We start from the raw sequence: 57,671 nt of genomic DNA on the forward strand, positions 1-57,671 counted from the left end.
CGCAACGGGTGACATCCGTTCTCGGCAGGTGCAGCGCGCGCACCGAACGCTGTCGTTCCAGCTGTCCGGCGCGCAACTCGGCATCACCATCACGACCCTCATCACCGGCTATCTCGCAGAACCGGTCCTGGCCGGCTTCTTCGTGCCCGTCGCCACGGCGCTCGGAGCGTCGGAGTCGCTGGCGTCGGGTCTGTCCCTCGCGGTCGCTCTGATCGTCGCGACGTCGTTCTCCATGATCTTCGGCGAGCTCGTGCCCAAGAACATCGCCATCGCCGAACCCATGGCAACCGCGCGTGCCACGGCCGGATTGATGTCCGGGTTCTCGGCGGTCTTCCGGTGGGCCATCAACGGCCTGAACGGTTCGGCCAACTGGCTGGTTCGCAGACTCGGCGTCGAGCCGGCCGAGGAACTTCGGTCCGCCCGCTCACCACGTGAGTTGAGCTCGCTGGTGCGGACGTCGGCCCAGCACGGTTCGCTCGACGAGAGCACTGCCCGTCTCGTCGGCAGATCTCTGCAGTTCGGCGAGCGCACCGCAGAGGAACTGATGACGCCCCGGGTGAAAGTCGAATCGCTGTCGGTGTCCGACACCGCGTCCGACTTGATCGAGACGGCGTCGCGCACGGGCTTCTCCCGATTTCCCGTCGTCGACGGCGATCTGGACGACACCGTGGGTGTCGTCCACCTGAAACATGCGTTCGCCGTGCCCGCGGGTCGGCGACGCGAGACCCTCCTCGACACGCTCGCCCAGGATGTGCCCGTCGTTCCGTCCAGCCTGGACGGCGACTCGGTCATGGAACGGGTGCGGGCGGACGGAATGCAGGTCGCACTCGTCGTCGACGAGTACGGCGGCACCGCAGGAATGGTGACCATGGAAGACCTCATCGAGGAGATCCTCGGAGACGTGCACGACGAGCACGACGAACCGGAAATCGACGTGCAGAGATTCGGCGACGGCTGGCTCTGCTCCGGCCTGCTTCGGATCGACGAGGTCGCCGCCGCGACCGGGTATCAGGCGCCCGAAGGCGAGTACGAGACCATCGGCGGCCTGGTTCTGTCCGAACTGGGCAGAATTCCGACCGCAGGCGACAAGGTGGTGCTCCCCCGCTTGGCGTCCGACGATCCGGCGGACTCCAACGGCGGTTGGGTCGCTCGAGTCACCCGCATGGACGGTCGACGAATCGACAGAATCATGCTCCAGCCCGTAGCCGCCGAAACGGTGGCACAGATCAGCGCGGAGGAGAACGCCCGTGGGTGACGTACTCGCCGTTCTGCTGGCGGTTCTACTGCTCGGCGGCAACGCATTCTTCGTGGGCGCCGAGTTCTCGTTGATCTCGGCACGACGCGACCGGCTGGAATCACAGCTCGCACAGGGCAAGAAACGTGCGAAGTCGGTGATCGAGGCCGGCCAGAATCTGTCCCTCATGCTCGCGGCAGCGCAGCTGGGCATCACGATCTGTTCCATTCTGCTCGGGCGCGTCGGTGAACCTGCCGTCGCGCACCTGTTCGAGAAGCCGATGGATCTGCTCGGCGTCCCGGAAGCACTGCTACACCCGATCGCGTTCACGATCTCGCTGGCTCTCGTCGTCGTGCTGCACATCCTGATCGGCGAGATGGTTCCGAAGAACATCGCCATCGCGGGCCCGGAGCGCACGGCGATGCTGCTCGTTCCGGTGCATCTGATGTTCATCAAGGTCGCCAAGCCGCTGATCTCGTTCTACAACCTGTGCGCCAACCTCACCCTGCGTGCTGTGCGTATCGAACCGAAGGACGAACTGGAGTCGTCGGTGTCGGCCGACGAGTTGTCTCAGATGATCGGCGAGTCACGATCCGAGGGCCTGATCGACGAGGAGGAACACCGTCGCCTCACGCAAGCCCTCGACATCTCCGGACGCACGGTGGCCGAAGTTCTGATTCCGTTCGCGGAGGTGAGGACCGTTCGCTCGGCGAGTGCGACGTCGGGACCCACACTGGGTTCGGTGGAGGACGCCGTCGTCGCCACCGGCTTCTCGCGGTACCCGGTGCAAACAGCGGACGGTTCGCTCGTCGGTTATCTGCACCTGAAGGACGTCCTCGAGTACATGCTCGACGACACCGCAGGACCGGACACCGAGATACCCCGTGCGCAGGTCCGACGTCTGCCCGTCATCGCGTCCGAGACGACGATCGACGACGCATTGACGCGGCTGCGTCGGATGAGCAGTCACCTCGGGGCAGTTCGTGACGCCACGGGAGCCACGGTCGGGATCGTCGCTCTCGAAGACCTCGTCGAGGAGTTCGTCGGCACGGTGCGCGACGGTACCCACCGGGTCGCCGACCCGACGCCCGGGCATCCGGCGCGCGGGAGTGGTTCGTCCTGATCGCCACACGTTCGGTTCTGCCGGAACAGGAATGGACGGCGATGCGGGCCGCTCACCTGGACCGCGTGGATCGGCTGGTGGGCGATTATCTCGCGGAGCGTGCTCGGGGCGCGACGCACCCGGTCCTGGACTTCCTGTTCACCTACTACAGCTTCAAGCCTGGGCATCTCCGTCGTTGGAACCCCGGCTACGGTGTCGTGCTCGCGGGCGACGCCGCGCGTGATTACGCCGGCTTCGCGTCGTACGAGCGACACGTCGGTCCGGACGGCGGCCTGCGAGTCCGTGAGTCGGTGCTGGACTCTCGTCGGTCCGCCGTCGAATTCACCCTGGGTCTTCTCCGCGCGACCGCAGCGCGACCGCCCCACCACGGCTGCTTCGGACTGCACGAGTGGGCGATGGTCTACCGCGGCGGGCACGAGGCGCTTCGACACGGTTCGGTGCCGCTTCGGCTGGGCCACGACGGCACCGATGCCGTAGTCGAGTCGATGACGATTCGGTGCACGCACTACGACGCTTTCCGCTTCTTCACCGACGACGCCGTTCCCCGTAATCTGTTGCAGCTCGCGCCGTCGAGCCGGGTCGAGACGGAGCAACCGGGGTGCGTCCACGCGAGCATGGACCTGTACAAGTGGAGCTACAAACTCGCACCCTTGATCGATTCCGATCTCGTCACCGACTGCTTCGAATTGGCCCTTGCCGCACGCACTGTCGACATGCGGGCGAGTCCGTACGACCTGTCGGATTACGGCCTGGCTCCGATCGCCATCGAGACACCCGGTGGTCGGTCCGAATATGTGCGCGCGCAAGCCGCCCTGACGGCCAGGGCAACACCTCTCCGACACGCCTTGATCACACGGTGTGAGAACCTACTCGTGAGCGGCGGCGATCCCGCCCGACCTACTGCCGAGTAACATCGTCCACGATGTCGTTGGGGCGGCCATGGAGTCGCCCGTGACCGGAAAGAGCGAGGGATTCATGACCGATCGCAAAACTGTTGGCGGACTTCAGGTTGCCGAGGTGCTGTACGACTTCGTCCAGAACGAGGCACTTCCGGGTACCGGCGTCGACGCAGACAAGTTCTGGGCGGGCGCGGAAGCCGTCATCACCGACCTGGCCCCGAAGAACAAGGCGCTGCTCGCCGTCCGTGACGAAATCCAGGGCAAGGTCGACGCCTGGCACGGTGAACATGCGGGACCGAACTACGACCGCGCCGCCTACAAGACGTTCCTGAAGGACATCGGCTACCTGACCGACGAGCCGGCCGACTTCCACATCACCACCGCGGGCGTCGACACCGAGATCACCTCGACCGCGGGCCCGCAGCTCGTTGTTCCGGTCCTGAACGCGCGCTTCGCGATCAACGCATCGAACGCCCGCTGGGGATCGTTGTACGACGCGCTGTACGGCACCGACGCCATCTCCGAAGAGGGCGGCGCCGAGAAGGGCACCGGTTACAACAAGGTTCGCGGCGACAAGGTCATCGCGTTCGCCCGCGAGTTCCTCGACGAGGCAGCGCCCCTGTCGTCCGGTAGCCATGTCGGCACGACCAAGTACGTCGTGGATGCCGCGTCTCTGTCGGTCACGCTCGCCGACGGCTCGACCGTCGGTCTGGCGGATCCCTCGCAGCTCCTCGGCTACCAGGGCGCCCCGGATGCGCCGTCGGCAATCCTGCTGCGCCACAACGGTTTGCACCTCGAGATCCAGATCGACGCCGACAGCCCGATCGGCAAGACCGATGCCGCGGGTGTCAAGGACGTGCTGCTCGAGTCCGCGGTCACCACGATCATGGACTTCGAGGACTCCGTCGCCGCGGTCGACGCCGACGACAAGGTGCTCGGCTACCGCAACTGGCTCGGACTGATGCGCGGCGACCTCGCCGAGGAAGTCACCAAGGGCGGTAAGACCTTCACCCGCACCCTGAACGCGGACCGCGTCTACACCGCGATCGACGGCAGCGAACTGACGCTGCACGGACGTTCGCTGCTGTTCGTGCGCAACGTCGGTCACTTGATGACCTCCGATGCCATTCTGGACGCCGACGGCAACGAGGTCCCCGAAGGCATCCTCGACGCTCTCTTCACCTCGCTTACCGGTCTGCACTCGCTGACCGAGGACAACGTGCTGAAGAACTCGCGCACGGGCTCGCTGTACATCGTGAAGCCGAAGATGCACGGCCCCGACGAGGTCGCGTTCACCGTCGAGCTGTTCGGGCGCGTCGAGCAGGTCCTCGGCCTGCCGGAGAACACGCTCAAGGTCGGCATCATGGACGAAGAGCGTCGTACGACGGTCAACCTCAAGGCCGCGATCGAGGCCGCGAAGGAACGCGTGGTGTTCATCAACACCGGTTTCCTCGACCGCACCGGCGACGAGATCCACACCTCGATGGAGGCCGGGCCGGTCGTCCCCAAGGGCGAGATGAAGGCACAGACCTGGATCAAGGCCTACGAGGACTTCAATGTCGACACCGGACTCGCCGCAGGCCTCGAAGGTAAGGCGCAGATCGGAAAAGGCATGTGGGCCATGCCCGATCTGATGCACGACATGCTCGAGCAGAAGATCGGCCACCCCAAGGCCGGAGCGAACACCGCCTGGGTGCCGTCGCCGACCGCCGCGACGCTGCACGCCCTGCACTACCACAAGGTCGACGTCTTCGCCCGGCAGGAAGAGATCGCGAAAGCCAAGCGGGCCACCGTCGACGAGATCCTCGAGATCCCGTTGGCACCGGCCACCGACTGGTCGGACGAGCAGAAGCAGCGCGAACTCGACAACAACGCGCAGTCCATCCTCGGCTACGTGGTGCGGTGGATCGACCACGGAGTCGGCTGCTCGAAGGTGCCCGACATCAACGACATCGCGTTGATGGAAGACCGTGCAACGCTGCGTATTTCGAGCCAGTTCCTCGCGAACTGGATTCGGCACGGCATCGTCACCGAGGGCCAGGTCCGTGAATCGCTGCAGCGCATGGCACCGGTCGTCGATCGCCAGAACGCGGGAGACCCGGCGTACAAGAACCTGGCACCGGACTTCGACTCGAACATCGCCTTCCAAGCAGCCAGCGACCTGATCTTCCAGGGCGCCGGCCAGCCCAACGGCTACACCGAGCCGATCCTGCACCGCCGCCGTCGCGAGTACAAGGCGGCCGCCAAGTAGGAGCGGACGCGATATCCCGGACCCCATGGGTCGGTCCGCAAGCTCTGCTGTCGCACAGCGCTTGTAGTCTTTCCACGTGGGTGAACATCGCACGTCGGGGGGCTCCCGGGGTATCAGCAAGGGACCGGTGATCGCGGCGGGCATCATCATCGTGGTGGTGCTCGCCGTGTTCGGATGGTTTCAATTGCGAGATCGAATCGCGGACCAGGGCGTGCAGGCGGCGACTACGTGCGTCGAGGGTCCGTTGACGTTGCCGGTGACCGTCGATCCGGACATCTCGCCCATGGTCACCGAATTGGCCGCGCGTTTCGACGCCACCAAACCGATCGTGCGCGACCATTGCGTCACAGTCGACGTCGCGACGACGCCCACGGCTGCGATGGCCAGTGCCGTCGCAGCCGGCCCGGACAACTGGGACCCCGCCGCTCTCGGCGCTGTTCCCGCACTGTGGATTCCGCGCTCGTCCGACGCTCTGCAGGGGGTTCCCCCCGGAACGATCGACGGCACGCCCCGATCGGTCGCCAGTTCTCCGATCGTGCTCGCAGGCCCGGACGCTGTCACGTCCGCGTTGTCTGCCGGCAGCGTCGGATGGGCGGATCTGCCTCGCCTGCAACGCGCGTCGGACGGGCTCGACGCACTGGGGCTACCCGGCTGGGGTGGACTCCGCCTGCAGTTGCCCACCGGGCCCGATGCGGCGTCGACCTCCCCTGCATTGGCCGCGGTGGCAGCCACGACGGTCGAATCACCGACTGGATCGCTGTCGTTGGAACAGGCACGCAGCGGGGCCGTCGTGTCGGCCATGTCGGCGCTTGCGACCACCGATCGAGGACAGAGCGCCGTCTCCGTCGACTCGACCGATGCGGTCCTCGCACGGATCAGTGCCGATCCCTCCCCGAACTCGGATGTGCACACGGTCCCCGTCACCGCGCAGCAGCTGCGCGCGTCCGCCCAGACAGGACTGTCCACGTACGCGCCCGTCGGCGCGACGCCCGTCGCGGACCATCCCGCTGCGATTCTGGGAAGCGGCTTCTCGACCGACACACTCGACCGGGCAGCCGCTCAGTTCGTCGAGTTCGTACGGCAGCCCGCCAACGCCACGGTCTTCTCCGACGCCGGTTTCGACGTCGGAGACATCGAAACCGATGCTGCTGCGACCGCGTCGGACACGCGGCAAGCGTTGATCGACGCGGTTCGAGACCCTGCGACGCCGCGTCGAGCGACGGTGTTGCTCGACGTGTCCGGTTCGATGGACACGGCCGAAGGTGCCAGGACGCGCTTGCAGAACACGGTCGACGCGCTGAACCAGCAGTTCGAGTCCGTCGTCGGCGCGTCCGATCTCGGATTGTGGGTCTACAGCGCGAATCTCGACGGTCAGCGGGCGTTCCGGACAGCGGTGCCCACCGGCCCCCTCGACGAGCAGATCGCATCGGGAACGCGACGCGATGCTCTTGTTTCGGCGGCGAGCGCGCTGCGCCCCGAGACGTCGACGTCGACCTACGAATCCGTCGTGGCCGCCTATGTCGACGCCGTGGACAACTACGTGCCGGGCCGGCCGAACAGCGTCGTTCTCGTCACCGACGGACCGAACGACGACGCGTCGATATCGTCGGATCGATTCCTGCGCATGCTGTCCGACCTCGCCGTGCCCGACAAGCCGGTGGCCATCGATGTAGTGTCCATCGGAACCAATTCCGACATTCGCACGTTGCAGTCCATGTCCGACACGACCGGGGGTTCGACAACCACCGTCGGTTCGTCGGACGGGCCCGAACTCCTCAACCTTCTCCGAAAGTTGCTGTACTGAAACATGACACGCCTGCTCGTGTTCGGCACGTTCCTCGCGCTCGTCGCACTTGTGCTGCATCTGCGTTACGTCAGAGCAACTCGACTGCCTCGCCCCTACTCCCTCGTCGTCGACGTCGTACTGGTCGTCATGTGGGCCCTTGCCCTGATCGGAATCGGTTCCGGTGAACTGTTCGACCCCGCATGGGCACGCATTCCGGCGTTCGTCGGTCTCAGCTGGCTCGCCGTGGTGCTCTACCTCGTACTGGGTACCCTGCTCGTCGGTCTGGCGACCTTCGCGATCCGCATCGCGGCGGCCGCACGCGGCCGCGACTCCGTTGCCACCCGTCGGCGGGTGACACGCGTGGGTTCCGCAGTGGTCGCGGCGGCGTCCGTCGCTGCCGTCGGGTACGGTCTCGTCGAGGCCGCGCATCCCCGCATCACCGACACCACGATCGCGCTGGACCGCCTACCCGACGAGTTCGCCGGTCTCCGAATTGCATTGGTTTCCGACGTCCACGCAGGCCCGTCGCGCGGCCGGGACTTCGTGCAGAAGATCGTCGACGACGTCAACGCGCAAGCGCCGGACGTCGTCGTGCTCGACGGTGACCTCATCGACGGCACCGTCGAACTCGTCGGTTCGGATCTGGAGCCGCTGCGCCAACTGTCGGCGCCTCTGGGCGTGTTCGGAGTGAGCGGGAACCACGAGTTCTACGCGGACGACGGCGGAAAGTGGCTCGATCTGTGGTCGTCGCTCGGGGTGACGGTGCTGCGCAACGATCGGGCCACCGTCAGCCGCGGAGGCCAGGACATCGACATCGTCGGAATCAACGACGCGACCGCACCTGCACCGTACGAGCCCGACCTCGCAGCCGCTCTCGAAGGTCGTGACCCCGAACGATTTTCGCTGCTGCTCGCGCATCAGCCGCTGCAGGCGGAGGAAGCGTCGGAGATGGGAGTCGACATGCAGGTGTCGGGCCACACGCATGCCGGGCAGATCTGGCCGTTGCGGTACCTCGTGCCGCTGCAGCAGCCGAGCGTCGAGGGCCTCGATCGGGTCGGAAACACGACGCTGTACACCACCAGGGGTGCGGGCGCATGGGGTCCTCCGGTGCGAGTCGCAGCACCGCCGGAGATCGCGATGCTGCGACTCGTGTCGTCCTGACCGTTCAGGCGAACGATTCGATCGGCGGGCACGAGCAGACCAGGTTGCGGTCTCCGTGCGCTCCGTCGATTCGCCGCACGGCAGGCCACACCTTGGCTCGCCCGGCGCCCGTGTCGGGGAATGCGGCCTCCTCGCGCGTGTACGGATGAGACCACTCTCGCGCGAGGCTGCGCGCGGTGTGCGGGGCGCCCCGCAACGGGTTGTCGTCGACGGGCCATTCGCCCGAGCCGACGCGATCGATCTCGACGCGGATGGCGATCATCGCGTCGCAGAATGCATCGATCTCCTCGAGACTTTCGCTCTCGGTAGGCTCGACCATGAGCGTTCCGGCGACCGGGAAGCTCATCGTCGGTGCATGGAAACCGTAGTCCGCCAACCTCTTTGCCACATCGTCGACGGTCACACCGGTACGCTTGGTCAGCTCACGAAGATCGAGGATGCATTCGTGAGCGACCATGCCGTTGTCGCCCGTATAGAGCACGGGGAAGTGCTCGTCGAGGCGACGGGCGATGTAGTTCGCCGACGCGATGGCCGTCAGCGTCGCACGTCGCAGTCCCACCGCACCCATCATCCGAATGTAAGCCCACGTGATCGTCAGGATCGACGCGCTTCCGTACGGCGCAGCGGCGACCGGTGCGCCGCCTCCGAGTCCCTCGCGCAGCGGATGTCCCGGTAGGTACGGCTGCAGGTGGGCACGGACGCCGATGGGTCCGATACCCGGGCCGCCACCGCCGTGCGGGATGCAGAACGTCTTGTGCAGATTGAGGTGGCTGACGTCTCCGCCGAACTTTCCCGGACGGGCCAGTCCGACAAGTGCATTGAGGTTCGCGCCGTCGACGTACACCTGGCCGCCCGCGTCGTGGACCGCGGCACAGATGTCGTCGATCTGATGCTCGTACACACCGTGGGTGGACGGATACGTGATCATGATCGCGGCCAACGAGTCGGCATGCTGATCGATCTTCGCGCGCAGATCGTCCACGTCCACGTCGCCGTTGGTGCGACATGCGACGACCACGACCTTCATACCGACCATGACCGCGGACGCCGCGTTGGTGCCGTGCGCACTCGACGGAATGAGACAGATGTTCCGATGACCGTCGCCGCGACCGATGTGATAGTCCCGAATGGCAAGCAGCCCAGCGTATTCGCCTTGACTGCCGGCGTTCGGCTGCAGGCTCACCGCGTCGTAGCCGGTGATGTCGACGAGCCACTTCTCGACGTCGGCGATGATGGACCTGATGCCTGCTGTGTCATCGTCGGGCGCGAACGGGTGCAGCCTCGCGAACTGCGGCCACGTGATCGATTCCATCTCCGCGGTCGCGTTGAGCTTCATCGTGCACGAACCGAGCGGAATCATGCTGCGATCGAGCGCGATGTCCTTGTCGGACAACATGCGTAGATATCGCAGCATGGAGGTCTCGGTGCGGTGCCGGGTAAAGGCAGGATGCGTCAGGAACTCGGACGTGCGTCGGGCAGATGCAGGAAGCGAGTCGACGCGTTCCGCATCGGACCGCTCGGCACCGAACGCCGCGAGCACCGCGTCGACGTGCTCGTCCGTCGTCGCTTCGTCGCAGGACACACTCACGGTGTCGTCGTCGACGAGGCGCAGGTTGATACCCGCCTCCTTGGCGGCGGCCACGACGGCGCCGGCACGCCCCGGAACTGTCGCCGTCACGGTGTCGAAGAACGCGTCACCGGCCAGCGAGACACCCGCACCGCGTAACCCCGCCGCGAGAGCAGTTGCACGCGCATTGACCCGCAACGCAATCGAACGCAAGCCGTCGCTGCCGTGGTAACTCGCGTACATCGCCGCGACGATCGCCAGCAACACCTGCGCGGTGCAGATGTTCGACGTCGCCTTCTCACGACGGATGTGCTGCTCTCTGGTCTGCAGCGCCAGACGGTAGGCCACGTCGCCGTCGGCGTCGACGGACACCCCGACGAGCCGTCCGGGCAGCTGCCGCGAATGCGCCGATCGAACGGCCAGGTAGCCGGCGTGCGGGCCGCCGTAGCCCATCGGCACACCGAAGCGCTGAGAAGTTCCGAAGCAGGCGTCCGCTCCCACCTCCCCGGGCGGAGTCACGAGTGTCAGCGCGAGAAGATCGGCGCCGACGGCCACGAGCGCACCCCGCTCGTGCGCGCGGGCAACGATGTCCGACAGATCGCGTACCACGCCGCTCGCACCGGGTGTCTGCGTCAGCAACCCGAAGAACTCACCGTCCGGAAGACCGTGCGACAGGTCGCACCGCACCAGTTCGATCCCGAGCGGGGCCGCGCGCGTCTCGAGCACCGCAAGCGTTTGTGGGAAGACGTCGGTGTCGACGACGAATCTCGGTGACGTCGACGCCCGGTTCGCTCGTCGGAGCAATGTCATCGCTTCGGCTGCAGCGGTCGCCTCGTCGAGCATGGACGCGTTCGCGACCTCCATGCCCGTCAGATCCGCCACCATCGTCTGGAAGTTCAGCAACGCCTCGAGCCGACCTTGGCTGATCTCCGGCTGATACGGCGTGTACGCGGTGTACCAGGCCGGGTTCTCCAGGATGCCGCGGGTGATGACCGGGGGCGTCAGTGTGTCGTAGTAGCCGAGTCCGATCATCGAGACCGCGACCGTGTTCTGTTCCGCGCGCTGCGCGAGTTCGGCAAGCGCGTCGTGCTCGCCGACCGGGAGCGGCAACGCGTCGAGGCCGGCGCCGACTCCTGACGGTGCGTCGTCGAGGATCGCCTGCGGCACGGACTTGGTCGCGAGGTCGTCGAGCGTCGGCACCCCGACCACGTGCAGAATTCGTTCGAGTTCGTCGGCGCTGGGTCCGATATGCCGATCGGCGAACACGCGCTCGCTCGGCGTCGACGAAGAGTCGGTGGGGACGGTCGGATCGATCACGAGCCACTCCAGGTGCGTGCGACAGGGCCCTCCCCCTCTGTCGCATGCCCACCGACGCGGGCGCCTGAGAGATTCAGCCGGGGCGACGACGACGTCGTCCGGCCTTTCCCCTTGGGCGGATGGGTGCTCCCATCACTTTCCAGAGACGTCGAGGCTCACACGGTCCGTGTGCCTGAGAGATTGACGGGGAGGTGTTGCTCCTTCGGCGCCCGAGACTGGCTGTCCCGGAACTCTCCCGCGTAAGCGCGACGTGCGAAAAGTCTAACCGGTCTTTCGGCTGGCGCGATTCTTGCGTCGCGACGCGAGTTCGTCCTCGGGCGTCGTCTCGAAATCGCCGCCGTCGGCGCGTTCGGCCGGGAAATCCGCGATCAAGCCGGTCAGTTCACGCATGGCGCCGTTCACCGCGATTCCGAAGACACCCTGTCCGCCCTGCAGCAGGTCGACGACCTCCTCGGCCGACGTGCACTCGTACACCGTCGTGCCGTCGGAGAACAGCGTGATGTTGGCCAGGTCGCCGACACCGCGCTGACGCAGATGATCGACGGCGACACGGATGTTCTGCAGCGAGATTCCGGTGTCCAGGAGACGCTTGACGATCTTCAGGACGAGCATGTCCTTGAAGGAGTAGAGACGCTGACTACCCGAACCCGCCGCGCTCCGGATGGACGGGACGACAAGCCCGGTGCGAGCCCAGTAGTCGAGCTGCCGATACGTGATGCCCGCGATCTGGCACGCGCTGGGAACGCGGTAGCCGACAAGTTCGTCCGGGACCGAATCGTCCGGAAACAAGCCTGGCTGGAAGTCCGGGACGGAAGTCGCCGGGGTCGCCTCGGCCGCGGAGGTGTCGGACGATGCGGCGGTGTCGGACGACGCCGTGTCCACCGCGTCCTGTTCAGCGGTGTCCGGCGTGTCGGACGCTGAACCGTGGCGGCGTTCCTGCGGCTGATCTCCCACTGACTGCTCCCTCTTCGGATGTCTCGACACTGCGCACGGATCGCCAACTTCGTTCGATCCGGCCGGGCTCAATTCCCGGCTTCCTGCCGCGTGAGGTCCATTCCGCGTACGAGGCCAGAGTACTCCCCGGCACGCAGCGACGACATGGGATCGCCGAGCGGAACTCACAGGCGGAACGTTAGGACCCGAGTGAGGGCGAATCAACGCAACGCGCCGTAACACTGAACCTAAAGTTGAGGTTGAGACTCTTCCGTTATCGAATCGGGCGCTCTACCCGCCGGTGGCCTTGAAATCATCCGGGGATACCGACTCGAGAAACTCCTTGAACTTCTCGACTTCGTCTTCGCGTTCGTCGGGCATCAGCAAGCCCGCTTCGGCGAGGACCGGCTCCTCCGCGTAGATGGGAACTCCTGCGCGCAGCGCGATGGCGACCGAATCGGACGGTCGAGCCGAGACGCGCACCTCTTTGTCGAACACGAGATCGGCGTAGAACGTGCCCTCCTGGAGGTCGACGATTCGAACCTCTTTCAGGGTGTGCCCGAGGGCGCCGATCAGGTCTTTGATCAGGTCGTGGGTCAGCGGTCGGGCCGGCTGGACGCCTTGCTGCTCCAGCGCGATGGCTGCCGCCTCCGTCTGCCCGATCCAAATGGGCAGATACCGTTCTCCATCGGACTCCCGCAGCAGGAGAACCGGCTGGTTCTGCGGCTGCTCGACCCTGATACCGACGACTCGCATCTCACTCATGGTGACTGCCTCCCACACGCGTTGAAATCGGGCCGCAGGTCTGGGTCCGTCCACTGCATTCGAGTCTATGGGAAGTCGGCGGTCGTAGTGGTGTCCGCCGACTTTCCTCCGTACATCAACGATCGAGTGCCCCGCGCACCGCTGCCTTCACGAGACACGTGTGCAGAGTCAGCGACAACGCCGCGAGTTCGCGGATCATCTCCTCCGCGCGGTCTCGCGCACCGGCGTCTCGGCTCTTCGCAACGGGCCCGGCGATCTGCGCGACCAGACCCGCCTCGCGGTCGGCGGCCAATTTGAACGCGCGAAGGTGCCGAACTTCGAGTCCGAATTGCAACATCGCATGTGCGGTCTTGGCCAGAACGACCGAGCCTTCGTCGTAGAACCCGGCCTGGCCGGGCGTGATCAGGCCGGCGCGGATCAGCTCGGTGAGGAACGAATCCTCGATTCCCGCGCGCTCCAAGAGATCGCTCTTGCTCAGACGCACCTCACGGTCGGCGAGGAACTCTTCCGGCGACACCTCCCCCGGCGCGACGCTCAGCGAGCGCGGCCGGCGGGAGGTCGGCTCGGCACGCTCGACACGCGCCGCGCCACTGTCGATGGCCTCCAGTTGCTCCTTGATGACCTTCAGCGGCAGGTACTGATCTCGCTGCGCCGTCAAGACGTACTTCAGGCGTTCGCAATCGGCGATGGAAAACCGCCGATAGCCGGACGGCGTACGTTCCGGCGAGATCAATCCCTCTGCTTCGAGAAATCGGATCTTGGAGATGGTGACGTCGGGGAAGTCGGGCCGTAGTCGATCGAGGACGGAGCCAATCGACATCCCCCCGGGAGACCGCTGCCCGACGGCGGTCACTGGCTGCCCGCACCCGCAGACGACTCGCCGACCTGAGTACCGGCACCGCCGCGAGGCCCGGTCAGGAAGACCAGGCGGAACTTTCCGATCTGTACCTCGTCACCGTTGGCCAGAACGGCAGAGTCGACCGGTTCACGGTTGACGTACGTGCCGTTCAGGCTGCCCACGTCGACGACCTGGAACTCGTCCTCGTCCTGGCGGAATTCTGCGTGGCGACGGCTCACGGTCACGTCGTCCAGGAAGATGTCGCTGTCGGGGTGGCGGCCGGCCGACGTCGTCGGCTGGTCGAGCAGGAAACGGGAGCCGGCGTTCGGGCCTCTCTTCACCACGAGAAGCGCGGACCCGACCGGAAGGCCCTCCACACCCGACACCGGAGCCTCGGACGTCTGACTCGTCGCCGAGTTGTCCAGCTCCTGCAGGAAGTCTGCACGGAAGACCGAAGTGGTCTCCGCCGGCGACTCTCCGTAGATGCCGTCGTTGTCGTTCTCGCTCACCGTTTCTCCTTCTCAGTCCGATCACCCGGGCGACGTACACCTCGGGTCTCGCAGTAGACAGCTTTCACGTTCAGTTCTTTGTGCGGACCTGTGCCCCCGACACGGCATCTACATACCCACGACCGTACCCTGCACACGAGCATGGGTGTAGACCGTTTCTCCGGTCCGCTCCCGCGAAGTTACCCGGCCGTAATGGCAGCATATCCGTCCGCGTCGAGCATCTGTGACACCGCCGCGTCCAGTGTCGCTTCGGTGTCGACTTCCAACTCCACCAACCACCCGTCGGTGTACGGACCCGAGTTGACCTTCTCGGGCGCAGCATCCAGATCTTCGTTGACAGCAACGACTTTGGCCGTCAACGGCGCGAAGACGTCGGACACGCTCTTCGTCGACTCGACCTCGCCCAACGAAGTTCCTGCTGTGACCTCGTCGCCGACGGAGGGAAGTTGAACGAAGACGACGTCGCCGAGTTGTCCTTGGGCGAAGTCGGTGATGCCGATCCTGACCGTCGTCGGTCCCGTCCGCAGAACCCATTCGTGCTCGGGCGTGTACGACAATTCGGCGGATGGCGCGTTGTCACTCAACTCGGCAGTCCTTTCGGGTGGTAGTCGAGCGGGCTCGACCTAGTTTCCGGGCTGAGCGTATTGACGTGATCGCGGGTCTCGCAAGGCAGACACGGTGACCTGCTGAGATTGAGACACTGCGCACTCCCCACTGCTTTTCGCAACCGTGTCGACGACGCCACCGGGGATGTCCAGCGCGGCCGACAGCGTCGGCGGGTCGCCGATCGCGGTGATGACGAAGGGCGCCTTCAATTCCCGGCCGTCGACCACCGTGTTACCCGCCGGACCGGCGATCCAGGAATCGATGCCTATGCGAACCGTTTCGTCTGTGGCACCGGCGATCTGCATCGCTTCGGCACCGGCTGCTCGAAGTTCCTGTACTGCATCGACGAGAACCTCGGACCCGACGCCGTTTCGTGGGTCGGTCACCGTGACGACGACGCCAGGCCCGGTCGCTGCGACCGACCCGACCTGGATCGACAGTGCGTCGAGCTCGGCCCGAGCCTCGTCCAGCGCCGCGCCGGATCCCCCGCTCTCGTTCTGCAGCGTCGTCAACGTGTTCTGCAGGGTGGCGATGTCCTCCCGGATGGCTGCCTCTCGGCGGCCGAGGTTGTCCAATACGACGAGCAGATCGGCCGGCCTCGCGGAGTCGAGATAGTCCTCGTCGTCGTTGACTCGCACCTGCGCGGCCAGGCCGATTCCGAGGACCGTCATCAGCAGAACAGCCAGGCATCCGAACACGACCGACCGACGACGGTTCTCACCGCGGCGTTGATGGCGACCTTCCTGCGACACGGTGTCTCACGCTCCGAACAGGCGACGCCGGAGTGCCGCAGCGTTCCCGAAGATCCTGATACCGAGGACGACGACGATCGCGGTCGACAGTTGGGTTCCGACACCGAGCTGATCGCCGAGCCACACGATCGACGCGGCAACGAGCACGTTGAAGACGAACGAGACGACGAACACCTTCGCGTCGAAGATCTCGTCGAGGTAGGCACGAAGACCGCCGAACACGGCGTCCAACGCGGCCACGACGGCGATGGGCAGATACGGGGCCACGGGGTCGGGCACCTCGGGACTCGCGACGCTCCCGATGACGACACCGATCGCGAGTGCCACGAAGGCCAACAGAATCAGGCTGCCACCGCGTCGCCGGTGCTCCGGCGGTTCGTGCGGAGAATCGTCGACGTCCTTGTGCGTGCGCTCGTCGGTCATCGTAGGCCGTCCTGGTGTGCGAGGGCGATCGGGCGGCTGGCCGCTGCGGGTAGATCGATCTCGGACTCGGCTCGCACGTCGAATCCGACGCGGTAGAGCTGCGACAGCGCCGACATCCGGAGGTACGCGTCGCTGACCGAGAATCGAGCTTGCAGCTGTGTCGGCGACCCTATCGCCGACACGGTGTAGGGCGACGACACCGGCCGATTGTCGACGAGCATCGCCCCTCCCGCCTGCCTGATGGTGACACCAGGACCGATCCTGATACCGCCGACCGCAACCGCTTCGGCGCCGCTGGCCCAGAGGGAGTTGACGACGACTTGCAGGTCTCGATCCAACACGGTCGCGGCGGACGATCCGCGGGGCCGGGTGGACGCGTCGGACAGGCTTGCCGCGGCCGGCGGCTCGGACACGACGACGCTGATGCCGGGGCCCGTCACGGGCGTCGTTCCTGCCGCGTCCGCGACGGACTGCAGCGAGCCGAGTACGTCGTTGCCCGCATCGTCGCTCTGCAAGGCTTCTCGTCGTGCCTCGTCGACCGCGACGACCAGTTCGGCGCGCTGCGCATCGAGCTCGTCGGCGCGATGTGACGCCTCGCGAGCTGCACCGAGCGCATCTCGTCCCACCCCCGGAGCATCGGACGGGTCGAGCGCCGTGCGGCCGACGGCGACGCCGAACACTGCCCCGACCGCGAGCGTTCCTGCGATCGTCCAGGTGGCGGCCGACCGTCGCGAGCGGTTGTTCTTCGCGTGGCGAGATTCCGACGCGGCCGCGTAGCCCGGGTCCAGATGTTCCGACGTCAGTGACCGAAGGAGCGAGGACTGGGGATTGCGCTGCGCCGGCCTACGCATGAGGAGTCGGCCTGCTTTCGGCTGTCGGAGTCGTCATGCCGACGAGAATCGCCTGGTACGTGTACAAGATGCCGGTCCACGTGTACAACGCCGTCCCCCAGACCAGGAGTGCATATCCGATCGGCGAGCACACGTCTGCGACGGTCGAATCCCCCGCAGCGATCAGCAGGACGGGCAACGCCATCATGATGACGAACGTCGCCGCCTTGCCGAGGTAGATGACCTGCGGCGGAGGGAGTCCCCGTCGCCGATACACGAACATCGTTCCCGCCAGGACGAGATCCCGCCCGATCAGCAAGGCCGCAACCCACCACGGAATGATGCCGCGCACGACGAATGCGACGAGCGCGGTGACTACCGACAGCCGATCCACCAACGGATCGAGCAGTTCACCGAGCCGCGACGACTGGTCGAGGGCGCGGGCGAGCTTCCCGTCGAGCCAATCGGTCGCACCACTCGCGAGCAGCACGGCGAGCGCGAGACCGTCGGCGTGGCGGACCAGGAGCAGATAGAGGAACAGCGGAATCAGCAGCAGACGGAGCACACTGAGAACGTTCGGAACGGTCAGGATGCGATCGCCCCGATCGGTTTCGGACGGACTCACCACTCGCACCTCGATTCCTGAACTGTCGAACGCAGATGCGTCAGCGCCACGCGAACACCGGCTGTTCGAAGTCTGCCACGCGTGTGTGTCGTCCTCGAAGTACCACCTCACGGAACTGGTGAACCACCGCGCCCGTAGGCGCGTGGACGAGCGACTCACGGAACGGCCACTGGATCACCGGCCGTTCCGATTGCTCGATGGTCACGAATCGCGGATCGGTGTCGATTTCCGACACCCCGACCTCGTACACGATGGCGACCTCGTCGGGACTCGGTTTCAGCTCGGCCAAGCGGTCACCGACCCAGACGACGAACGGCGTGATCACATAGCCCGATCTGGTCTCGTAGTCGTCGAGGCGTCCCAGCACGGCATCCTCGTCTGCCCGCAACCCGAGCTCCTCGTGCAGTTCACGCAGGCACGCCTCGACCGACGACTCGCCCGGATCCACACTGCCGCCGGGCAACGCGAACTGCCCCGGGTGTGCACGCAGGCGCGACGGCCGTTTGGTGAGAAGCAGTCGTCGGTGTCCCGGTGTTCCACCGATCGCCAACGCCACGGACGCGGCCCGCTTCGCACCGGCTGGGACCGTCGTGGGGACGAACGACGCGAGAGCAGCGACGATGTCGGAGCGTTCGAGTCGGTAGTCGGGCGGTTCACCGGCGCCCGAAGCGTCCGCCGTGTTCGCTGTCAGGACTTCGCCGACAACGCGACGACGGGAATGACCCGCGACGTCTTCTTCTCGTACTCCGCGAAGCCGGGGTAGAGCTCGGCCTGTTTGCGATACAACTCGTCACGCTCGGTGCCGGTGACCTCCGATGCCACGACGTCGACCGTCGAATCCCCCACCTCGATCGCGGCATCCGGGTTGGCCTTGAGGTTGTGGTACCAGTCGGGATTCGTGTCGGCCCCTGCCTTGGACGCGAAGATGACGTAACGATCGTCGTCGGGCAGGTACATCACGGGACTGATGCGCCGAGCACCGGACTTGGCCCCCGTGCTGTGAAGCAGCAGCAGTGGCGCCCCTTCGAACGGCCCTCCCACTTTGCCGTGATTCGCGCGGAACTCCGCGATGACTTGCTCGTTGAAGTCGGCCATCGAACACTCCTCGTCTGCGGCTGAACGGTGCGGTTCACTCTACCGAGACAGGGCGTCGAAACACCGGCTCCGGTCAACGCGCCGCGGCGCGACCTGCCGATCGGCCCGAGAAGATGCATCCACCCAGGAATGTGCCCTCGAGCGACCGGTAACCGTGGACTCCGCCGCCACCGAACCCGGCCACTTCACCGGCTGCGAACAGCCCGTCGAACGGTTGACCGTCGCGACGAAGAACTCGGGAATCGAGGTCGGTTTCGAGCCCGCCGAGTGTCTTCCGGGTCAGAAGATGGAGCTTGACGGCGATCAAGGGTCCCGACGCAGGATCGGACATCCGATGCGGCGTGGCGATCCGTGCGGCCTTGTCGCCCCGGTATCTACGGGCCGCATGAATGGCCGACACCGACAGGTCCTTGCTGAAGTCGTTGTCCATTTCCCAGTCGCGTGCGGTGACCAGTCGTTCGATGTCGCCTGCTTTCAGTTCGACCTCGCCGATCCGGTTCATGCCGGCTACCAGGTCGCCGATCGAGTCGGCGACGACGAAATCCTCGCCGCGACGCTTGAAGGCTTCGACCGGTCCCGGTGCTCCGGATCGCACGCGTTCGAGAAGCTTGCGGACGCTCTTGCCCGTCAGGTCCGGGTTCTGTTCCTGGCCGGACAGCCCGAACTCCTTCTCGATGATCTTCTGATCGAGCACGAACCACGAGTAGTCGTATCCGGTCCGGACGATGTGTTCGAGTGTGCCGAGGGTGTCGAATCCGGGAAACAGCGGTGCGGGCAACTGTTGTCCGTGCGCGTCGAGCCACAGCGACGACGGGCCGGGCAGGATCCGGATGCCGTGGTTCGGCCACACCGGGTCGAAGTTGGTGATTCCTTCGGTGTAGTGCCACATGCGATCCGGATTGATGACGCTCGCCCCCGCGTCGGCGGTGATCTGCAGCATTCTGCCGTCGACGTGCGCCGGTACACCGGTGAGCATGTGCTTGGGCGCAGGCCCCATGCGCTCGGGCCAGTTCTTCTTGACCAGGTCCCAGTTCGCGCCGATGCCTCCGGACGTGACGATGACCGCGGGCGCGTCGAACTCGAACTCTCCGATGCCGAGACGCGACGACGGGACTCCACGTGGCGCGCTCGACGGTTCGAGAACGGTGCCGCGCACGCCGGTAGCGGCGCCGTCGGTGACGACGATGTCGTCGACACGGTGGCGGTGCGCGAGCGTGACCAGCCCGTCGGCGACGCCTTTGCGCACGATATCGGCGAAGATCTCGACGAGCGCAGGCCCTGTCCCCCAGGTGATGTGGAACCGCGGAACCGAATTACCGTGTCCGGTGGCACCGTATCCACCTCGTTCCGCCCATCCGACGAGCGGGAAGATCTTCAATCCTCTTTGCCGGAGCCAGCTTCGCTTCTCCCCTGCGGCGAACTCGACGTAGGCCTCCGCCCAGCGACGCGGCCACCGGTCTTCTTCGCGGTCGAACCCGGCCGTGCCCATCCAGTCCTGCAAGGCAAGCTCGTGCGAATCCTTGATGCCGAGGCGGCGCTGCTCGGGACTGTCGACGAAGAACAAGCCACCGAACGACCAGAACGCCTGACCACCGAGATTGGCCTCGCTCTCCTGATCCACCAGAATCACGTGCTTGCGCGACGCCACGAGCTCGGCCGTCGCGACCAGGCCTGCCAGGCCCGCCCCCACGACGACGACATCCGCCTTGGAAACGACCATGTCCACCCCTTCTCATCCACACCCCGCCGGTACTGCGCTCCGACTGTAGACGCCGTGGCGAACGAGTCGAGGGCGAACGCACGGGTTCTGCACTACTCTGCTGTCGACCGCCGACCGGAAGGTACCTGCCATGCCCGTTCGCACCACCGACGACGATCACGTTCCCAGCGTTCTCTGCGTCCACGCGCACCCCGACGACGAAGCGCTCTTCACCGGGGGCGTGTTGGCCCGCACCGCTCGTCGGGGCGGACGGACCGGCGTCGTCACCTGTACGTGGAGTGAGGGAAGCGGCCGGGTCGAGGAACTCCGGCGGTCGCTCGACATTCTGGGCGCCGGCGAGCCGCGCCTGCTCGGGTACACCGACAACGCGTTCGACGACGGGGTGAAGTTCTGTTCCGCGCCGTTCGACGAGGCGGTCGGTAAGGTCGTCGGCCACATCAGGGACTTCCGTCCCGACGTCGTCGTCACGTACGACGCCTTCGGTTCCTACGGACATCCGGACCACGTCCACGCACACAGGGTGACCATTGCCGCTGTCGAGGCCGCGAGTCACCATCAGCTGTACCCGGAGGCGGGGACGCCGTGGGCGCCGTCGCATCTGTGTTTCGCGACGTTCCCTCGCAGCGAGGTCGAGAACCGATGGGGAACTCTGTTCGGCGGCACAGCACCGCAGCCCGGCCCCGGAATCCCCGGCGTCGACGACGAGCTCGTGACGGTGACCGTCGACGTACGAGAATTCTTCGATACGAAGTGGGCCGCATTCACGGCCCACGAATCCGAACTCACGCGCGGCGGCGGCGCGAGCCAGTTCGTCGCCATGAACGACTCGGATCGACGCGACACCCTCGGCACGGAGTGGTTCATCCATCGACAGCTGAGAGGCGACGCGACGGACCCCTTCGCACCTCGGTGACCAGCGCGTCGACGCGGCCGCGTCGTGGTGTCGCCGACGACGCGTACCGTGGTCGACGACCACTGAAGTCGAACGAGTAGGTCCGGAGAGTTCACCTCGTGCGATGGGACGACCGGCTGCGTCGCGAACGTCTGGCGCAGACTCGGCTGGGGCACGACTGGATCGTTCTCGGCCGAACGCGTCGCGCGCTCCTACGCACGGCACTGGCCGTCATTCCACTCCTGCTCGTGCTGAATCTGTACTGGCAGCACGACGTCGCGCCCGAGCAGCGCAGACTCGCGTCGACGACTCCTCAGGTCGACCAGATCTTCGATGCAGCGGATCCTCGAGACCGCGCTACCGCCGTCGTCGACATGGTCGGACTGGGCAACGTCGATGCAGCACCGACCGCGATGTCGCTCCCCGCATTCGGTGCGATCGGCCGCGTCTGGGCGGTGCGCTACGACAACCGCGGTATCGACACCGAGGTGATCGGCCAGCTGATCGCCGCGCGCGCGAAGACCGCGGAGGTGAAGAACGTCGTGCTGGTCGGCCACAGCATGGGTGGCGTCGTCGCGCTCGAGGTCGCGCAGCATCTGTACGAGGACAGCGACGTCCGCGTGACCGGAATCGTGTTGGACTGCACGCCCCTCGACCTGCACGCCGTGCGCGCAGGCAGCCGAGACGCAGGTGAGAACCTGTTGCGGTGGATCGGCTGGTTGCCGGGAGCGCGTGAGAGTCGCACGCTACGCACCGTCGTCGAGATGGCCGCTCGCTCCGAGAGATTCGTCGACCTGCACTCGTCGTGGTACCCGAGAATTCACTGGGACGACGCCGTCGACGCGTTCGACGAAGTCATGCGGGACAAGATCCTGAATCCCTCGGCCGCGAGCAACGGGTTCATCGAGTCTCAATTCAGGACCATCGTCGCGTCCGGCGCACTCGACAACCTCGATGCGCTGAACCGCCCGGTCGACGGAAAGCCCAGTCCGGCAATCGTCTTCTTGCGTCCCTCGATCGGACGCGCGGACGGCGTCGTCGACGTCGACTATTCGCAGTCGATCCTGTTCGACCGAGTAGGTGGATCCGACGGGCAGCTACGTGTCGTCCGCATGCCGGGAACCGGTCATGCGAATCCGCGCCAGGAACCTCAGCGGTACAACGATGCCGTCGTCGACCGTGTACTGCCGTTTCTCGAACCACGCGTGTTCTCGTCGGGCCGCTCGGCGCTCCCGGTGAGCGGCGACGTCACTCGTCGGACGACGTCGCCGGGGTGACCGACGCCGCGGCGGCCCGCGACGCTATGGTCGTGACGGACACCCAGCGTGGATCCATCCGAAACCCCTCAGGAGTTATCCGATGCCCCACCCGTATCCGGTGCGCGAAATCGCGAGGCAAGCCGGCGTCAGTGAGGCGACCGTCGATCGCGTCCTGCACAAACGTCCAGGTGTGCGTGCCGGTACCGTTCTGCAGGTGGAACAGGCGATCGCCGACCTCGACCGTCAGCGCACGCAACTGAGGCTCTCCGGCCGGACGTTCATGGTCGACGTCGTGATGGACACACCCAATCGATTCTCCCGTCTCGTGCGCGAGTCCCTCGAGGCCGAGCTACCGGGCTTGCGGCCCGCGGCCATCCGCGCACGGTTTCATCTGAAGGAGGGTTGGCCGGTCGACGACCTCGTCGCGACCCTGGACTCCGTCGCCGCGAAGGGCAGTCACGGCGTCATCCTGAAAGCTCCGGACACACCGGCCGTGGCTGCGGCGATCGATCGAGTGACGGCCGCGGGCGTTCCGGTTCTGACGCTCGTGACGGACGTACCCGCGAGCAATCGAATCGCGTACGTCGGGATGGACAACCGCGCCGCGGGAAGCACTGCGGCATATCTGGTGTCGCAGTGGCTACGGCAGTCCGACGCGGCCGTCCTGGTCATGACGAGCCGCAACTTCTTCCGCGGCGAGGAAGAACGAGAGATGGGCTTCCGTGCCGCGATGCGAGCACGAGACCCAGGTCGTCGCATCGTGGAGATCTCGGACACCGACGGCCTCGACGACACGTCTCGGATACTCGTCGCCGCCGAGTTGGAGCGAGGCCAGGACATCCGCGCTGTCTACTCCATCGGTGGCGGCAATTCCGGTGTGCTCGATGCATTTTCGGCCGCCGGACGCGAATGTGAAGTGTTCGTCGGACACGATCTGGCCCAGGAAAATCGTGCGCTTCTGCAGACCGGTCACCTGACGGCGGTGTTGCACCACGACCTGCGCGAGGACATGCGGTACGCGGCCCGGTCCATCATGACGTTCCACGGGGCGCTGCCGGGCTCGGTCCGTACGGTCCGGTCCAAGATCGACGTCATCACCCCGCACAACATGCCGGGGCGATGACGCGTTCGGTGTCAGTTGTTCTCGGGGAGGCCGCTGATCCAGGACGTGCTGCGGACACCGTCGGTGATCGCGAGGACGTCGGCGAGCAATTCCTCGTCGATGGGCGCCGAGACGGCGGCCACCGCTGCATCGAGGTTCTTGGCCTTGGTCGTGCCGATCACCGTTGTCGCACAACCGGATCGCTGAATCGAGAACTGGTTGGCGAGGAAGGACACGTCCACGCCGCGAGCGGCACACAGCGCGGAGACGGCGCGTGCCGCATCGAGAATCTCCTGCGGGGCAGGCAGATCGATCCGTAGGCCTGCTGGTGTCAGTAGACCGAGAGCGACTGCGGCAGCGTTGATCACGGCCGTGTCGTTGTCGCGGCACACCGGAGCGAGTACCGTCTCGAGTTCGGTGTTCAGCAACGTGAAGTGAGCGTAGGAGAGGATCACGTCGAGGTCCGTCTCGGTCACCGCGCGGGCCAGCGTGTGCATCGGATATCCGGTCATGCCGATGTAGCGGCACTTGCCCTCGTCGCGCAGCGAGACGAGTTCCGCGTAGGCGTCGCCGAACACGCCGTCGAGAGAGACGAACTCGATGTCGTGCAGCTGGAACACGTCGACGTGATCGGTGCCCAGCAGCTCGAGGCTGCGCTCGAGGCTCGTGCGAATACCGTTGGGCGAGAAGTCGAAATCGTTCGCACCGTTACGTCCTGCCTTGGTGCCGATCAATACCTCGTCGCGTATACCGGCGACGGCGCGACCGAGCCGGCGTTCGGCCAACCCCTGTCCGTAGTACGGGGACGAGTCGAAGAAATTGATTCCGGTGTCGACTGCGCGATGAACGGCATCGAGCGCCGCCGTTTCGTCGGCACTTCCGAACATATCGCCGAGGGGGGCCGTTCCGAACGATACGGCGGAGACCTTCAGCCCGGTGCTACCGAGGGTGTTGTACTGCATGGATTTTCGCGACTCCAGTCAGGTGAGGTGGTGCACCCGATTATTCAGGGCGCGTGGCGGCTCCGACAAGCGACCTTTCCATCAATTGTCCCTCGAGGTCACGAGAGCACCGTTTCGGCGCTCGAAGCCCTTGCGGTCGTAGAGGCGAACGACGACGAGACCGACCAGAAGACCGATCGCCATACCGATCGACGTCATGGTCACTCCGTGTCCGAGGCCTGCGTCCCATCGGGCGTCGAAGTAGAGGATCGCGCGCACCGCGAGGTAGACCTGGTGCATCGGCTCGAACTGTGCGAGCCATCCGAAGATCCTCGGTGCGGCGCTGATCGGGACGGTTGCGCCCGCCGACGGTAGCCCCAGAACGACGAACAGGATCAGGTTGATCAACAGGCCGAGCGTGCCGAACACCGACACGATGGACACCGCCGTCACACCGACCGCGGTGATGGCCAACGCCCCGTACATCCACAACAGCAGCGAATGCGACGACGGCATACCCAGTGCATGGGAGATCAGCAGATACAAGGCCGACACCACCAGGCCGACGATGGCCATGAGCGCCCACTTGATCAGCATGGTCTGCAGGCGGGATATGGGCGCGGACGCCGTGTGACGGAAGAACGGCCCGTACTCGGTCGGCGTGAATCCCAGGACGCTGTCGACCAGAGAGCTGACGACCATCGCGCCCGTGAAGCCGGCGAGAAGGAGCAACAGCGCGTAGTAGAACGCAGACAGGCCGAGGCCGGTTCCGTCCGGGAGTGGATCGTGCGGAGTGACGATGATGTCGATCGGCTCGGCGAGCGTCAGTGCAGCGGCGCCCGAGATCGGCGACGCTTCGGTCGCACCGAGCTGTGCCTGCACCTGCTCCGTGAGCTGTTGTCCGACCTTGGCATTGGCTTCACCGAGCGCCTGATCGCCGATCGCGCTGAACAACGACGAGCCGAGGGTTCCTGCGCGCGGGTTCGTGTAGACGGTGATGACAGGCTTGTCGACGTCGCCTGCAACGACACTGGCCTGCGCCAGTATGGACAGACGTTTCGTGAAGTCGCTCGGAATGACGATGGCGCCGAACACGTCTCCACTGTCGAGTTGGTCGTGCGCCTGCGCGATCCCCATCTGCCGGAGGTCGACGGTGTTCGGGTCGATCCCTTCGACCAGTCCATCGCGAATCTGATTGCCGAAATTCGCCTGTTCACCCGTCGGCAGAACGTCCCCTTCATCGCTGACGACGAGAGCGATCGGGAAGTCGTGCAAGCTCTTCTTCGGATCGAGGATGCCACCCATGTACACCGCAGCCAGCACGGACATCAGCACCGACACCACGAGGATCGGTGCGATCCACAGTCGAGGCCCGCGAAGCGCACCTGCACCGGATCGCTCGTGCTGCCCGTGCTCGGGCTTCTCGTCTGTCATCCACGACTCCTCGAACGCAGTGAGAGGTCCGTCGCGTGCACCACGCGGCAAACCCTTGCCGGTCGGCGACACCGATCGCCGATCACCGGAAGCCTACTTCCGTCCCTCGTAGGGCGGGTGCGCCCAGGGTCGTCGTCCACGACGGCACATCTTCCGGAGCGACGCCTCCTGCTTCGCCGTAGATCACGGCGAGCGTGTCGCGTTCGAAGTCCGAGCCTTCGTAGGCACTCGGCAGTGCAGCGTCGGACACCGCGGGTACCGCGGAGTACTGCGGCGCCGGCAACTCCGGAACATCCTGCGGCCCCGGGTTTCTCGACGGGACCTGGTACGAACCGTCGTTCACGGAACCGCCCGGGTACTGGCCGAAGAATTCACCGGCGGCGGTATCGGCAGGTTCGAAGCACCGGGGCCCGCGGTTGTCGAGGAACCGCGGCTCGTCCTGGTTCGGCAGGTAGCGGCCCTTGGGGTTCACGATCGGCATCGTGACGTTGATGCCGCGGTATTCGTCGCCCACGCCGATGACTTTCTGCGCCTCGGCAACTGTCGGAACGAACTGCGCGAACGTACATCCGAACGCAGGCGAGTACTCGGCCAGAAGCTCGAGCGCTCGACGGGAGTCCGCGGCGATGCCGACGAGGTTGTCCGAATTCGCCTGCAGGAAATCCGAAGTCGTACCGCCCGTCGACGTGAGTGTTGCGATCAGCGTGTCCACCGCAGGTCGCTGTTCGACCACGGTGTTCCCTGTCACGGCGAGATTGTCGAGGGCGTCCACCAACTGCGGGGCCGCATCCGAATAGGTTTGCGTCAGATCCGCGAGGCCACGCAGATCGTCCTGAATGGTGGGCAGTTCGGTGTTCAGGGCGGCGAAGATGCGCTCGAGTCGGTCGATCGTCAACCCGAGATCGCTGCCGCGCCCGGTCAGTCCCTGCGCCAGCGCTCCGAGCGTGCTCGCGAGGTCTTGCGGCGGAACGGCTTCGAGCAACGGAAGCAGGTTGTCCAGCAGCTGGCCCACCTCGATGGCTGCGCCGCTCGTGTCCTGCCTCAGCACGGAGCCGTTCGTGATCGGCTCTCCCTCCGCGCCTTTCGGCACGATCAGCGACACGAATCGCTCACCGAACAACGTCTTCGGCAGAAGACGAGCCGTCGTGTCCGACGGAATGAGGTCGGCCTTGTCCGGATCGATGGCCAGACGGGCGGTGACCACACCGTCGGCCGCCGACGTGGATCGCACCTCCCCCACGATCAAGCCGCGAACCTTCACGTCGGCGTTGGTGGGCAACGCGTTTCCGACGGAGTCGGTGATCAGATCGACGTCGACAACCGTCTTGAACGTCTTGGTGTACGACGTGATCGACCACGCGACGAACACGATGATCATCAGGAACAGGAGCATGCCGAGCAGTCGCCGCTTCAGCGGTGACGGAGATTCGATCATGCGGCGACGCCCGGCCGCGACCCGATTCCGACCGAGCGTCGTGCAGACCGACAGGACGACCCGAGGAGGGGGTGTGCGCTCATTCCGCGAATCTTAATGTAACGCGGGGTCACAGTTACAAGAGAATGTGACGCACACGATCACCCGACGGCTGTCACTCCGCGCGACGGCCAGTGACCAACAGATACTCCCATTCCATCGACGTTCCGTCGTAGAACTCTTCGGCCAGTTCCCGCAGGGTTGCGTCCAGTGCACGAACCTTGTCCGGCTCGGCCTCGATGCGGGAGTACACCGCGATGGTCGGACCGTACTTGGCCTTGAAGTAGTCGAGGAAGCCGTCGGGCTCCGTGAACATGTCGACGACCAACTTCTTCCTCGTGCACTGCAGGTCGGCAACTCGATCTCCGAACAACTCTCGCACATGAGCCTCGTCACCCCACAGGGGCGGAGGCTGCGCTCCGGGCGGTGGCGGTGCCGCGTACGGCTTCAGTGCGGCGAACATGCGGCCGATGAAGCCAGCGGGGGTCCAGTTGACCATCCCTATCGACGCGCCTGGCCGGGCGACGCGAATCATCTCGTCGGCTCCCGCTCGATGGTGCGGCGCGAACATCACCCCGATGCACGACAGCACCGCATCGAACTCGCCGTCCTTCCACGGGAGCGCCTCGGCGTCGGCCTCACGCCACTCGATGTCGGTGAGTCCGCGTTCTGCCGCGAGTCGCCGTCCTTCGTCGAACAATTCCGGTGTCAGGTCCGAAGCCACGACGTGCGCGCCGCATGCCGCAGCGGCAAGCGCCACGTTGCCGCTGCCCGCAGCCACGTCCAGTACTCGTTGTCCTGGCGATATCGAACACGCATGGACGAGCATCGGTCCCAGTTCGCCCACTACCTCGGCTGCAATGGCCGGGTAGTCACCCATCGCCCACATCGAGCGATGAGCCGCCTTCAGCGCACGGTCGGCGGCGATGGTGTCGATCGAGTCGGTCATGACATCCTCCTCTCGCGATTCGTTACCTCGACATGCTGTCTTCGAATGGTAAAAGCACTGCTCCCACTGCCTCCAGTACTGAATCTGTACCGCCTCGGGCTTCGGGCGAACAGGACCGGACGACTCTGTCGGTCCCGGCCGACCCGTCGTAACATCCGGCACATGGGGGCGACCTACCACCAGTTGTGTCCCGCGGCGAAAGCGATGGAACTGTTCGACGAGCGCTGGACACTCCTCGTCGTCCGCGAACTCGTTCTGGGAAGCAAACGGTTCAACGAACTTCGACGGCAACTTCCGACGATGTCGCCGACGCTGCTGTCCAAACGCCTGCATCGGTTGTCCGCTGCCGGAATCGTCGAGAAATGCGTCGTCGACGACGACGTCCACTACGCACTCACCGAGTCCGGGCGAGATCTACGCACGGTCGTCGAGGCGCTGGGAGCATGGGGTGCACGCTGGCTCGACACTGCCGACGATGCGCGCGCGCTGACGTGACGACACCTCGCACTGCACCGCGCGCGCTCACCCGTTTTCTCGGCTGCGTACGGAATGATCGAGATGGTGTCCGCATCGGTGCGGGCGGTGACGTGAATTCTGGAGGTATGGGTGGCCGAGCATCGGGTGTTCGATGTGTCCGTTCGCGGCGACGAGGAGGACGCCCGGCAACTATTGAACGACCCCACCATCGCGGTTCTCGACACCGTCGACCAGCAGCGACGATCGCTGGCAGAGCTACTCCCGAGGCCGGTGACCGAGCTCGAGGAGCAGGCGCGGTGGGTGCACTACCCGTGGCGCCGGACCGTCGCGCGAGTTCTCGGCCCCGACGGTTTCCACCGGCTTCGCTTGGACCGCAACCGGGACAAGATCACTCTCGACGAACAACGGACGTTTCGGGGTCTGAAGATCGGAGTCGTGGGGCTGAGCGTCGGGCACGCGATCGCCCATACTCTCGCTCTCGAGGGGTTGTGCGGTGAGCTGCGGCTGGCCGACTTCGACGAACTCGATCTGTCCAACCTCAATCGGGTTCCGGCGTCGGTGTTCGATCTCGGCGTCAACAAGTCCGTTCTCGCCGCCCGTCGCATCGCCGAGATCGACCCGTACCTGCCGGTTGCGGTGTTCACCGACGGCATCACCGAAGCGTCGATCGACGAGTTCGTCGACGGGCTCGATCTGGTAATCGAGGAATGCGACTCGTTGGAAGTGAAGCTGCTCGTCCGCGAGCACGCACGCCGACGGCGTATCCCGGTGGTCATGGAAACCAGCGACGGCGGAGTGCTCGACGTCGAGAGGTTCGATCTCGACCCGGACCGACCGCTGCTGCACGGACTGCTGCCGGATCTCGGACCCGCCCGGTTCTCGACCATGACTGCCGAGGAGAAGACGGCAATAGCTGCATCGATCCTCGACCCCGCGAAGATCACCGCCCGGATGGCGGCATCGGTACCGCAGATCGGATCGACTCTGTCCACGTGGCCGCAGCTCGGCGGCGATGTCGCGCTCGGCGGGGCGGCCGTGGCCGCGGCAGTACGGACGTTCGGACGCGGTGAGTCTCTCCCGTCCGGTCGCAGACGTATCGATCTCGACGCACTGCTGCGCGCCGGTGAGGATCCGCTGACCCGACATCGTGATTCCGCGGCACGCGCCGCCGTGCCGTCGCAGTCCGCATCGGGTGACGACGCCGACACCGCGTAGCGGACTAACTTCGTGCGTGTGATCTCTAGGTAATGTTCGTTCGGTCCACTTCCCGATTCGAGGGTTTCGACGATGAATGTGTTTGCCCGGTTGCGCCCGCGTTCGTGGGTGAGCTCGTGGCGTTCGCATGTCGACACCCGCACGTCGATGGTGATCCTCAGCGCGACCGGCGCCGTGCCGCTTCTGGTCATCGCGATGATCTCGCCGACGTTCCTGCGACCGAATGCCTTTCCGCTTCTGATCGGTGTGCTCCTCTTCACCGCGGTGACAGTGCTGTTCGCGGCACGGGTGGGGCGTCTGACCGAACAGCAGTTCGCCGTGCTGGGTTTCGGCGGGATGGCCGGTGTCGCAGTGTGCGCCTACCTCATTGCCGACCCGGCGGGCATGCGGGCAGTGACGTCGATGTTGGCGATCGTGCCTGCCATCGCGGCGTCGGGGTCGCCGCCGCGCGTGACCATTGCTTTGACCGCGGTGTCGGTCGCCATGGCCACGGCGTTGTCGATCGAGGGCATGGGGTCGTCGGGCTGGGCGGTCACCGCTGTGGCGATCGGTGCCGCCGCAACCGCTGTGCTGGTTCCCGTCGTCCTCATCACCGGCCTTCGCCGTGCCCTGCATGTGATCAACGAACAATTGCGAGTACTGGCGAGCACCGACCCGCTGACCGGGTTGGTCAATCGCCGTGGGTTGCTCACGCTCACCGAGAAATTGCTGGACACGGCCGCCAGGCACGACTTCCCGGTATCTGCGTTGGTGGTGGACATCGACCTGTTCAAGACCGTCAACGACACCGACGGCCACGCGGCCGGTGACCGAGCTCTGACTGCAGTCGCGCAAGCCCTCGTCGATGCCGCGGACGACGCCGGAACACCGAACGCGATCGTCGCGAGAATCGGCGGTGAGGAGTTCCTCGTCCTCGCGCCGAGTCGACCTGGTGCGGACCTCGCGGACAAGGTGCTGCACCGGGTTCGGTCGGACTGCACGGTCACCGTCAGCGTCGGAGCTCTCACCGTCGACCTGCAGCAGGCATCCCCCGGCACGGAACCTCGCCCACCACGGTCGAACGGCACCGAACGGGATATCGATGCGGTCCTCGACCAGGTGGTCCGTGCGGCCGACATCGCTCTGTACGCGGCGAAGAGCGCCGGCCGCGACCACGCCTGCCACGCAGGGGTTCTGCGGATTCCCTGGGGAGCGGACTCGGTGCGCGGCACACGCATCAGAGCGACCGCCGACCCTCGTACTGCGACCGGTGAGAGATCACGCGGCGACGGCAGCCGCAGAGTGTCGTAGAGCCCGCGCGTCGCGATACATGCGGGACAACACGTCGGGCCGAGCGTCGACCTGGATGCTCCGGCGATCCCACCACATGATGCGGGTGCGGTACCGCTCGTCGGGATACGCGGCGTAGGGCACGTGCTCTGCGACGCGGCCACCCGACGACTCCCACCGTCGCAGAACGTGTTCCGCTGCGGTCGCCATGATCCATCGCACGTTCATCGCATCCATCGTCGGCACCGCGACGCGAGCGAGCGCACCTGCGACGGCGCCTGCGTCGGCGAAATCGGCGTCCACCCAGGCGGTTTTCATCTCGACGACGCCGTCGCGCAGCCTCGAGTCGATCATGTCGCGGACTTGTTCGCGGCCGATGTTCCCCGCCCACTCCGTCATCGCATGCGACTGGTCGGCACTCGTGTATGCGCCCTGGCCGCGAACTCCGCCGACGACGGCGCCGGTTCCGTCGATCGACACGAAGAACAACGCCGTATCGGACGCAAGGTGCCGCGAGTCGGCATCCAGGACGACCTCGACGCCGTGCTTCGCGTACGAGATGTGCGCCCCGCGGAGGTATTCGGACCACAGGTCCGGGTCGTCGAGAGGTGTCGTGCGGACGAGGGTAAGACCGGTGAGGGCGTCGTGCACCTCGGCGCGCCCGACGTACCGCCAGGAGCGAGCAGGTGCTGTGTCGACTGTCGAGAAACTCATCTGTGGACCTTTCGGGGAACCGCTCCGAGCGGATCTGTGGGAAAAACGTGCGAATGTCGGTGCTTGCCCATGAAAACAGGCACCGCGGTCAATTCTCTGTGCCGGGACCACCTTGTACAACGTGCGCGCGCATGACCCCTGTCCATCGAGTATCCGCAGAACGGGTACGAGAGGCCGAATTTCGCCGGTGCCGGTCCCGAGGCCGCACGAATCGCATTGCTGTTCAGGGTGTTCCGACACCGCCGCGCGAGCGCGGGCGCTAGACTCTCGCATTGTCGGAGTCTCGTGTCACCGCACCCCACCAGGTCCGACCCGGAAAGGGCGCCATGGGCATGCAGGACACAGACAGGGCTGTCTCCCAGCGAAAGCCGTGGCGAGCCGCGTCGATCGCCCTGCTCGTGGTCGCGCTGTACCTGGTCGTGGTGACGATCTACGGTCTCGGAGACCGTACGGGAGCGCCCGATACTCGCGAACCTTCCGCGTCGGGCGCCCTTGTGTATCTCGACGTGGTCGGGGTGGACGGCGCGAATTTCTCGATCGACGCCAGAGTGACCGTCTATCCGGGACAGGATCTCGTGGACGACGACGGTTACCTGAAAGACGACCTCGTCGTCGACGTCTCGCCGCTCGCCGCGGGTGATCGGCTCGAGTACGTCGCGGGAACGACGCCGGGGGCCGGACCGGTGACGCTGTACGCGGACGGTGACATCACTCGGTGGCCGTTCGACGTGCACGACGCCGCCGACGTCGCAGTTCGGGTGACCAGCGAATCCGTCCGCGGCAGCATTCCGATCGCCACCGACGTCGCGGTCACCGATTCGCTGTCCGGATGGAATGTTCGAGCGGACGATCCCGATCGGTTGTCACCGCAGTCGTTCGGCGTCACGGCGAACAGGACCGCAGGCTCGGTGATCTTCGCCCTCGCGCTGTGCGTCGTTCTACTCGTGCTGCCGGTGTGCGCGTTGTTCGTGACGGTGCAGACCGTCCGTGAACGCAAGAAGTTCCAGCCGCCGATGGTGACCTGGTTCGCGGTCATGTTGTTCGCAGTTCTGCCGCTGCGCAACCTGTTCCCCGGTAGTCCGCCGATCGGATCGTGGGTGGACTACACGGTGGTGCTGTGGGTCGTCGCAGGTCTCGTCACCGCGATGGGCATGTACGTACTCGCGTGGTGGCGTCAGGCTCCCTAGATCACGCCCGGCTCGGCGCCGGGTGCCTACTGTGGACCGCAAGGCAAAGGCATCGACCCGTTTCACGGCTTGGGAGGGTGAATGGTTGCGTCAGCGAACCTCGAGACTCTGACGGCGATCGAACGACGCGTCCTGTGGTTGTCGACGTCGATGATCCATCACGCCAACCGCATTCGGCCCAACCCGTCCGGCATGAAGGTGGGCGGGCATCAGGCGTCGTGTGCGTCCATGGTCACCATCATGACGACGTTGTGGTTCGAGCAGCTGGGTCCCGGCGATCGGGTGTCGGTCAAACCGCACGCGTCGCCGGTGTTGCATGCGATCAACTACCTGCTCGGAGACCTCGACGAGAAGTACTTGACGACGTTGCGCCAGTTCGGTGGTCTGCAGTCGTACCCCAGCAGGATCAAGGATCCCGATCCCGTGGACTACTCGACGGGTTCCGTCGGAATCGGTGCCACCGCACCGATCTGGGGCACGATCGCGCGTCGCTACGTCGACACGGCGTTCGGCGACACCGGCGGTGGACGGCAGTACTCGCTCGTCGGAGACGCCGAACTCGACGAAGGCGCGATCTGGGAAGCGGTGATGGACACCTCGGTGGCCGAGCTCGGCGAGATCGTGTGGATCGTCGACCTCAACCGGCAGTCCCTCGATCGCGTCGTCCCCAACATCGCCGCCGATCGACTGAGCCGCATGTTCGACGCGGCGGGCTGGCAGGTGATCGTCGTGAAGTTCGGTGCGCTGTTGGAGTCGCTGTTCCAGCGGCCTGGAGGTGATGCGCTGCGGACTCGCATCCTCGACATGCCCAACCCCGAGTATCAACGTCTGCTGCGCTGCACGGCCGAACAGGTCCGTCAGCGACTCCCCGGCGCGGGTGCCGATGCCGTCGACATCGAGAAACTGATCGTCGATCTGGACGACGACACACTGCTCCGCGCGATTCGCAATCTCGGTGGACATGACGTCGATGCGATGAGGCTCGCCTACTCGCAGATCGACGACACTCGGCCGACTGTCGTCATCGCGTACACCATCAAAGGGCATGCACTGCCGACCGAGGGTCACCCGCAGAACCACTCGTCGCTGCTCACCGTCGAACAGTACGACGATCTGGCACGCGAACTCGGCACAGACGTCTCCGATCCGTGGCGGCGCTTCGACGACGGCAGCGACGCGGCCGCGCTCTGCACCGCCCGTGCGCAGGCCCTGCGACGGGACGACGTTCGCCCGACTCCCCCGCCCTCGGTGCCCGTCGACATGGGGCGGACTCCTTCGGGCACGTCGACCACCCAGGCGGCGTTGGGCCGAGCACTACTGGATCTGACGCGCGAGGCCCCCGACGTCGCCCAGCGGGTGGTGACGGTCAGCCCCGACGTCACCTCGACGACCAACCTGGCGGGGTGGCTGAACAAGGTCGGGGTCTGGTCACCCACCGAGCGACGTGACTGGTTCGACGACGACGCGGAGACGATCATGCATTGGCGCGAGAATCCGACGGGCCGACACATGGAACTCGGAATCGCCGAGACGAACCTCGTCGGACTGATCGGCGAGCTGGGTGCCACATGGAGCCGATGGGGTCAGCCGCTGTTTCCGATCGGCGTGCTGTACGACCCGTTCGTCGAACGCGCGCTCGAACCGTGGTCGTACGGTATCTACGCCGGAGGACAGTCGATCCTCGTCGGGACGCCTTCGGGCGTCACTCTCGCTGCCGAGGGCGGCGCGCATCAGTCCATCACCACGCCTTCGATCGGGCTCGAGCAACCTGGTTGCATCAGCTACGAACCCGCGTTCGCCATCGACACGGAATGGACGTTGTTCGCGAGCATCTCGCGACTCGGCCGTCCGGACGGCGTCTCGTCGTACCTGAGACTGTCGACGCGTCCGGTGGATCAGACACTGGCAGCGGTGCCGACCGACCGCGCGGCCCGCGAGCGACGACGGCGCCACGTCGTCGCAGGCGCATACGTGCTGCGGCACAGTCCCGATCCCGCGGTCGTCCTCGTCGGAATGGGCGCGATGATGACCGAAACCCTCGTCGCTGCAGATCGTCTCGCCGAGATGGGAAAGGCGGCCTGCGTCGTGTGCGTCACGAGTCCAGGGCTGCTGTTCGACGCCGTTCAGGCTCGGCGCGGGCTGTCGGACGCGCCGACGTGGATCCTGGACCAGGTCTTCCCCGCGTCGCGACAGGCCCCGATGGTGACGGTCCTCGACGGCCACCCGCACACGCTCGCGTTCCTCTTCGGCATCGGCGGAGTGCGCGGAACGTCGTTGGGTGTGACCGGCTTCGGCCAGGTCGGATCGCTCGACGACGTCTACCGCTACCACGGGATCGACGCTGACGGCATCGTCGGCGCCGCTCTGGACCTCGTCGGCTGAGAACGACGCGTTCACTCAATGGACGGAACGGAGGCAGCAGACCACGGCATGAGCAGAATGCCGACCAAGTAGGTACTGCCCTACCCCTGCGTGGCATCCAGTGCCACACTGGGTGTCTACGAACACAGTTGGACATCCATCTTTTCTGGAGGAGATTTCGTGACTACATCTGTCATCGTCGCCGGTGCTCGCACTCCGGTCGGTCGACTGTCCGGAGCGCTCAAGGATCTGTCCGGATCCGACCTGGGCGGCATTGCCATCAAGGGCGCCCTCGACAAGGCAGGTGTCGCACCCGAATCCGTCGAGTACGTCATCATGGGCCAGGTCCTCACCGCGGGTGCGGGCCAGATCCCCGCCCGCCAGGCCGCCGTCGCCGCCGGCATCCCGATGGATGTTCCGGCGCTGACCATCAACAAGGTGTGCCTGTCCGGCGTCGACGCGATCGCACTCGCCGACCAGCTGATTCGCGCCGGTGAATTCGAGGTCGTCGTCGCAGGCGGCCAGGAATCGATGACGCAGGCTCCGCACATGCTCGAGAAGAGCCGCGCCGGCTTCAAGTACGGCGACGTCACGATGAAGGACCACCTCGCCTACGACGGGCTGTACGACATCTTCACCGACCAGGCGATGGGCGGGCTCACCGAATCCCGCAACGACGGCCCGACCGCGTCGACGCGCGAGGAGCAGGACGCGTTCGCCGCGGCATCGCACCAGCGGGCAGCGTCGGCATGGAAGAACGGCGTGTTCGACGACGAGGTCGTGCCGGTGTCGATCCCGCAGCGCAAAGGCGATCCGATCGTCTTCTCCGAGGACGAGGGCATCCGCGCCGACACCACGACCGAGACGTTGGCGAAGCTGCGCCCCGCTTTCAGCAAGGACGGCACCATCACGGCAGGCAACGCCTCGACCATCAACGACGGCGCTGCAGCGGTGATCGTGATGAGCAAGGACAAGGCCGAGAGCCTCGGACTGTCGTGGATCGCCGAGATCGGTGCACACGGCGTAGTCGCAGGCCCGGATTCGTCGCTGCAGTCCCAGCCCGCCCGCGCGATCGTCAAGGCATGCGCCAAGGAAGGCATCGATCCGGGGGATCTCGACCTGATCGAGATCAACGAGGCGTTCGCTGCCGTCGGGATCGCGTCGACGCGCGAACTGGGCATCGACGAGTCCAAGGTCAACGTCAACGGAGGCGCCATCGCGATCGGGCACCCGCTCGGCATGTCGGGTGCACGCATCGCTCTGCACCTGGCGCTCGAACTGAAGCGTCGCGGCGGCGGCGTCGGCGCGGCGGCACTGTGCGGTGGCGGTGGCCAGGGTGACGCACTGATCGTCCGAGTCCCGAAGCAGTAACCACCCTCGAACGACTCGAACGAGCGGCGCGAACCGGAATGGTCGCGCCGCTCGTTCGCGTTGCACCCGAGGTACATGTATCGAGGGAAAGGCGTTCGTATGACAGAGAAGGTGTGGTTCATCACCGGCACGTCACGCGGTTTCGGTCGGGAGTGGGCGATCGCTGCCCTCGACCGAGGTGACAAGGTTGCGGCTACGGCACGCGACACGTCGACGCTGTCCGATCTCGTCGACCGATACGGCGACTCCGTGTTGCCGATTCAGCTCGACGTCACCGACAGGGCAGCCGATTTCGCGGCAGTGAAGCAGGCACACGACCATTTCGGGCGTCTCGACATCGTGGTCAACAACGCGGGCTACGGCTTGTTCGGTTTCGTCGAGGAGGTGAGCGAACTCGAGGCCCGAGATCAGTTGGAGACCAATGTGTTCGGCGCGTTGTGGGTCACTCAGGCCGCGCTGCCGTTCATGCGTGAGCAACGGAGCGGACACATCCTCCAGGTTTCGTCCATCGGCGGCATCAGCGCGTTCCAGAATGTCGGGCTGTACCACGCGTCGAAGTGGGCATTGGACGGATTCTCGCAGTCCCTTGCGCAAGAGGTGGAGTCGTTCGGCATCCACGTCACGTTGATCGAGCCGGGTGGCTTCACGACGGACTGGGCTGGTTCCTCCTCCAAGCGGGCGACGGAGCTTCCCGCGTACGCCGACGTGCACGAAGCGGCGAACGCTGCACGCGCACAGCGCACGTCGAAATCGGGAGACCCGAAAGCATCGGCCCGCGCGCTCATGAAGGTCGTCGATGCAGAAAAGCCCCCGCTTCGGGTGTTCTTCGGTGAAGCGCCGCTGGCCATCGCGAAGGCCGACTACGAAAGCCGCCTCGCACTCTGGGAGAAATGGCAGCCGGTGTCGATCGAGGCCCAGGGCTGACGCGGGGTCTAGACTTCCCCTCGATGTGGATCGGATGGATAGAACTCGATTTTCTACTGGGTGACGTGCACTCCTTGAAAGAGAAGCGCTCGGTCGTACGCCCTATCGTCGCCGAAATGCAGCGCAAGTTCTCGGTGTCGGCGGCCGAGGTCGATCATCTGGACCTGCACCGTCGCGCATCCGTCGGAGCGTCCGTGGTGGCAGCCGATGCGGCGCATGTGTCCGAAATCCTCGACCGGGTCGAACGGCAGGGCGCGGCTCGGCCGGAAGTACAACTCGTCGGCGCTCGTCGGCGCGTCATTCGCGCCGACGACATCTGAGGACGCGGAATCCGACGAAAGTGGCGCCCAGTGCAGATGCACTGGGCGCCACCGAGTTTCGATCGGATCAGATGGACGAACGCGCCACCATCTCGACCGGGACGCGCTCCCCGGTCTCGAGCGACTTCACCCCGGCTGCGCAGACGGCGGCAGCAGCGTAGCCGTCCCAGGCACCCGGCCCGTCGACGTAGTTCCCGGTTTCTGCGCCGGCCTTCACCGCGTCGACCCAGCGCTGAATCTCCGTGTCGTAGGCCTGCCCGAAACGCTCCTTGAACGACGGTGTGATGGTTCCGCCCCACGAACCGGGCTTGCTCTTGCGGACCATGCCGACGTCGAGGCCGATCATGGCGCTTCCCAGTTCCGCGACGACCTCGGTGCGCACCTCGTACGCGACGCCCGTGGTGACGAAGACCTCGGCGTCGACGTGGCGGCCCGACTCGGTCGCGAACAGTGCGATCTGCGGGTCCTGCAGTCCTTCGGGAGCGTTGGCGTTCGCCGACGGCTTGATGATCTGCACCGACGTGATCTCCTCGTCGAGAAGGAAGCGCGTGACGTCGACCTCGTGGACGAGCGAATCCTTGACGATCATTGCGCTGTCGAAGCTCGGCGGAACCGTGGGGTTGCGGTGTGCGCAGTGGACGACGAGCGGACGGCCGATGTCTCCAGAATCGATGAGCGCCTTGAGTTCTGCGTACTCGTTGTCGAAGCGGCGCATGAAGCCGACCTGGATGAGAGTCTTGCCCAGCGCGGCCTCGGCTTTCACGACGGCCAGCGACGTCTCGACCTCGGTGGTCAGCGGCTTCTCGCACAGGACCGGCTTGCCGTGCTCGAGGCAGGCGAGCAGCTGCTTCTCGTGCGTCGGGCCTGGGGTGGCGAGCAGGACCGCGTCGACCTCGGGATCGGCGATGGCCTCGAAGGGATCGGCGACGGCGCGGCAACCGGGGATCGTCGCGGCGAGTTCTTCGGCCTTCTCGGTGAAGAAGTCGTTGACGACGGCGACGCGTGCGCCTGCGATCTTGGTGGTGATGCGGGCGACGTGGTCGGCGCCCATCATTCCGACGCCGAGCACGGCGATGCGGAGGTCGTTCGACATGAAGGAAGCCTCTTTTACTGGAAGGTCACGGACGGGATGCCACAGGAGCTCAGGTACTTCTGCGTGCGCTGAGCGATGGGCAGGGGCGCGTCGGGTGCGCAAGGGTACATGTCCTGCTCGACGATCGCGAAGATGTCGGCGGTCAGCTTGCCGTCGTCGGCGAGTCGCTCGATGGTGCTGAGCAGCGGAGGCATGTCCGGAATCCCCAGCGGCGGTTCGATCATGGCGCCGAGCTTGCAGGCCTCGCCGAAGGGAAGGTCCTCGGCCTCGACCTTGGCACGCACCTCGACGTTGACCTGCTTGAGGTGCAGGTATCCGATGCGCTCGGGGGCGCGTTCGATGATCGCGATGTTGTCGCCGCCGCAGTAGCTGATGTGTCCGGTGTCGAGGCAGAGGTTGACGAACTCGCTCGATGTGCCGTCGAGGAAGCGGTAGACGTTCTCCTCGGTGTCGACGTGGCTGTCGGCGTGCGGGTGGTACTGCGCCTTGACGCCGTACTGCTCGAACATGCGCTTGCCGAGTTCGTTCATGCCCTCGGTCTTCTTGCGCCACTGGTCGGCGGTCAGGTTGCGATCCTCGAGAACAGCGCCTGTACCCGGGTCACGCCACATCTCGGGAATGACGACCACGTGCTTGCCACCGACGGCTGCGGTCAGCTTGGCGACGTCCTCGATCTGTGTCCAGACGGCGTCCCACGCGCCGTCCTGGTGCAGGTGCTCGAACACCGTGCCGGCGGACAGTTTCAGGTTGTGGGCGGCGAGTTCGTCCGAGAGCTGCTTCGGATCGGTGGGCAGGTAGCCGTAGGGACCGAGTTCGATCCACTCGTAGCCCGACGCCGAGACCTCGTCGAGGAATCGGGTGTACGGCGTCTGCTGCGGGTCCTCCGGGAACCACACGCCCCACGAATCCGGTGCAGATCCAACGCGGATCACGCTCATGGCCAGTCCTTTCGAGTGGTCTCGGGGTTGCGATGGTTCCCGAGCGAGACGAGAATCTGACGCGCGTTACTGACGCGCTTCAGTCGCTACTATGGTGATTCGATGTGTGATTGTCAAGACAATCTGTCGAGCAGCTGAAGACGGTCACCACGACAGGGAGGGCACGTGCAGAAGTCGAGGGAAACACCCGAGTCGTCGCCTCGGCGACGCGCCACCATGGCCGACGTCGCCGAGCGCGCAGGCGTGTCCCGCACGCTGGTGTCGCTCATCTTCAGCGACAAGCCGGGCGCGTCGGAGGAGACGCGAGAGCGGGTGCTGCGTGCCGCGGACGATCTGCGGTACCAGCCGGACCGCGCAGCTCAGCTGCTCGCGCGCGGTCGTAGCCGAACTCTCGGCGTGTTGACCGACGTCAAGCAGACGTTCCAGGCAGAGATGATCGGGACGGTCTACGACGCCGCCGAAGAGGCCGGGTACGACGTGCTCCTGTCGGCAAGTGGCCCGACGCGTGACGAACGCAAGGCCATCGAAGCTCTGTTGAGCCACCGGTGCGAGGGCTTGATCCTGTTCAACCCGCTGTCCGATTCGGACTACCTTCGATCGGTCGGCTCCCGTGCCGCGCTGACGATCGTCGGACGCAAGGTCACGGACGCCGCGGTCGACACCGTTCGCTCAGCGGATGGCACCGGAATCCAGCAATCGGTCGACCACCTCGTCGAACTTCGTCACCGCGACATCGTGCACGTCGACGGCGGCGAGCACTCGGTGTCGATCGACCGTCGTCGCGCGTACGCCGAAGCGATGCGGACCCACGGTCTGGACGAATACGTACGCGTCGTACCCGGTGCGCACGACGAGGCCGCAGGCGCTGCCGCGGCGGAGTTCCTCCTCCGAGGTTCGACACTGCCGACGGCGATCATGGCAGGCAACGACCGCAGCGCGCTCGGCATCATGGATGTTCTGGTCAAAGCGGGCGTGTCGATTCCCGGCGACGTCTCCATCGTCGGTTACGACGACGCTCCCCTGTCCCGGCTGTCCCGCATCGATCTGACGACCGTTCGTCAGGACAGCGCGCAACTGGCTCGAAAGGCCCTGGAGTTCACGGTATCTCGACTGGACGATCCCGAATCGACGGTCGGAGACAGCGTCATAGAGCCGGAATTGATCGTTCGCGGCACGACGGGTCCCGCACGTTCCACGTAAGCGCGCAGGTCCGGCCGCGCCGGCTATAGGTTCGCAGTCACGAGGGGTTCGACGCGCACCAGCGCGGACGTCGCCTTCTCCGTCTCGATCTGCATGTACAGCGTGTCGCCGTCGCGATAGGACTGCACCGTGACGTCGTCGCCCTGCAGCACGGCGCCGACATGTTCGACGATGGCACGATGCGGCCTTTCCACGAACGCCGGGTCGCCTGCGAGTTCGTCCTCGACCGGCTGCCAGTAGATCGCGTTGTTGACGTGGCCCAACCGGTCGAAATCCGTCGACCGCGTCGGAAACGCAGTTCTCCGCGTCTCGCGAGACCCGTCGAACGGACTCAGGTGCGCCTTCCACCGCAGCCTGTGCACGGTGGTCTGTTCGAGCATCGGCGCCATGAACCTATCGGTCATGCGACTGGGACCGCCCGTCGTCGGGTCGATATGGATGAAGAACGCTTCGGTCTCCACGAGTCCGCCACGATCGCCGACGATCTGGACACGAATGTTGCACCAGCGGTTGGACAATCCCGACGACCATCGCCGCAGCGTGACGTTCTCTCGGAACACGATCGGGCGTAGGACGTCGACGACGGTCCGTCGCACGATCCAGGCGCCGTGGAGGTGGCCGTCGTCGGACACGTCGAGATGGTCGAATGCGATGTCCTGCAAGTACCGCGCGACGGCGTCCAACCTCAGCCGGTCCTTCGTGTCGGTGTCGCCGAGGCGCACCGTCCACGTCCGTTCGAAGGCAGGCGTGTCGGGACCGAGCGCAGGCAGGGGCATCCGGGACGCGATGTAGTCCTCGCTCGAGACTGAAATTCGAATTCCTCCTGTGTCGGGTGGCTCACAGGCTAGCAAACGGAGCGCGCTGAAATCGCCTGCCAAACAATTGCTTGGTTGTTACAATCGCCGCATCCCGAGACCGCGAGGAGTCCCATGCCCGAGGCCTACGTCGTCGACGCCGTGCGTACCCCTGTCGGCAAGCGGGGCGGGGCGCTGTCGTCGATGCACCCGGCCGACCTCGGAGCGTGCGTTCTACGCGCGTTGCTGGACCGAACCCCGGTCGACCCCATCGATGTCGACGACGTCGTGTTCGGCTGCGTCGACGCCATCGGGCCACAGGCAGGGAACATCGCCAGGACCTCCTGGTTGGCAGCGGGCTATGCGGAGGAGGTACCGGGCGTCACGGTCGACCGTCAATGCGGATCGAGCCAGCAGGCACTGCATTTCGCCGCGCAAGCCGTCATGAGCGGCACCGCCGATCTGGTCGTCGCCGGGGGCGTGCAGAACATGTCCGCGATCCCGATCGCCGCGGCCATGACGGCAGGCCGCGCCTACGGATTCGACACTCCGTTCGACGGATCGGCAGGCTGGGTGCACCGATACGGGAAGCAGGAAGTCTCGCAGTTCCATGGCGCGGAGATGATCGCCGAACGGTGGAACATCGCACGCGACGATATGGAGGCGTTCGCTCTCTCGAGCCACGAGCGTGCGCGTCATGCCATCGCGACCGGGCGTTTCGACCGCGAGATCGTCGCGGTCGACGGGTTCGCCGTGGACGAGGGTCCGCGCGCCACCACGCTCGAGAAAATGGCCGCCCTCCCCACGCTCGTCGAGGGAGGACGACTGACTGCGGCGCTCGCGAGCCAGATCTCCGACGGCGCCAGCGCCACGCTGGTGGCGTCCGAGGCGGCGGTTCGCGAGCACGCGTTGGTTCCGCGCGCTCGGTTGCATCATCTGAGCGCACGGGGAAGCGATCCGATCGCGATGCTCAGCGCGCCCATTCCGGCCACACGCCACGCGTTGAAGCGCACCGGATTGGCGATCGACGACATCGACGTCGTGGAGATCAACGAAGCGTTCGCCCCGGTGGTGTTGGCCTGGACGAAGGAGATCGACGCAGACCCGGCACTCGTCAACGTCAACGGCGGCGCGATAGCTCTCGGCCATCCGCTCGGCGCGACGGGCACGAAGTTGTTCGCCACGATGCTGTGCGAACTCGAACGCACCGGTGGCCGTTACGGATTGCAGACGGTATGCGAGGGCGGCGGCACCGCGAACGTCACGATCATCGAACGCCTGGGGTAGCGTCGTCCGATCGGTCCAACGTGGCACCGAGCCGTTCGATCGCCGCCACCGCGTCGTGCACGATGTGCTCGATCAACTGCTCGACCGTCGGAACGTCGTCGAGCACTCCGACGACCTGACCCGAAGCCAACACTCCTGCGTCCGTATCGCCCTGGACGAGACCCGATTTCAGCATCATCGGCGTGTTCGCGGCCATCAGCACCTGCGCCCAACTCAGGTCACGACTGCGGCGCATCTCCACGCCGTCGCGCACCATGGCGCGTAGCGACATTCCGGTCATTTTCCTGAACCGCACAGCACTCCGCACAGCGTTCACGAATCCCGTTGCATGCGAACCATTCTCCAGAGATTCGACCAGCGGGGTCCGCAGAACTCGGTGCGGCATGCCGTCGACGCGGGTCGACACGACCGTCCCGTCGAGCCCGGACTCCAGGTACTTTCTCTTGACGGCGTCGGGCACCGTGGATTCCTGCGTCAGCAGAAAACGTGTCCCCATCGCGACTCCCGCTGCACCGTAGGACAATGCGGCCGCCAACCCCCTGCCGTCGAAGAATCCGCCGGCTGCGACGACAGGGATGTCGACCGCGTCGAGCACCGACGGCAACAGCAACGTCGTCGCCACCGGACCGGTGTGTCCGCCGCCCTCTCCTCCTTGCACGACGACGGCGTCAGCACCCCACTGCGCGACCTTACGGGCATGCTTCGCTGCCCCGACGGAGGGAATCACCACTACCCCAGCCTCTTTCAGGGTGGCGATCAAGTCGGGTCTCGGCGCGAGCGCGAAGGACGCGACGCGGACGCCCTCCCGGATCAGTAGATCGACGCGCTGCCGCGCATCGGTGGCGTCGGCACGGATGTTGACACCGAACGGGCACGACGTCGCGCGTTTGGTCTTCGCGATCGCTGCCGCCAGTTCGTCGTACGTCATCGTCGCCGACGCCAGGATGCCGAGACCACCCGCGTCGGCGGTCGCTGCCACGAGACTCGGTCCGGCCACCCACCCCATCCCGGTCTGCACGATCGGGTGACGCACTCCGACGAGTTCGGTCAGCGGCGTGGACAGCGTCGTCACGACGACGGCACCTCCTTCTCGCGCAGTGCGCGCGGATCGAGCACGTCTCGGATCAGGTGCAGTTCCTCGTCGGTCGGGATCCGCGTTTCCGCCACGTCGGTGCAGGCGAGCTCGAAACCCGTGGCGGCGCACACGTCGTCGACGGACACTCCGGGGTGTGCCGACAACAAACGCATCGAGCGACCGGGTCCCCCGAAGTCGAGGACACCGAGATCGGTGACGACGCGGTGCACGTCGAGGAAACGTGCAGCCGGATCGTCGCCGAGTCTGTCGTAGCCGACGCCGGACACCATGTCGACTGCGTCGACGAAGACCCGGGTGGAGTGCTTCGGTATCCAGTAGCTGGTCCGGTGGTTGATCGTGTTGCCCGGTCCGCCGCGCACCCCGAACATCTGACGCGTCGGCCGTGCATGATCGCCGAGGCACGAGATGTTCTGGTTGCCGTGACGATCGAGCTGGTTGGCGCCCATGACGACGTGGCGTCGCCCGCTTGCGACGACGTCGAACACTCTGCGATACGGAATCCAGCCTTCGATCGCGCCGCTGCCGCCGAGCGCGGGCGTGTCCGCAAGCAGATACGCCTCGCCGTCGGACAGCAACAGATCGGGTTCGGTGGTCAGTCGTGCGAGCCGTGCGCCGAGGGCCGGAACGAGCGCCATCGGGCTGGCGAGTATCTCCCCCGCGCCGAGGAAGAGGTCGGCGCACGCGGCAGTGCAGATCTCCGCGCGCGTCGCTGTCGTGGTCACCGTCGTCATCGCACTGCCTCCTGTCACGCGTCGGCACCGCGCGCGAACCGCTCGACGAATCGTTTCCCTTCGGCGACGTCATTCGCCGCGCGCACGTAGTCCTTCTGCATCTCCTCGTCGCGTCCGTAGTCGGGCACGCACGACGTGAAACGAGCTCCCCCAGGCATTTCGACGACGGCGTCGACCATCATGCGGTTGGTCAGCAACGCCTGCGGTGGTACCGCATCGACGAGATCCGCTGTCGATACAACCCGTTCGCACGTCAGGTAGCGTCGTTCGGCCGCAAGCAGATACAGGTCGTCGAAGTACGGGTCGGGCCCGAGGTACGCGCCGTTTCCGCTCGCATCCGCGAGATTGAGGTGCACGAACGCCGCGTCCAGAGTCAGCGAGGGCATGGCGACGAGTTCTTCGTGTGTCGACGTTCCGGGAATCGGATACGGTGAGAGCACGGTGCGCAGTTCCGGGTAGTACGCCATGACGTCCGATCCGAGCCCCGCGCGAATGGGCAGAAACGGCAGGCGTGCAGCCGCGGCCCGGAGGCCCGCGTTCAACATCCCCTCGTCGAGTTCGCGTACCTCGATTCGACCGGACGTGCGTGCTCGCGCGAACCACGGGTCGTACGGCACGGAATCCAGCGAGACGAACCCGAACACCACGCGTCGCACTTTCTCTGCAGCACAGAGCATTCCGACGTCGGGTCCACCGTACGACACCACGGTCAAGTCCTTCAGATCCGACCGCAGGATCGCCTGGACCGCCGCCATGGGCTTGCGTCGCGAGCCCCATCCCCCGAATCCGACGGTCATTCCGTCGGACAGTTCGGCGACCAGTTCGTCGAGGGTGGTCGTCTTGTCACGCCGAGTCGGTACGGCCATGTCCGTCATCCCTTCTCGGTCGGCGCGCGGAAGTTGTTGTCGAGCGATGCTCGCCGGGCCTCGTCGGCAGCGCCGGACAGATTCAGCTCGAACGTGAATCCCTGCTCGAATCTGTAACTCCGATGCACCTGCTGCGGGTCGATTCCGTTGAGCGCTTCTTTCGCGGCGCGAATGACGCGCGTGTCCTTGGCCGCGATCTCGCGCGCGACGCGAAAGGCTGCCTCGACGAGATCGTCGCGGGGCACGACGTCGTAGATCGACCCGAAGTGCTGCAGCGTCGCGGCGTCGATCTGCCGAGCCGTGTAGTAGAGCGTGCGCATCAGATGCTGCGGCACCAACCGCGCCAGGTGCGTCGCGGCTCCGAGCGCGCCGCGGTCGACTTCGGGCACTCCGAACGTCGCGTCGTCGGAGGCGACGACGACATCCGCATTTCCGACGAGACCGATTCCACCGCCGAGGCAGAAGCCGTGCACCGCAGCGACAACGGGCACCTCGCATTCGTAGACCGCGGAAAATGCTGCGGCGCAGCCCTTGTTGGCGCCGATGAGATGGTCGTAGCCAGAGAACTTCTCGATCTCCTTGATGTCGACGCCGGCGCAGAATCCGCGATTCTCGGCGCGAAGTACGACGACCCGCACGTCTGCATCGCGACCCGCGGCACGCACCTCGTCCGCGAGGTCGAACCAGCCCTGCACGGGAAGCGCGTTCACCGGCGGGTAGTCGATGGTGACGACGGCTATTCCCGGCTCGGGTTCGGTTGCAGTGATTGCCACGATCGATCCTCACGTTCGACGACAAAGCAAGCATGTGCTTGGTAAGTTAACACGGAGATCCAACGAACTCGGACGGTTCGGCGATTTCTCAGCCCGACGGGAGACAGACGTGGAATCAGCTCGCATCGGCAAGGTTGCCCTGGTCACCGGCGGCGCACGCGGCGTGGGAGCCGGAATCGCACGCGCATTTCTCCGAGCGGGGTATGTCGTCGTCACGTGTGCGCGACGCGAACCCGAATCCCCGGTCCTGGACGGCCTGGCGCACGCGGAGTTCTTGCGATGCGACGTGCGGCGGAAGGACGACGTGCAGCATCTCGTGTCCACGATCGTCGAACGGCACGGCAGCCTGGACGCGGTCGTCAACAATGCGGGCGGTTCCCCCTACGCGTTGGCCGCCGACGCGAGTCCGAATTTCCACCGGTCGATCGTGGAACTCAACCTCCTTGCCCCACTGCTCGTCGCGCAGACTGCGAATCACGTCATGCAGCAACAGGATTCGGGCGGGTCGATCATCATGGTGAGCAGCGTCAGCGCGCGACGCCCGTCGCCCGGGACGGCCGCGTACGGAGCGGCGAAAGCCGGCTTGGAGAATCTGACCGGGTCGCTCGCCGTCGAGTGGGCTCCCAAGGTTCGCGTCAGCGGTCTGACCGTGGGGATGGTGGCCACGGAACGGAGTGCGCTGCATTACGGCGACGCGGACGGCCTCGATGCCGTGGCGCATACCGTCCCACTGGGGCGGCTCGCGACGCCCGACGACGTAGGGGCGTCTGCCGTCTTTCTGGCGTCCCCGGCCGCGTCGTACATCACCGGAACGATGCTCGCAGTACACGGAGGCGGTGAGCGGCCCGCATTCCTGGGCGCGTCGAATGCCGACAGAGATCGAGAACCCGAGGGAGGACCTTCATGACAGGGTTGTGCCGAGACCGCGTCGTCGTCGTGACCGGGGCGGGGCGAGGTATCGGGCGTGCACACGCGCTCGCATTCGCGGCCGCGGGCGCCAAGGTCGTGGTCAACGATTTCGGCGTCGCGCTGGACGGGTCGACGGCGTCCGGGGGTCCGGCGCAGGCCGTCGTCGACGAGATTCGCCTACGTGGAGGCGACGCCGTCGTCGATACCAGCGACGTCGCGGACTGGGCAGGCGCTCGCACGGTGATCGACACGGCGATCGAGACGTTCGGGTCACTCGACGTGCTCGTCAACAACGCAGGCTTCCTCCGTGACCGCATGCTGGTGAACCTGGAGGAAGCCGAATGGGATGCCGTCGTTCGCGTGCATCTCAAGGGTCACTTCGCGCCGCTACGCCATGCGGCCGCGTACTGGCGGTCTGAGTCCAAGGCGGGACGACCGGTCGACGCGCGCATCGTCAACACGAGTTCGGGTGCCGGGCTGCAGGGAAGCGTCGGGCAAGGCAATTACGCGGCCGCCAAAGCCGGCATAGCGGCCATGACGTTGGTTGCGGCGAGCGAACTCGCGCGATACGGAGTCACCGTCAACGCCATTGCGCCCGCGGCACGCACACGCATGACGGAAGGCGCCTTTGCCGACGACATGGCCGCGCCGACATCGGGATTCGACGCCATGGCGCCCGAGAACGTCTCACCCCTCGTCGTCTGGCTCGGCAGTACCGAGTCGAAGGACGTGACGGGACGCGTGTTCGAGGTCGAAGGCGGAATAATCCGACTGGCCGAAGGGTGGCGCCACGGCCCGTCGGTCGACAACGGCGCACGGTGGGCCCCGGCGGACATCGGGAAGGGTGTGCACGAGATCCTCACGGCCGCAGCCGATCCGGTTCCCGTCTACGGCGCTCGTTGACGGACCGGTCACGCCCGCTGACTGGACACCGACACGACTTCGCCCGTCAGATACGTCGAATAGTCGCTGGCGAGGAATGCGATCGTGCTCGCGATCTCCCACGGCTCGGCGGCGCGCCCGTACGCCTCGTCCGCTGCGAGCCGATCGAGCAGTTCCTCCGACGTCACCTTGGCCAGGAATGCATGAGCGGCGATGCTGGGCGCGACGGCGTTGATGCGCACTCCGAACTCGGCGGCCTCGATCGCACTGCACCGAGTCAGGGCCATGACCCCGGCCTTGGCCGCCGCGTAGTGCGCTTGACCGTGCTGTGCACGCCACCCGAGAACACTGGCGTTGTTGACGATCACGCCGCCGTGATCGACTCCCCGGAAATAGTTCAGCGCCGCCCGAGTGCACCGGAACGTCCCGTTCAACGTCACGTTCAACACGGTCGACCATTGATCGTCCGTCATGTCGACGACGGGCGTCTCACCACCGAGCCCGGCATTGTTGACGACGACGTCGATCCGCCCGAACGCGTCGACTGCGCCGTCGATCAGCGCGTCGACCTGGCCGGTGTCGGTCACGTCGCAGACGATCGCTGTCACCGCGCCGAGCCCCAACCCCACGAGTTCGTCGCGCGTGGCCTCCAGTCGCCGGGGATGCGCGTCGGAGACGACGACGTCGGCCCCTTCCCAGAGGGCGCGACGCGCCGTGGCACTTCCGATTCCGGTGCCCGCGGCGGCGGTGACGACAACGACACGATCCGTCAGCAGACCGTGACCGGGCGTTTCGACGGGAGCGATCGAGAGGGGGCCGGGTGGGCGTGTGGTCAACGTCGTGCCTCTCGTGGAAGTCCGAGCACTCGCTCGGCGATGATGTTTCGCTGTATCTCGTTGGAGCCGCCGTAGATCGTGTCGGCGCGGCTGAACAGGTACAGCCGCTGCAGTCGGTCCAGGTCGTCGTTCGGAGCCATCGCCGACGGCGCACCGACGACCTCCATGGCCAATTCGCCGAGTCCGCGATGCCAGGTCGCCCACAGCAGCTTCGAGACCGACGCCTCACCGTGCTCGCCCGATCCCCCGAGCGTCGACGACGCGTATGCCCGCATCACCTTCAGCCCGATCCACGCGCGAATCAACTTCTCGCGCACCACAGGGTCGTCGGCGGCCCCGTTCCGGTGCGCGATGTCGACGATGTCCGACAATTCCCGAGCGAATCCGACTTGCTGACCGAGGGTGGAGACGCCGCGCTCGAATCCCAAGGTGGCCATCGCCACCGCCCAGCCGCGCCCGGGTTCCCCGACGACGAGGTCGCCGTCCGTTCGGGCACCGTCGAAGAACACCTCGTTGAACTCCGATGTTCCGGTCAGTTGTCTGATCGGCCGAACGGTCACACCGTCCTGCTTCATCGGCACGAGCAGGTACGAGAGACCGGCATGTCGACGAGATCGCTTGTCCGTCCTGGCGATCACGAACGCCCAATCGGCGACGTGGGCGAGCGAGGTCCAGATCTTCTGTCCATCGATCACCCAGTCGCCGTCGATCAGAGTGGCCGACGTCGACACCGCTGCCAGGTCGGATCCGGCGCCCGGCTCCGAATAGCACTGACACCACAGCTCGTCGACGCTCGCGATGCCAGGAAGGAATCGAGCACGGTGCGCGTCGGTTCCGAAGGCGATGAGGGTGGGCCCCAACAATTGTTCTCCGATGTGCGCGACGCGGGCAGGCGCGTCGGCCCGCGCGTACTCCTCGTGGAAGATCACCTGCTGTTCGAGGCTCGCGCCGCGTCCTCCGTACTCGACGGGCCAGCCGATGCATGTCCACCCGGACCGAGCGAGGTGACGCTCCCACGCCACTCGGTCGTCGAACGCCTCGTGTTCACGTCCTGGACCTCCCATCCCTTTCACCGCCGCGAAATCGCCTGCGAGGTTGTCGCGCAGCCAGTCTCGGACGCGACGGCGAAATTCGTCGTCGGAGGTGTCCTCGAATCCGCCGAACCTTCCCGCGACGTTGTCCATTCGGGTACGTTAACAAACCAAGCCCTTGCTCAGCCAGGAGTCGACATGACCGAAACCAGCGACAGCCAGGTAGTCACGTACGAGACCCGCGGACGGGTCGCGCTCGTGACGATGAACCGACCGGAATATTCCAATGCACAGAATTCGGCGATGACCTACGCGTTGGACCGCGCATTCACCACGGCGGTCGAGGACGACGACGTCGCAGCAATCGTATTGGCGGGCAACGGAAAGCACTTCTCGGCCGGACACGACATCGGTACGCCGGGCCGTGACGTCGACGCGCACTACGAGAACCGAGCGGTGCTGTGGTGGGACCACGTGCGCAAGGCGGGCGGCGACCAGAGGTTCGCACGGGAGATGGAGGTCTACCTCGGAATGTGCAGGCGGTGGCGGGAGATACCGAAGCCCACCATCGCTGCCGTGCACGGTGCCTGTATCGCCGGTGGTCTGATGCTGTCCTGGGTCTGCGACCTGATCGTGGCGAGCGACGACGCATTCTTCTCGGATCCCGTCGTGCGGATGGGTATCCCCGGCGTCGAGTACTTCGCGCACCCGTGGGTCCTCGGGCCACGTCGCGCGAAGGAAATTCTGTTCACCGGCCAGCGGTTCACGGCCGAGCAGGCACTCGAGTGGGGAATGATCAATCGGGTCGTTCCTCGCGCCGAGCTGCACGACGCGGCGTCGACGCTCGCCGAGCAGATCGGCGAGATGCCCGGATTCGGGTTGGCGCTCACGAAGAAGGCCGTCAATCAGTGCGAGGACATCATGGGACTTCGCGCCGGGATGGATTCGGTGTTCGGTCTGCACCACTTCGCGCACTCGCACAATGCCGAGGTCGATTCGGATTCGTTGGGCGGTATGGATGCCAGGTCCATGAAGACGTCCGCAGCTGCACGCGAAAGGACGTGAGCGCATGGACCTCGACTTCGATTCCGACACAGTTCGTTTCCGCGAGGAGGTGCGAGAGTTCCTGCGGGACAACATCCCCGAACGGCCGTTGCGGTCGATGGACACGGCCGACGGTTTCGAGGCCCATCGCGAATGGGAACGGATGCTTGCCCGACATCGCTATTCGGTGGTCTCGTGGCCGCGAGACCTGGGCGGCCGGGACGCGTCGGTGCTCGAATGGCTTGTCTTCGAGGAGGAGTACTACGCGGCCGAAGCTCCGGGTCGCGTCTCCCAGAACGGCATCTTTCTCCTCGCCCCGACGTTGTTCGCGCACGGCACCGACGAACAGCTGCGACGGATTCTCCCCCGGATGGCAGCTGCCGACGACATATGGGCACAGGCGTGGTCCGAGCCCGAGGCAGGCAGCGACCTGGCCGGAATCCGGTCTTCTGCGCACCGGACCGACGGCGGCTGGCTGCTGCGCGGACAGAAGACGTGGAGCTCGAGGGCCGGGTTCGCCGACAAGGCCTTCGGGTTGTTCCGGTCCGACCCGGCGGCCGAGCGCCACCGCGGTTTGACGTACTGCATGTTCTCGCTGACGGCCGACGGCGTCACCGTCCGACCGATTCCGCAGTTGAACGGCGAATCCGGTTTCGCCGAGATCTTTCTCGACGACGTGTTCGTCCCGGACGACGACGTCCTCGGCGCAGTGCACGACGGCTGGCGCGTCGCGATGAGCACGTCCAGCAACGAACGCGGAATGTCCCTGCGCAGCCCGGGACGCTTCGTCGCCGCGGCCGATCGATTGGTCCGGCTGTTCCGTGAGCACGGCGATGCGTCGGACACCGCCGTGGCCCACCGCGTCGTCGACGCGTGGATCGGTGCCCAGGCTTATCGGCTGCACACGTTCGGGACGGCGACGACGTTGGCCGACGGCGGCAGCCTCGGCGCGGAATCCTCGCTCACCAAGGTGTTCTGGTCCGAACTCGACGTCGCGCTGCACGAAACCGCGCTCGACGTGCTGGGCACAGACGCACAAGTACGCGGACCGTGGACCGACGGCTTCGTGTTCTCGTTGTCCGGCCCGATCTACGCCGGCACCAACGAGATTCAACGGGGTGTCATCGCCGAGAGACTGTTGGGCCTGCCGAAGGCACACCGATGAGATTCGTTCTCGACAAGTCGAGACTCGATTTCGCGGCCTCGCTCGATTCGATGCTCGCCGCTGCCGACGTACCCCGCGTGTCCCGGGCTCTGGCGGCAGGTGACACCGGGCCGGTGCGGCGGCTGTTCCGGTCACTTGCCGCGCTGGGAGTCACGGGCCTCGCGATCGACGCCGATCACGACGGCGTCGGCGCGGACCCCGTCGACATGGTGGTGGCGATGGAGCGACTCGGTCGGTGGGCGGTCCCCGGGCCGCTCGTCGAGTCGATCGCCGTCGTGCCCGTGCTGTTGACACACACGACGTTCGATCGGCGAGATTCCTGGCTGAGCGCACTCGCGTCCGGTGAGCTCATCGCCTCCTCGGCACTGCCGCCGTCGATGCCGCGTGCCGCCGACCCTGGCGTCGCCGATCTGCTGCTTCTCGTCGAGAACGGCAACGTCCGGACGGCCGTCGTCGACGCCGCGGTCCAGTCGGTCGATCCGTCGCGGACGCTCGGACACCTCCGCGCCTCCGACACCGTGTCGGCGCTCGACGACGGGGCCGAGGTCGTCCTGAGCCTGAACGGGTCACTGGCGTGCGCCGCGCAGTTGGCGGGCGCAGGCCGGGCGCTTCTCGACACCACGGTCGAGTACGCGAAGTCCCGACGGCAGTTCGGCCGTTCCATCGGCACGTTTCAGGCCGTTCAACATGCGCTGGCGGACGTCGCGATCGAGATGGAGATGGCTCGTCCGCTCCTGATGGGGGCAGCATTGTCCGTCGGGTCGGGATCGGTGGACGCACGCCGCGACGTCTCTGCCGCCAAGGTCGCCTGCGCGGATGCCGCGTACCGGGCGAGCCGGACCGCGCTGCAGGTTCACGGCGCGATCGGATACACGAGGGAATGCGACCTGTCGCTCTGGATCGGCATGGTCCACGCGTTGCGTTCTGCGTGGGGTACGCCGTCCGCGCATCGACGGATCGTGTTGGAGTCGTTGTGAACATACTGAACGACGATCGGACGATGCTCGCGAAATCCGTGCGCGCGTTGCTGTCCAAGAGGTCGAGATCGCCGGATGTGCGTGCCGCGACGACGACCCCCGACCGATTCGACCGCGACCTGTGGACGACGTTGTGCGAGCAGATCGGAGTGGGCGGTCTGCTGATCGACGACGAGCACGGCGGTGCGGCGGGCTCGTTGATCGATGCGGCGGTCGTCGCCGAGGAGCTGGGACGGATGCTCACCCCGTCCCCCATGCTCGGAACGGCGTGTCTTGCAGCAACTCTCCTGGCCGCCTCGACGGACGACGACGCGCGGGCGCGACTCCTCCCCGGGATCGCAACAGGAGCGACCGTCGTGTCGGCGTGCCTCGCCGACGAACGCGGCCGCTGGTCCGGCGCACGCCTCGGGGTTCAGGCGAGGCTCGAGCACGAGTGGACGCTGACGGGTACCGCCCACTACGTCCTGGACGCCGGCGCTGCCGATACGTTCGTCGTCCTCGCGACGAACGACGGCGCCCCTGGCCTGTTCGAGGTCGACGCTCACACCCCCGGTGTGGCCGTATCCGACGGCGGCACACTGGATCCGACGCGGGCTCTGTATCGAGTCACGTTCGACGACGCGAACGCTCGGCCCATCGCCGCCGCCGATCCGGTGCGAGCCGTCGATCATGCCCTGTCCTGTGCGACGGTGCTGCTCGCCGCCGAGCAGGTCGGAGCCGCGGCTCGGTGCCTGGAACTCACCGTCGACTACACGACGTCGCGCACCCAGTTCGGACGGCCGATCGGCAGCTTCCAGGCCCTCGCTCATCGGATGGCGGACCTGCACGTACTCGTCGAATCGGCCAGAGCCGCAGCCTATGTCGCGGCTCAGTCGACGAGCGAGCGCGGTACATCGAACCCGGACGTCTCGGTCGCCAAGGTCTGGTGTTCCGACGCGTTCAGAGCCGTCGCCGCCGACTGCGTGCAATTACACGGCGGGATCGCGATCACCTGGGAGCACGACATGCACCTGTTCTTCAAGCGAGCTCATTCGAGTTCCCTGCTGTTCGGTTCGCCGGGGACGCACGTCGCGGCGCTCGCCGAGGACGCAGGCTTCCCATCGGAACTGCCCCCAAGCTAACGCTCGGGCGGGGAGAGTGGATAATTTGCGCATGGCTGCATCGACCGAACCCTCGCGGAGTACCGCGGCGCCGCGGCGCCGCAAGAACGGGCGCGCGACCGACCCGGCATCCCAGGGTTCGACGCGTCGTCAGGCTCTCGTCGACATCGCAGCAGAACTGTTCGCCGAGCGCGGCTTTCGATCGACGACCGTGCGCGAGATCGGCGACGCGGCAGGCGTGCTGTCCGGCAGCTTGTACCACCACTTCGATTCCAAAGAGACCATCATCGACGAGATACTGACGAGCTATCTCGACAGTCTCATGGCCACCTACCGGGACATCGCCGGACGCGATCTCGATCCGAAAACGACACTGCGCGAACTGATCCTCGCCGCGTTCGTCTCCCTCGGTCCGCACCGAGCAGCCATCACGGTCATTCAGAACGAACGCAACTACCTGTCCCAGTTCCCTCGCTTCTCGTACCTCACCAAGGCCGAAACCGACGTCCGGCAGATCTGGGTCAAGGTGATAGAAGACGGAATCGCGCAGGGCGACTTCCGCGACGATCTCGATCCGATCATCGCCTACCGCTTCCTGCGCGATTCGGTGTGGGTAGCCGTCCGATGGTTCACTCCGTCGGGAAAGCTGTCGGCCGAGCAGCTTGCCGACCAGTACCTCCGACTCGTTCTGGAGGGGCTGGAATCACCGACGAAGACCCGCCGACAGCGATGACCTAGCGGTCCGACGCGCCCACGAGCTGCAATTCCTGCCGCACCGTCACGTCCGCCGTAGCGTCTGCGGGACGCCTGCACACTGCCATCGTCTGGTCCCACCACGACTGCACTGCGATCGTCTCGGACCCCGACCTGCTGTTCTCCACCGATCTCCTCCACGTGTTCGTATCATTCGGCTCGCGCCTGAGCAGGTGATACCCAGCTCGTCTCATCTTCAATCACATTGCCGACGAGGCCCCGCGTATGACGTCAGACCCGATAGGTATGCCCGTCGGCCTTGCGCACCGAATGTCGCTTGGCAGGATGTATCGACAGACACCTCGGCAGCGCCGAGACCACGACATCTCTCCACGGAAGGCGTGATACGTGCACGGCCATGAGGTTTTCGACTTGCGCGACAAGGTCGCACTGGTCACCGGATCGAGCAGAGGCATCGGCCGCGCGCTGGCCACCGGGCTGGCGGAGGCGGGCGCGCGCGTCGTGTTGAACGGGCGCGACGCCGACGCACTGTCTCGCACTCGTGACGAAGTCGCCGAGGCGACCGGAGTCGACGTCCGCGCCGACGCATTCGATGTCACGGACTCGGCCCAGGTCGCGGCGGCAGCAGTGCGTATCGAGTCCGAGGTGGGCCCGGTCGAGATCGTCGTGAACAACACCGGCGTTCAGCATCGCGCTCCGCTGCTCGAGTTCGCCGACGACGATTTCCGTCGGGTACTGGATACGAACCTCACCAGTGCGTTCTACGTCGGCCGTGAGTTCGCACGCGCGATGGTCGATCGCGGGCACGGCAAGATCGTCAACATCTGTTCGGTCCAGAGCGAACTGGGACGGGCAGGCATCGCACCCTACGCGGCGAGCAAGGGCGGGTTGAAGATGCTGACCCGCGGTATGTGCGCGGATCTCGCTCCGCGCGGTATTCAGGTCAACGCTCTCGCGCCCGGTTACTTCGACACCGAGTTGACGCGCGCGCTCGTCGACGACGCCGAATTCACTGCCTGGCTCGCCGCGCGCACACCTGCCGGTCGATGGGGCCGTACCGAGGAACTGGTCGGTTCGCTGCTGTTTCTGTCCTCGCCCGCATCCGATTTCGTCAACGGCCAGATTCTGTACGTCGACGGCGGCATGACCGCCGTCGTCTGACACACACCAACCGTTTCGTCCAGAAGAAGTGAGATCTCTCGTGGCACCCGTACGTATACACCTCGGCCCGACGCACAATGCCGAACTGGCCGACGCGATCACCGGCGCGGGAGGCGTCCTCGCACCGCTCGACGACGCCGACGCGGTGGTGTGGACGGCGGGTCCCGATTCGTTCCCGCGTGATCTGCCCGATTCGATCCGTTGGGTGCAGCTCTCGTCGGCCGGCGTCGAGTCCTGGTTGGACGCAGGGATCGTCGACGACAAGAGGACGTGGACGTCCGCCGCCGGCGCCTATTCCCGCACGGTCGCACAACACACCATCATGCTGCTGCTGGCCGGTGTCCGACACCTGCCCGAGCAGCTGAAGGCAGACTCCTGGCGGAAGGACGAATTCGACCCGCGAGTCGGAACGCTGGACGGAAGCACCGTCGCGATCGTCGGGTGCGGCGGCATCGGCCGGGCACTCATCCCGTTCCTGCACGCAGCGGGCGCGAAAGTGCTGGCGGTGACGCGCTCGGGGGTTCCGGTCGACGGCGCCGCGCTCACGCTGCCCGCCGACCGTGTCGACGAAGTCTGGTCCAACGCAGATCATTTCGTGATCGCCGCGCCTGCGACGAGCGAAACCGCGCATCTGGTCGACGCGTCCGCGTTCGCCCGCATGAAGCCGTCGTCGTGGGTGGTCAACGTGGCGCGCGGGGCACTGGTCGACACCGATGCTGCCGTCGACGCAGTGAAGAACGGAGTGATCGGC

55 protein-coding genes, 1 pseudogene and 1 riboswitch (2 of these 57 cut by a window edge) are annotated in these 57,671 nt (G+C 65.9%); of the genes and pseudogenes, 28 read left to right on the top strand and 28 right to left on the bottom strand.

The genetic code is table 11. The features are described 5' to 3' along the window. The 6 genes from RhoFasB10_RS08165 to RhoFasB10_RS08190 form a co-directional block, all read left to right on the top strand. On the top strand, positions 1-1,255 hold the 3' portion of the coding sequence (locus tag RhoFasB10_RS08165; RefSeq protein ID WP_167675921.1) for a hemolysin family protein. 128 nt of this gene lie to the left of the window's left edge; 1,255 of the gene's 1,383 nt are visible here — the last part of the coding sequence; its start codon lies off the left edge, out of view; it ends in the stop codon at positions 1,253-1,255. Then, the gene (locus tag RhoFasB10_RS08170; protein ID WP_167675923.1) at positions 1,248-2,357 is read left to right on the top strand and encodes a hemolysin family protein; all 1,110 of its coding nucleotides are present in this window, start codon (positions 1,248-1,250) and stop codon (positions 2,355-2,357) included. The genes RhoFasB10_RS08165 and RhoFasB10_RS08170 overlap by 8 nt, the downstream gene beginning before the upstream one ends. Positions 2,358-2,398: 41 nt before the next feature. Beyond that, on the top strand, positions 2,399-3,268 hold the full coding sequence (locus tag RhoFasB10_RS08175; protein WP_206030660.1) for a 3-methyladenine DNA glycosylase: 870 nt from the start codon (positions 2,399-2,401) through the stop codon (positions 3,266-3,268). 64 nt (positions 3,269-3,332) lie between these two features. Continuing rightward, positions 3,333-5,507, top strand: a complete 2,175-nt coding sequence (locus RhoFasB10_RS08180) for a malate synthase G (protein ID WP_167676033.1) — start codon at positions 3,333-3,335, stop codon at positions 5,505-5,507. A gap of 76 nt (positions 5,508-5,583) precedes the next feature. Continuing rightward, on the top strand, positions 5,584-7,311 hold the full coding sequence (locus tag RhoFasB10_RS08185) for a substrate-binding domain-containing protein (RefSeq protein ID WP_206030661.1): 1,728 nt from the start codon (positions 5,584-5,586) through the stop codon (positions 7,309-7,311). A 3-nt stretch (positions 7,312-7,314) separates the two neighbouring features. Then, positions 7,315-8,454: a metallophosphoesterase gene (locus RhoFasB10_RS08190; RefSeq protein ID WP_167675925.1), complete on the top strand. Its 1,140-nt coding sequence runs from the start codon at positions 7,315-7,317 to the stop codon at positions 8,452-8,454. A gap of 4 nt (positions 8,455-8,458) precedes the next feature. Here the strand turns inward: RhoFasB10_RS08190 and gcvP are convergent, their stop codons facing one another. The 13 genes from gcvP to RhoFasB10_RS08255 all read right to left on the bottom strand — a co-directional run bounded on the left by gcvP (position 8,459) and on the right by RhoFasB10_RS08255 (position 20,434). Then, on the bottom strand, positions 8,459-11,338 hold the full coding sequence (gcvP, locus tag RhoFasB10_RS08195; protein WP_308115109.1) for an aminomethyl-transferring glycine dehydrogenase: 2,880 nt from the start codon (positions 11,336-11,338) through the stop codon (positions 8,459-8,461). Between the two features lie 150 nt (positions 11,339-11,488). Next, positions 11,489-11,586, bottom strand: a riboswitch (glycine riboswitch). 13 nt (positions 11,587-11,599) lie between these two features. Next, on the bottom strand, positions 11,600-12,220 hold the full coding sequence (locus RhoFasB10_RS08200; RefSeq protein ID WP_068431481.1) for a MerR family transcriptional regulator: 621 nt from the start codon (positions 12,218-12,220) through the stop codon (positions 11,600-11,602). A gap of 342 nt (positions 12,221-12,562) precedes the next feature. Continuing rightward, positions 12,563-13,036, bottom strand: coding sequence for a bifunctional nuclease family protein (locus RhoFasB10_RS08205; protein ID WP_068431205.1), 474 nt, complete (start codon positions 13,034-13,036; stop codon positions 12,563-12,565). A gap of 115 nt (positions 13,037-13,151) precedes the next feature. Continuing rightward, positions 13,152-13,889, bottom strand: coding sequence for a MerR family transcriptional regulator (locus RhoFasB10_RS08210; protein ID WP_068431208.1), 738 nt, complete (start codon positions 13,887-13,889; stop codon positions 13,152-13,154). Continuing rightward, on the bottom strand, positions 13,886-14,383 hold the full coding sequence (locus RhoFasB10_RS08215; protein WP_068431211.1) for an FHA domain-containing protein: 498 nt from the start codon (positions 14,381-14,383) through the stop codon (positions 13,886-13,888). The genes RhoFasB10_RS08210 and RhoFasB10_RS08215 overlap by 4 nt, the downstream gene beginning before the upstream one ends. Before the next feature lie 179 nt (positions 14,384-14,562). Further along, on the bottom strand, positions 14,563-14,967 hold the full coding sequence (gene gcvH, locus RhoFasB10_RS08220) for a glycine cleavage system protein GcvH (protein ID WP_068431214.1): 405 nt from the start codon (positions 14,965-14,967) through the stop codon (positions 14,563-14,565). A gap of 39 nt (positions 14,968-15,006) precedes the next feature. Further along, the gene (locus RhoFasB10_RS08225; RefSeq protein WP_346764366.1) at positions 15,007-15,741 is read right to left on the bottom strand and encodes a DUF881 domain-containing protein; all 735 of its coding nucleotides are present in this window, start codon (positions 15,739-15,741) and stop codon (positions 15,007-15,009) included. 6 nt (positions 15,742-15,747) lie between these two features. Continuing rightward, positions 15,748-16,164 carry a DUF1290 domain-containing protein gene (locus tag RhoFasB10_RS08230; RefSeq protein WP_084424016.1) on the bottom strand — a complete coding sequence of 139 codons (417 nt, stop codon included), beginning with the start codon at positions 16,162-16,164 and terminating at the stop codon, positions 15,748-15,750. Continuing rightward, the gene (locus tag RhoFasB10_RS08235) at positions 16,161-17,015 is read right to left on the bottom strand and encodes a DUF881 domain-containing protein (RefSeq protein ID WP_167675927.1); all 855 of its coding nucleotides are present in this window, start codon (positions 17,013-17,015) and stop codon (positions 16,161-16,163) included. Before RhoFasB10_RS08235 ends, RhoFasB10_RS08230 begins: the two co-directional genes overlap by 4 nt. Beyond that, positions 17,008-17,619 (bottom strand): CDP-alcohol phosphatidyltransferase family protein, encoded by a 612-nt coding sequence (locus tag RhoFasB10_RS08240; RefSeq protein WP_243636803.1) that lies wholly within the window; start codon positions 17,617-17,619, stop codon positions 17,008-17,010. Before RhoFasB10_RS08240 ends, RhoFasB10_RS08235 begins: the two co-directional genes overlap by 8 nt. A gap of 40 nt (positions 17,620-17,659) precedes the next feature. After that, a complete protein-coding gene (locus RhoFasB10_RS08245; protein ID WP_167676041.1) occupies positions 17,660-18,241 on the bottom strand; it encodes a CoA pyrophosphatase in 582 nt (193 codons plus the stop codon). Positions 18,242-18,306: 65 nt separating this feature from the next. Next, entirely contained in the window at positions 18,307-18,714 is a 408-nt protein-coding gene (locus RhoFasB10_RS08250; RefSeq protein WP_167675929.1) for a nitroreductase family deazaflavin-dependent oxidoreductase, read from the bottom strand. Between the two features lie 73 nt (positions 18,715-18,787). Beyond that, the gene (locus RhoFasB10_RS08255) at positions 18,788-20,434 is read right to left on the bottom strand and encodes an FAD-binding dehydrogenase (RefSeq protein ID WP_167675931.1); all 1,647 of its coding nucleotides are present in this window, start codon (positions 20,432-20,434) and stop codon (positions 18,788-18,790) included. 130 nt (positions 20,435-20,564) lie between these two features. On the opposite strand from RhoFasB10_RS08255, the gene RhoFasB10_RS08260 reads away from it, so the two are divergent. The 3 genes from RhoFasB10_RS08260 to RhoFasB10_RS08270 all read left to right on the top strand — a co-directional run bounded on the left by RhoFasB10_RS08260 (position 20,565) and on the right by RhoFasB10_RS08270 (position 23,708). Further along, the gene (locus RhoFasB10_RS08260; protein WP_167675933.1) at positions 20,565-21,347 is read left to right on the top strand and encodes a PIG-L family deacetylase; all 783 of its coding nucleotides are present in this window, start codon (positions 20,565-20,567) and stop codon (positions 21,345-21,347) included. 98 nt (positions 21,348-21,445) lie between these two features. Next, a complete protein-coding gene (locus RhoFasB10_RS08265; protein WP_167675935.1) occupies positions 21,446-22,603 on the top strand; it encodes an alpha/beta hydrolase in 1,158 nt (385 codons plus the stop codon). 82 nt (positions 22,604-22,685) lie between these two features. After that, positions 22,686-23,708, top strand: coding sequence for a LacI family DNA-binding transcriptional regulator (locus RhoFasB10_RS08270; RefSeq protein WP_167675937.1), 1,023 nt, complete (start codon positions 22,686-22,688; stop codon positions 23,706-23,708). Between the two features lie 11 nt (positions 23,709-23,719). Here the strand turns inward: RhoFasB10_RS08270 and RhoFasB10_RS08275 are convergent, their stop codons facing one another. From RhoFasB10_RS08275 to RhoFasB10_RS08290, 4 genes are all read right to left on the bottom strand, one after another. Continuing rightward, complete coding sequence (locus RhoFasB10_RS08275; protein WP_167675939.1) at positions 23,720-24,649, bottom strand: aldo/keto reductase; 930 nt, start codon at positions 24,647-24,649, stop codon at positions 23,720-23,722. Between the two features lie 81 nt (positions 24,650-24,730). Continuing rightward, positions 24,731-26,062 carry a DUF3533 domain-containing protein gene (locus tag RhoFasB10_RS08280; protein ID WP_167675941.1) on the bottom strand — a complete coding sequence of 444 codons (1,332 nt, stop codon included), beginning with the start codon at positions 26,060-26,062 and terminating at the stop codon, positions 24,731-24,733. 82 nt (positions 26,063-26,144) lie between these two features. Beyond that, the gene (locus RhoFasB10_RS08285; protein WP_167675943.1) at positions 26,145-27,497 is read right to left on the bottom strand and encodes an MCE family protein; all 1,353 of its coding nucleotides are present in this window, start codon (positions 27,495-27,497) and stop codon (positions 26,145-26,147) included. 154 nt (positions 27,498-27,651) lie between these two features. Next, positions 27,652-28,485: a methyltransferase domain-containing protein gene (locus RhoFasB10_RS08290; protein ID WP_167675945.1), complete on the bottom strand. Its 834-nt coding sequence runs from the start codon at positions 28,483-28,485 to the stop codon at positions 27,652-27,654. Positions 28,486-28,647: 162 nt separating this feature from the next. Here RhoFasB10_RS08290 and RhoFasB10_RS08295 point away from each other — a divergent pair. From RhoFasB10_RS08295 to RhoFasB10_RS08305, 3 genes and pseudogenes are all read left to right on the top strand, one after another. Next, positions 28,648-28,947 (top strand): annotated as a pseudogene (locus RhoFasB10_RS08295) (helix-turn-helix domain-containing protein); the annotation flags it as partial. Positions 28,948-29,091: 144 nt separating this feature from the next. Continuing rightward, a complete protein-coding gene (locus RhoFasB10_RS08300; protein WP_167675949.1) occupies positions 29,092-30,177 on the top strand; it encodes an Rv1355c family protein in 1,086 nt (361 codons plus the stop codon). Between the two features lie 72 nt (positions 30,178-30,249). Beyond that, positions 30,250-31,467, top strand: a complete 1,218-nt coding sequence (locus RhoFasB10_RS08305; RefSeq protein WP_167675951.1) for a GGDEF domain-containing protein — start codon at positions 30,250-30,252, stop codon at positions 31,465-31,467. Here the strand turns inward: RhoFasB10_RS08305 and RhoFasB10_RS08310 are convergent. Continuing rightward, entirely contained in the window at positions 31,435-32,160 is a 726-nt protein-coding gene (locus tag RhoFasB10_RS08310) for a hypothetical protein (RefSeq protein ID WP_167675953.1), read from the bottom strand. The genes RhoFasB10_RS08305 and RhoFasB10_RS08310 overlap by 33 nt on opposite strands. A gap of 272 nt (positions 32,161-32,432) precedes the next feature. On the opposite strand from RhoFasB10_RS08310, the gene RhoFasB10_RS08315 reads away from it, so the two are divergent. From RhoFasB10_RS08315 to RhoFasB10_RS08335, 5 genes are all read left to right on the top strand, one after another. Next, complete coding sequence (locus tag RhoFasB10_RS08315) at positions 32,433-33,347, top strand: DUF4436 family protein (RefSeq protein WP_240930966.1); 915 nt, start codon at positions 32,433-32,435, stop codon at positions 33,345-33,347. An 81-nt stretch (positions 33,348-33,428) separates the two neighbouring features. Continuing rightward, the gene (locus RhoFasB10_RS08320; RefSeq protein WP_167675955.1) at positions 33,429-35,729 is read left to right on the top strand and encodes a pyruvate dehydrogenase; all 2,301 of its coding nucleotides are present in this window, start codon (positions 33,429-33,431) and stop codon (positions 35,727-35,729) included. A 159-nt stretch (positions 35,730-35,888) separates the two neighbouring features. Continuing rightward, positions 35,889-37,079, top strand: a complete 1,191-nt coding sequence (locus tag RhoFasB10_RS08325; protein ID WP_068431253.1) for an acetyl-CoA C-acetyltransferase — start codon at positions 35,889-35,891, stop codon at positions 37,077-37,079. A gap of 99 nt (positions 37,080-37,178) precedes the next feature. Next, positions 37,179-38,003: an SDR family oxidoreductase gene (locus RhoFasB10_RS08330; RefSeq protein WP_167675957.1), complete on the top strand. Its 825-nt coding sequence runs from the start codon at positions 37,179-37,181 to the stop codon at positions 38,001-38,003. Positions 38,004-38,026: 23 nt separating this feature from the next. After that, positions 38,027-38,323: a DUF503 domain-containing protein gene (locus tag RhoFasB10_RS08335; protein ID WP_167675959.1), complete on the top strand. Its 297-nt coding sequence runs from the start codon at positions 38,027-38,029 to the stop codon at positions 38,321-38,323. A 67-nt stretch (positions 38,324-38,390) separates the two neighbouring features. Here the strand turns inward: RhoFasB10_RS08335 and RhoFasB10_RS08340 are convergent, their stop codons facing one another. Both RhoFasB10_RS08340 and RhoFasB10_RS08345 read right to left on the bottom strand, forming a co-directional pair. Beyond that, entirely contained in the window at positions 38,391-39,416 is a 1,026-nt protein-coding gene (locus tag RhoFasB10_RS08340) for a Gfo/Idh/MocA family oxidoreductase (protein WP_167675961.1), read from the bottom strand. A gap of 14 nt (positions 39,417-39,430) precedes the next feature. Then, complete coding sequence (locus RhoFasB10_RS08345) at positions 39,431-40,354, bottom strand: sugar phosphate isomerase/epimerase (RefSeq protein ID WP_068431269.1); 924 nt, start codon at positions 40,352-40,354, stop codon at positions 39,431-39,433. Between the two features lie 216 nt (positions 40,355-40,570). On the opposite strand from RhoFasB10_RS08345, the gene RhoFasB10_RS08350 reads away from it, so the two are divergent. Then, entirely contained in the window at positions 40,571-41,554 is a 984-nt protein-coding gene (locus RhoFasB10_RS08350; protein WP_167676045.1) for a LacI family DNA-binding transcriptional regulator, read from the top strand. Between the two features lie 23 nt (positions 41,555-41,577). Here the strand turns inward: RhoFasB10_RS08350 and RhoFasB10_RS08355 are convergent, their stop codons facing one another. Next, on the bottom strand, positions 41,578-42,330 hold the full coding sequence (locus RhoFasB10_RS08355) for an acyl-ACP thioesterase domain-containing protein (RefSeq protein WP_167675963.1): 753 nt from the start codon (positions 42,328-42,330) through the stop codon (positions 41,578-41,580). Between the two features lie 153 nt (positions 42,331-42,483). Between RhoFasB10_RS08355 and RhoFasB10_RS08360 the strand changes: the two genes are divergently transcribed. Continuing rightward, positions 42,484-43,635, top strand: a complete 1,152-nt coding sequence (locus tag RhoFasB10_RS08360) for an acetyl-CoA C-acetyltransferase (protein WP_167675965.1) — start codon at positions 42,484-42,486, stop codon at positions 43,633-43,635. On the opposite strand, the gene RhoFasB10_RS26275 is transcribed toward RhoFasB10_RS08360, so the two are convergent. From RhoFasB10_RS26275 to RhoFasB10_RS08375, 4 genes are read right to left on the bottom strand one after another with little or no spacing between them, the layout of a single operon-like run. Continuing rightward, positions 43,616-44,698 carry a nitronate monooxygenase gene (locus RhoFasB10_RS26275; protein WP_240930973.1) on the bottom strand — a complete coding sequence of 361 codons (1,083 nt, stop codon included), beginning with the start codon at positions 44,696-44,698 and terminating at the stop codon, positions 43,616-43,618. The two genes, RhoFasB10_RS08360 and RhoFasB10_RS26275, sit on opposite strands and share 20 nt — an antisense overlap. A 5-nt stretch (positions 44,699-44,703) precedes the next feature. Beyond that, on the bottom strand, positions 44,704-45,462 hold the full coding sequence (locus RhoFasB10_RS26280) for a CoA-transferase (protein WP_240930967.1): 759 nt from the start codon (positions 45,460-45,462) through the stop codon (positions 44,704-44,706). A 14-nt stretch (positions 45,463-45,476) separates the two neighbouring features. Then, positions 45,477-46,328, bottom strand: a complete 852-nt coding sequence (locus RhoFasB10_RS08370) for a CoA transferase subunit A (RefSeq protein WP_167675969.1) — start codon at positions 46,326-46,328, stop codon at positions 45,477-45,479. A gap of 5 nt (positions 46,329-46,333) precedes the next feature. Continuing rightward, entirely contained in the window at positions 46,334-47,101 is a 768-nt protein-coding gene (locus tag RhoFasB10_RS08375; protein WP_068431279.1) for an enoyl-CoA hydratase family protein, read from the bottom strand. A gap of 109 nt (positions 47,102-47,210) precedes the next feature. On the opposite strand from RhoFasB10_RS08375, the gene RhoFasB10_RS08380 reads away from it, so the two are divergent. Then, on the top strand, positions 47,211-48,008 hold the full coding sequence (locus RhoFasB10_RS08380) for an SDR family oxidoreductase (protein ID WP_308115110.1): 798 nt from the start codon (positions 47,211-47,213) through the stop codon (positions 48,006-48,008). After that, a complete protein-coding gene (locus RhoFasB10_RS08385) occupies positions 48,005-48,913 on the top strand; it encodes an SDR family oxidoreductase (RefSeq protein WP_068431284.1) in 909 nt (302 codons plus the stop codon). Before RhoFasB10_RS08380 ends, RhoFasB10_RS08385 begins: the two co-directional genes overlap by 4 nt. An 8-nt stretch (positions 48,914-48,921) precedes the next feature. Here the strand turns inward: RhoFasB10_RS08385 and RhoFasB10_RS08390 are convergent, their stop codons facing one another. Continuing rightward, positions 48,922-49,728, bottom strand: coding sequence for an SDR family oxidoreductase (locus RhoFasB10_RS08390; protein WP_068431291.1), 807 nt, complete (start codon positions 49,726-49,728; stop codon positions 48,922-48,924). Then, the gene (locus tag RhoFasB10_RS08395; protein WP_068431292.1) at positions 49,725-50,912 is read right to left on the bottom strand and encodes an acyl-CoA dehydrogenase family protein; all 1,188 of its coding nucleotides are present in this window, start codon (positions 50,910-50,912) and stop codon (positions 49,725-49,727) included. The genes RhoFasB10_RS08390 and RhoFasB10_RS08395 overlap by 4 nt, the downstream gene beginning before the upstream one ends. Before the next feature lie 45 nt (positions 50,913-50,957). Between RhoFasB10_RS08395 and RhoFasB10_RS08400 the strand changes: the two genes are divergently transcribed. The 5 genes from RhoFasB10_RS08400 to RhoFasB10_RS08420 are packed head-to-tail and all read left to right on the top strand — an operon-like array spanning position 50,958 to position 55,778. After that, positions 50,958-51,824 (top strand): enoyl-CoA hydratase, encoded by an 867-nt coding sequence (locus RhoFasB10_RS08400; RefSeq protein WP_167675973.1) that lies wholly within the window; start codon positions 50,958-50,960, stop codon positions 51,822-51,824. 4 nt (positions 51,825-51,828) lie between these two features. Then, positions 51,829-52,968 (top strand): acyl-CoA dehydrogenase family protein, encoded by a 1,140-nt coding sequence (locus tag RhoFasB10_RS08405; RefSeq protein ID WP_167675975.1) that lies wholly within the window; start codon positions 51,829-51,831, stop codon positions 52,966-52,968. Then, positions 52,965-53,945, top strand: coding sequence for an acyl-CoA dehydrogenase family protein (locus tag RhoFasB10_RS08410; RefSeq protein WP_167675977.1), 981 nt, complete (start codon positions 52,965-52,967; stop codon positions 53,943-53,945). Before RhoFasB10_RS08405 ends, RhoFasB10_RS08410 begins: the two co-directional genes overlap by 4 nt. After that, positions 53,942-55,066, top strand: coding sequence for an acyl-CoA dehydrogenase family protein (locus RhoFasB10_RS08415; protein WP_167675979.1), 1,125 nt, complete (start codon positions 53,942-53,944; stop codon positions 55,064-55,066). Before RhoFasB10_RS08410 ends, RhoFasB10_RS08415 begins: the two co-directional genes overlap by 4 nt. Positions 55,067-55,097: 31 nt before the next feature. Then, the gene (locus tag RhoFasB10_RS08420; protein ID WP_167675980.1) at positions 55,098-55,778 is read left to right on the top strand and encodes a TetR/AcrR family transcriptional regulator; all 681 of its coding nucleotides are present in this window, start codon (positions 55,098-55,100) and stop codon (positions 55,776-55,778) included. A 1-nt stretch (position 55,779) separates the two neighbouring features. Here RhoFasB10_RS08420 and RhoFasB10_RS08425 read toward each other — a convergent pair whose 3' ends face one another. Then, positions 55,780-55,926: a hypothetical protein gene (locus RhoFasB10_RS08425; protein ID WP_165839575.1), complete on the bottom strand. Its 147-nt coding sequence runs from the start codon at positions 55,924-55,926 to the stop codon at positions 55,780-55,782. Between the two features lie 220 nt (positions 55,927-56,146). Here RhoFasB10_RS08425 and RhoFasB10_RS08430 point away from each other — a divergent pair, with 220 nt between their 5' ends. Next, a complete protein-coding gene (locus tag RhoFasB10_RS08430) occupies positions 56,147-56,920 on the top strand; it encodes a glucose 1-dehydrogenase (RefSeq protein WP_167675982.1) in 774 nt (257 codons plus the stop codon). A 40-nt stretch (positions 56,921-56,960) separates the two neighbouring features. After that, a protein-coding gene (locus tag RhoFasB10_RS08435) for a D-isomer specific 2-hydroxyacid dehydrogenase family protein (protein WP_346764367.1) crosses the window boundary here: on the top strand, positions 56,961-57,671 show its 5' portion. The gene runs 207 nt beyond the window's last position; only the first 711 of its 918 coding nucleotides appear in the window; the start codon lies at positions 56,961-56,963; its stop codon lies off the right edge, out of view.

The organism is Rhodococcus sp. B10, assembly GCF_011770055.1.
Lineage (GTDB): Bacteria > Actinomycetota > Actinomycetes > Mycobacteriales > Mycobacteriaceae > Rhodococcoides > Rhodococcoides kyotonensis_B.

Bases quoted from the DNA above. Each gene is read 5' to 3' on its own strand.
- RhoFasB10_RS08175 (WP_206030660.1), top strand. From the start codon at position 2,399: ATGCGGGCCGCTCACCTGGACCGCGTGGATCGGCTGGTGGGCGATTAT.
- RhoFasB10_RS08180 (WP_167676033.1), top strand. From the start codon at position 3,333: ATGACCGATCGCAAAACTGTTGGCGGACTTCAGGTTGCCGAGGTGCTG.
- RhoFasB10_RS08190 (WP_167675925.1), top strand. From the start codon at position 7,315: ATGACACGCCTGCTCGTGTTCGGCACGTTCCTCGCGCTCGTCGCACTT.
- RhoFasB10_RS08205 (WP_068431205.1), bottom strand. From the start codon at position 13,036: ATGAGTGAGATGCGAGTCGTCGGTATCAGGGTCGAGCAGCCGCAGAAC.
- RhoFasB10_RS08230 (WP_084424016.1), bottom strand. From the start codon at position 16,164: ATGACCGACGAGCGCACGCACAAGGACGTCGACGATTCTCCGCACGAA.
- RhoFasB10_RS08235 (WP_167675927.1), bottom strand. From the start codon at position 17,015: ATGCGTAGGCCGGCGCAGCGCAATCCCCAGTCCTCGCTCCTTCGGTCA.
- RhoFasB10_RS08250 (WP_167675929.1), bottom strand. From the start codon at position 18,714: ATGGCCGACTTCAACGAGCAAGTCATCGCGGAGTTCCGCGCGAATCAC.
- RhoFasB10_RS08255 (WP_167675931.1), bottom strand. From the start codon at position 20,434: ATGGTCGTTTCCAAGGCGGATGTCGTCGTCGTGGGGGCGGGCCTGGCA.
- RhoFasB10_RS08260 (WP_167675933.1), top strand. From the start codon at position 20,565: ATGCCCGTTCGCACCACCGACGACGATCACGTTCCCAGCGTTCTCTGC.
- RhoFasB10_RS08270 (WP_167675937.1), top strand. From the start codon at position 22,686: ATGCCCCACCCGTATCCGGTGCGCGAAATCGCGAGGCAAGCCGGCGTC.
- RhoFasB10_RS08275 (WP_167675939.1), bottom strand. From the start codon at position 24,649: ATGCAGTACAACACCCTCGGTAGCACCGGGCTGAAGGTCTCCGCCGTA.
- RhoFasB10_RS08280 (WP_167675941.1), bottom strand. From the start codon at position 26,062: ATGACAGACGAGAAGCCCGAGCACGGGCAGCACGAGCGATCCGGTGCA.
- RhoFasB10_RS08285 (WP_167675943.1), bottom strand. From the start codon at position 27,497: ATGATCGAATCTCCGTCACCGCTGAAGCGGCGACTGCTCGGCATGCTC.
- RhoFasB10_RS08290 (WP_167675945.1), bottom strand. From the start codon at position 28,485: ATGACCGACTCGATCGACACCATCGCCGCCGACCGTGCGCTGAAGGCG.
- RhoFasB10_RS08305 (WP_167675951.1), top strand. From the start codon at position 30,250: ATGAATGTGTTTGCCCGGTTGCGCCCGCGTTCGTGGGTGAGCTCGTGG.
- RhoFasB10_RS08310 (WP_167675953.1), bottom strand. From the start codon at position 32,160: ATGAGTTTCTCGACAGTCGACACAGCACCTGCTCGCTCCTGGCGGTAC.
- RhoFasB10_RS08320 (WP_167675955.1), top strand. From the start codon at position 33,429: ATGGTTGCGTCAGCGAACCTCGAGACTCTGACGGCGATCGAACGACGC.
- RhoFasB10_RS08330 (WP_167675957.1), top strand. From the start codon at position 37,179: ATGACAGAGAAGGTGTGGTTCATCACCGGCACGTCACGCGGTTTCGGT.
- RhoFasB10_RS08335 (WP_167675959.1), top strand. From the start codon at position 38,027: ATGTGGATCGGATGGATAGAACTCGATTTTCTACTGGGTGACGTGCAC.
- RhoFasB10_RS08340 (WP_167675961.1), bottom strand. From the start codon at position 39,416: ATGTCGAACGACCTCCGCATCGCCGTGCTCGGCGTCGGAATGATGGGC.
- RhoFasB10_RS08345 (WP_068431269.1), bottom strand. From the start codon at position 40,354: ATGAGCGTGATCCGCGTTGGATCTGCACCGGATTCGTGGGGCGTGTGG.
- RhoFasB10_RS08350 (WP_167676045.1), top strand. From the start codon at position 40,571: ATGGCCGACGTCGCCGAGCGCGCAGGCGTGTCCCGCACGCTGGTGTCG.
- RhoFasB10_RS08355 (WP_167675963.1), bottom strand. From the start codon at position 42,330: ATGCCCCTGCCTGCGCTCGGTCCCGACACGCCTGCCTTCGAACGGACG.
- RhoFasB10_RS08360 (WP_167675965.1), top strand. From the start codon at position 42,484: ATGCCCGAGGCCTACGTCGTCGACGCCGTGCGTACCCCTGTCGGCAAG.
- RhoFasB10_RS26280 (WP_240930967.1), bottom strand. From the start codon at position 45,462: ATGACGACGGTGACCACGACAGCGACGCGCGCGGAGATCTGCACTGCC.
- RhoFasB10_RS08370 (WP_167675969.1), bottom strand. From the start codon at position 46,328: ATGGCCGTACCGACTCGGCGTGACAAGACGACCACCCTCGACGAACTG.
- RhoFasB10_RS08385 (WP_068431284.1), top strand. From the start codon at position 48,005: ATGACAGGGTTGTGCCGAGACCGCGTCGTCGTCGTGACCGGGGCGGGG.
- RhoFasB10_RS08395 (WP_068431292.1), bottom strand. From the start codon at position 50,912: ATGGACAACGTCGCGGGAAGGTTCGGCGGATTCGAGGACACCTCCGAC.
- RhoFasB10_RS08400 (WP_167675973.1), top strand. From the start codon at position 50,958: ATGACCGAAACCAGCGACAGCCAGGTAGTCACGTACGAGACCCGCGGA.
- RhoFasB10_RS08405 (WP_167675975.1), top strand. From the start codon at position 51,829: ATGGACCTCGACTTCGATTCCGACACAGTTCGTTTCCGCGAGGAGGTG.
- RhoFasB10_RS08410 (WP_167675977.1), top strand. From the start codon at position 52,965: ATGAGATTCGTTCTCGACAAGTCGAGACTCGATTTCGCGGCCTCGCTC.
- RhoFasB10_RS08420 (WP_167675980.1), top strand. From the start codon at position 55,098: ATGGCTGCATCGACCGAACCCTCGCGGAGTACCGCGGCGCCGCGGCGC.